The organism is Pantoea sp. X-Soil-ISGK-285 (genome assembly GCF_059730815.1).
The window spans coordinates 979,889-1,037,559 of record NZ_AP035938.1; the positions used below are offsets into that span (position 1 = coordinate 979,889).

The 57,671-nt window shown below is 55.0% G+C and carries 54 protein-coding genes (2 of these 54 running past the window's edge); 31 read left to right on the forward strand and 23 right to left on the reverse strand.

The annotated features are described in order from the left end of the window. The 3 genes from AC6I8B_RS04480 to proY form a co-directional block, all read left to right on the forward strand. Nucleotides 1–605, forward strand: partial view of a cobalamin-independent methionine synthase II family protein gene (locus AC6I8B_RS04480; RefSeq protein ID WP_157351627.1) — the 3' portion only. Its footprint begins 502 nt before the window's first position; only the last 605 of its 1,107 coding nucleotides appear in the window; the start codon falls outside the window, past its left edge; it ends in the stop codon at nt 603–605. A 391-nt stretch (nt 606–996) separates the two neighbouring features. Next, entirely contained in the window at nt 997–2,316 is a 1,320-nt protein-coding gene (brnQ, locus tag AC6I8B_RS04485) for a branched-chain amino acid transporter carrier protein BrnQ (RefSeq protein ID WP_157351629.1), read from the forward strand. 70 nt (nt 2,317–2,386) lie between these two features. After that, on the forward strand, nt 2,387–3,739 hold the full coding sequence (proY, locus tag AC6I8B_RS04490) for a proline-specific permease ProY (RefSeq protein WP_031593969.1): 1,353 nt from the start codon (nt 2,387–2,389) through the stop codon (nt 3,737–3,739). Between the two features lie 513 nt (nt 3,740–4,252). Here proY and AC6I8B_RS04495 read toward each other — a convergent pair. From AC6I8B_RS04495 to AC6I8B_RS04505, 3 genes are all read right to left on the reverse strand, one after another. Next, complete coding sequence (locus AC6I8B_RS04495) at nt 4,253–5,509, reverse strand: histidine-type phosphatase (protein ID WP_157351631.1); 1,257 nt, start codon at nt 5,507–5,509, stop codon at nt 4,253–4,255. Then, nucleotides 5,510–6,322, reverse strand: a complete 813-nt coding sequence (locus AC6I8B_RS04500; RefSeq protein ID WP_157351633.1) for an inositol monophosphatase family protein — start codon at nt 6,320–6,322, stop codon at nt 5,510–5,512. A 206-nt stretch (nt 6,323–6,528) separates the two neighbouring features. Next, entirely contained in the window at nt 6,529–7,110 is a 582-nt protein-coding gene (locus AC6I8B_RS04505) for an ACP phosphodiesterase (RefSeq protein ID WP_022626127.1), read from the reverse strand. A gap of 103 nt (nt 7,111–7,213) precedes the next feature. Here AC6I8B_RS04505 and queA point away from each other — a divergent pair, with 103 nt between their 5' ends. From queA to secF, 5 genes are all read left to right on the forward strand, one after another. Continuing rightward, nucleotides 7,214–8,284, forward strand: coding sequence for a tRNA preQ1(34) S-adenosylmethionine ribosyltransferase-isomerase QueA (queA, locus tag AC6I8B_RS04510; RefSeq protein ID WP_157351635.1), 1,071 nt, complete (start codon nt 7,214–7,216; stop codon nt 8,282–8,284). A gap of 78 nt (nt 8,285–8,362) precedes the next feature. Further along, the gene (gene tgt / locus AC6I8B_RS04515; protein ID WP_010255351.1) at nt 8,363–9,511 is read left to right on the forward strand and encodes a tRNA guanosine(34) transglycosylase Tgt; all 1,149 of its coding nucleotides are present in this window, start codon (nt 8,363–8,365) and stop codon (nt 9,509–9,511) included. Then, on the forward strand, nt 9,511–9,843 hold the full coding sequence (gene yajC / locus AC6I8B_RS04520) for a preprotein translocase subunit YajC (protein WP_010255353.1): 333 nt from the start codon (nt 9,511–9,513) through the stop codon (nt 9,841–9,843). The genes tgt and yajC overlap by 1 nt, the downstream gene beginning before the upstream one ends. Before the next feature lie 25 nt (nt 9,844–9,868). After that, on the forward strand, nt 9,869–11,716 hold the full coding sequence (gene secD, locus AC6I8B_RS04525) for a protein translocase subunit SecD (protein ID WP_010255355.1): 1,848 nt from the start codon (nt 9,869–9,871) through the stop codon (nt 11,714–11,716). Nucleotides 11,717–11,726: 10 nt separating this feature from the next. Beyond that, nucleotides 11,727–12,695 carry a protein translocase subunit SecF gene (gene secF / locus AC6I8B_RS04530; RefSeq protein ID WP_010255357.1) on the forward strand — a complete coding sequence of 323 codons (969 nt, stop codon included), beginning with the start codon at nt 11,727–11,729 and terminating at the stop codon, nt 12,693–12,695. A 66-nt stretch (nt 12,696–12,761) separates the two neighbouring features. Here the strand turns inward: secF and AC6I8B_RS04535 are convergent, their stop codons facing one another. Beyond that, a complete protein-coding gene (locus tag AC6I8B_RS04535) occupies nt 12,762–13,331 on the reverse strand; it encodes a SadB/YajI family lipoprotein (RefSeq protein WP_157351637.1) in 570 nt (189 codons plus the stop codon). A 16-nt stretch (nt 13,332–13,347) separates the two neighbouring features. Further along, nucleotides 13,348–13,785, reverse strand: a complete 438-nt coding sequence (gene lysM, locus AC6I8B_RS04540; RefSeq protein ID WP_010255362.1) for a peptidoglycan-binding protein LysM — start codon at nt 13,783–13,785, stop codon at nt 13,348–13,350. Nucleotides 13,786–13,973: 188 nt separating this feature from the next. Between lysM and nrdR the strand changes: the two genes are divergently transcribed. The 6 genes from nrdR (at nt 13,974) to pgpA (ending at nt 18,044) form a co-directional block, all read left to right on the forward strand. After that, nucleotides 13,974–14,423, forward strand: a complete 450-nt coding sequence (nrdR, locus tag AC6I8B_RS04545; protein ID WP_009091750.1) for a transcriptional regulator NrdR — start codon at nt 13,974–13,976, stop codon at nt 14,421–14,423. A gap of 3 nt (nt 14,424–14,426) precedes the next feature. Next, nucleotides 14,427–15,527 (forward strand): bifunctional diaminohydroxyphosphoribosylaminopyrimidine deaminase/5-amino-6-(5-phosphoribosylamino)uracil reductase RibD, encoded by a 1,101-nt coding sequence (gene ribD / locus AC6I8B_RS04550; RefSeq protein ID WP_157351639.1) that lies wholly within the window; start codon nt 14,427–14,429, stop codon nt 15,525–15,527. A gap of 90 nt (nt 15,528–15,617) precedes the next feature. Next, on the forward strand, nt 15,618–16,088 hold the full coding sequence (gene ribH, locus AC6I8B_RS04555; protein ID WP_010255369.1) for a 6,7-dimethyl-8-ribityllumazine synthase: 471 nt from the start codon (nt 15,618–15,620) through the stop codon (nt 16,086–16,088). A 19-nt stretch (nt 16,089–16,107) separates the two neighbouring features. After that, nucleotides 16,108–16,527: a transcription antitermination factor NusB gene (gene nusB, locus AC6I8B_RS04560; RefSeq protein ID WP_010255372.1), complete on the forward strand. Its 420-nt coding sequence runs from the start codon at nt 16,108–16,110 to the stop codon at nt 16,525–16,527. 55 nt (nt 16,528–16,582) lie between these two features. Beyond that, a complete protein-coding gene (gene thiL / locus AC6I8B_RS04565) occupies nt 16,583–17,560 on the forward strand; it encodes a thiamine-phosphate kinase (RefSeq protein ID WP_010255374.1) in 978 nt (325 codons plus the stop codon). After that, nucleotides 17,550–18,044 (forward strand): phosphatidylglycerophosphatase A, encoded by a 495-nt coding sequence (pgpA, locus tag AC6I8B_RS04570; RefSeq protein ID WP_031293112.1) that lies wholly within the window; start codon nt 17,550–17,552, stop codon nt 18,042–18,044. Before thiL ends, pgpA begins: the two co-directional genes overlap by 11 nt. Nucleotides 18,045–18,108: 64 nt before the next feature. Here the strand turns inward: pgpA and AC6I8B_RS04575 are convergent, their stop codons facing one another. From AC6I8B_RS04575 to xseB, 4 genes are all read right to left on the reverse strand, one after another. Further along, nucleotides 18,109–19,083 (reverse strand): aldo/keto reductase, encoded by a 975-nt coding sequence (locus tag AC6I8B_RS04575; RefSeq protein ID WP_033766634.1) that lies wholly within the window; start codon nt 19,081–19,083, stop codon nt 18,109–18,111. An 82-nt stretch (nt 19,084–19,165) separates the two neighbouring features. Next, complete coding sequence (dxs, locus tag AC6I8B_RS04580) at nt 19,166–21,031, reverse strand: 1-deoxy-D-xylulose-5-phosphate synthase (protein WP_010671199.1); 1,866 nt, start codon at nt 21,029–21,031, stop codon at nt 19,166–19,168. 19 nt (nt 21,032–21,050) lie between these two features. Beyond that, nucleotides 21,051–21,950, reverse strand: coding sequence for a (2E,6E)-farnesyl diphosphate synthase (gene ispA / locus AC6I8B_RS04585; protein ID WP_010255381.1), 900 nt, complete (start codon nt 21,948–21,950; stop codon nt 21,051–21,053). Beyond that, nucleotides 21,950–22,192: an exodeoxyribonuclease VII small subunit gene (xseB, locus tag AC6I8B_RS04590; RefSeq protein ID WP_010255382.1), complete on the reverse strand. Its 243-nt coding sequence runs from the start codon at nt 22,190–22,192 to the stop codon at nt 21,950–21,952. The genes ispA and xseB overlap by 1 nt, the downstream gene beginning before the upstream one ends. Before the next feature lie 235 nt (nt 22,193–22,427). Here xseB and thiI point away from each other — a divergent pair, with 235 nt between their 5' ends. After that, nucleotides 22,428–23,876 (forward strand): tRNA uracil 4-sulfurtransferase ThiI, encoded by a 1,449-nt coding sequence (thiI, locus tag AC6I8B_RS04595; RefSeq protein ID WP_157351641.1) that lies wholly within the window; start codon nt 22,428–22,430, stop codon nt 23,874–23,876. An 80-nt stretch (nt 23,877–23,956) separates the two neighbouring features. Here thiI and yajL read toward each other — a convergent pair whose 3' ends face one another. Both yajL and panE read right to left on the reverse strand, forming a co-directional pair. Beyond that, nucleotides 23,957–24,553, reverse strand: coding sequence for a protein deglycase YajL (gene yajL / locus AC6I8B_RS04600; RefSeq protein ID WP_010671202.1), 597 nt, complete (start codon nt 24,551–24,553; stop codon nt 23,957–23,959). Continuing rightward, nucleotides 24,507–25,427 carry a 2-dehydropantoate 2-reductase gene (panE, locus tag AC6I8B_RS04605; RefSeq protein ID WP_022626120.1) on the reverse strand — a complete coding sequence of 307 codons (921 nt, stop codon included), beginning with the start codon at nt 25,425–25,427 and terminating at the stop codon, nt 24,507–24,509. Before panE ends, yajL begins: the two co-directional genes overlap by 47 nt. A 135-nt stretch (nt 25,428–25,562) precedes the next feature. Between panE and AC6I8B_RS04610 the strand changes: the two genes are divergently transcribed. Beyond that, nucleotides 25,563–26,054, forward strand: coding sequence for a YajQ family cyclic di-GMP-binding protein (locus AC6I8B_RS04610; protein WP_003852530.1), 492 nt, complete (start codon nt 25,563–25,565; stop codon nt 26,052–26,054). 668 nt (nt 26,055–26,722) lie between these two features. Here the strand turns inward: AC6I8B_RS04610 and AC6I8B_RS04615 are convergent. The 8 genes from AC6I8B_RS04615 to AC6I8B_RS04650 form a co-directional block, all read right to left on the reverse strand. Next, nucleotides 26,723–28,087 (reverse strand): MFS transporter, encoded by a 1,365-nt coding sequence (locus AC6I8B_RS04615; RefSeq protein ID WP_010255391.1) that lies wholly within the window; start codon nt 28,085–28,087, stop codon nt 26,723–26,725. A gap of 132 nt (nt 28,088–28,219) precedes the next feature. Beyond that, nucleotides 28,220–29,107: a heme o synthase gene (gene cyoE / locus AC6I8B_RS04620; protein ID WP_157351643.1), complete on the reverse strand. Its 888-nt coding sequence runs from the start codon at nt 29,105–29,107 to the stop codon at nt 28,220–28,222. 13 nt (nt 29,108–29,120) lie between these two features. Beyond that, on the reverse strand, nt 29,121–29,450 hold the full coding sequence (locus AC6I8B_RS04625; RefSeq protein ID WP_008924889.1) for a cytochrome o ubiquinol oxidase subunit IV: 330 nt from the start codon (nt 29,448–29,450) through the stop codon (nt 29,121–29,123). Continuing rightward, a complete protein-coding gene (locus AC6I8B_RS04630) occupies nt 29,450–30,067 on the reverse strand; it encodes a cytochrome o ubiquinol oxidase subunit III (protein ID WP_009091720.1) in 618 nt (205 codons plus the stop codon). The genes AC6I8B_RS04625 and AC6I8B_RS04630 overlap by 1 nt, the downstream gene beginning before the upstream one ends. Next, complete coding sequence (gene cyoB / locus AC6I8B_RS04635) at nt 30,067–32,049, reverse strand: cytochrome o ubiquinol oxidase subunit I (protein WP_010255400.1); 1,983 nt, start codon at nt 32,047–32,049, stop codon at nt 30,067–30,069. The genes AC6I8B_RS04630 and cyoB overlap by 1 nt, the downstream gene beginning before the upstream one ends. A gap of 4 nt (nt 32,050–32,053) precedes the next feature. Beyond that, a complete protein-coding gene (gene cyoA / locus AC6I8B_RS04640; protein ID WP_010255402.1) occupies nt 32,054–32,980 on the reverse strand; it encodes a cytochrome o ubiquinol oxidase subunit II in 927 nt (308 codons plus the stop codon). Between the two features lie 444 nt (nt 32,981–33,424). Then, a complete protein-coding gene (ampG, locus tag AC6I8B_RS04645) occupies nt 33,425–34,915 on the reverse strand; it encodes a muropeptide MFS transporter AmpG (RefSeq protein ID WP_157351645.1) in 1,491 nt (496 codons plus the stop codon). Nucleotides 34,916–34,972: 57 nt separating this feature from the next. Next, complete coding sequence (locus AC6I8B_RS04650; RefSeq protein WP_010255406.1) at nt 34,973–35,551, reverse strand: lipoprotein; 579 nt, start codon at nt 35,549–35,551, stop codon at nt 34,973–34,975. 286 nt (nt 35,552–35,837) lie between these two features. Here AC6I8B_RS04650 and bolA point away from each other — a divergent pair, with 286 nt between their 5' ends. The 9 genes from bolA to AC6I8B_RS04695 all read left to right on the forward strand — a co-directional run bounded on the left by bolA (nt 35,838) and on the right by AC6I8B_RS04695 (nt 46,253). Then, entirely contained in the window at nt 35,838–36,152 is a 315-nt protein-coding gene (gene bolA, locus AC6I8B_RS04655; RefSeq protein WP_008924895.1) for a transcriptional regulator BolA, read from the forward strand. A 293-nt stretch (nt 36,153–36,445) separates the two neighbouring features. Next, nucleotides 36,446–37,750, forward strand: a complete 1,305-nt coding sequence (tig, locus tag AC6I8B_RS04660; RefSeq protein ID WP_010255408.1) for a trigger factor — start codon at nt 36,446–36,448, stop codon at nt 37,748–37,750. A 336-nt stretch (nt 37,751–38,086) separates the two neighbouring features. Next, nucleotides 38,087–38,710, forward strand: coding sequence for an ATP-dependent Clp endopeptidase proteolytic subunit ClpP (gene clpP, locus AC6I8B_RS04665; protein ID WP_010255410.1), 624 nt, complete (start codon nt 38,087–38,089; stop codon nt 38,708–38,710). A gap of 134 nt (nt 38,711–38,844) precedes the next feature. After that, nucleotides 38,845–40,116, forward strand: a complete 1,272-nt coding sequence (gene clpX, locus AC6I8B_RS04670; protein ID WP_010671205.1) for an ATP-dependent protease ATP-binding subunit ClpX — start codon at nt 38,845–38,847, stop codon at nt 40,114–40,116. A gap of 186 nt (nt 40,117–40,302) precedes the next feature. Next, entirely contained in the window at nt 40,303–42,657 is a 2,355-nt protein-coding gene (lon, locus tag AC6I8B_RS04675) for an endopeptidase La (protein WP_010255415.1), read from the forward strand. Nucleotides 42,658–42,871: 214 nt separating this feature from the next. After that, on the forward strand, nt 42,872–43,144 hold the full coding sequence (hupB, locus tag AC6I8B_RS04680) for a nucleoid-associated protein HU-beta (RefSeq protein WP_009091701.1): 273 nt from the start codon (nt 42,872–42,874) through the stop codon (nt 43,142–43,144). Nucleotides 43,145–43,391: 247 nt separating this feature from the next. Then, a complete protein-coding gene (gene ppiD, locus AC6I8B_RS04685; RefSeq protein WP_022626118.1) occupies nt 43,392–45,260 on the forward strand; it encodes a peptidylprolyl isomerase in 1,869 nt (622 codons plus the stop codon). A gap of 140 nt (nt 45,261–45,400) precedes the next feature. Further along, nucleotides 45,401–45,754 carry a ComEA family DNA-binding protein gene (locus AC6I8B_RS04690; RefSeq protein WP_060679592.1) on the forward strand — a complete coding sequence of 118 codons (354 nt, stop codon included), beginning with the start codon at nt 45,401–45,403 and terminating at the stop codon, nt 45,752–45,754. Between the two features lie 100 nt (nt 45,755–45,854). Continuing rightward, complete coding sequence (locus AC6I8B_RS04695) at nt 45,855–46,253, forward strand: YbgC/FadM family acyl-CoA thioesterase (protein ID WP_010671209.1); 399 nt, start codon at nt 45,855–45,857, stop codon at nt 46,251–46,253. A 50-nt stretch (nt 46,254–46,303) separates the two neighbouring features. On the opposite strand, the gene queC is transcribed toward AC6I8B_RS04695, so the two are convergent. Both queC and AC6I8B_RS04705 read right to left on the reverse strand, forming a co-directional pair. Continuing rightward, nucleotides 46,304–46,999 carry a 7-cyano-7-deazaguanine synthase QueC gene (gene queC / locus AC6I8B_RS04700; protein WP_031592184.1) on the reverse strand — a complete coding sequence of 232 codons (696 nt, stop codon included), beginning with the start codon at nt 46,997–46,999 and terminating at the stop codon, nt 46,304–46,306. 41 nt (nt 47,000–47,040) lie between these two features. Next, nucleotides 47,041–48,759 carry an SgrR family transcriptional regulator gene (locus AC6I8B_RS04705; protein WP_157351647.1) on the reverse strand — a complete coding sequence of 573 codons (1,719 nt, stop codon included), beginning with the start codon at nt 48,757–48,759 and terminating at the stop codon, nt 47,041–47,043. Nucleotides 48,760–48,851: 92 nt separating this feature from the next. Between AC6I8B_RS04705 and cof the strand changes: the two genes are divergently transcribed. Further along, the gene (gene cof / locus AC6I8B_RS04710) at nt 48,852–49,673 is read left to right on the forward strand and encodes an HMP-PP phosphatase (protein ID WP_157351649.1); all 822 of its coding nucleotides are present in this window, start codon (nt 48,852–48,854) and stop codon (nt 49,671–49,673) included. 34 nt (nt 49,674–49,707) lie between these two features. On the opposite strand, the gene AC6I8B_RS04715 is transcribed toward cof, so the two are convergent. Beyond that, nucleotides 49,708–50,742: a PLP-dependent cysteine synthase family protein gene (locus tag AC6I8B_RS04715; RefSeq protein ID WP_010255863.1), complete on the reverse strand. Its 1,035-nt coding sequence runs from the start codon at nt 50,740–50,742 to the stop codon at nt 49,708–49,710. A 117-nt stretch (nt 50,743–50,859) separates the two neighbouring features. Here AC6I8B_RS04715 and AC6I8B_RS04720 point away from each other — a divergent pair, with 117 nt between their 5' ends. The 5 genes from AC6I8B_RS04720 to amtB all read left to right on the forward strand — a co-directional run bounded on the left by AC6I8B_RS04720 (nt 50,860) and on the right by amtB (nt 56,800). After that, nucleotides 50,860–51,321: an Lrp/AsnC family transcriptional regulator gene (locus AC6I8B_RS04720; protein WP_031592177.1), complete on the forward strand. Its 462-nt coding sequence runs from the start codon at nt 50,860–50,862 to the stop codon at nt 51,319–51,321. Between the two features lie 24 nt (nt 51,322–51,345). Further along, a complete protein-coding gene (locus AC6I8B_RS04725) occupies nt 51,346–53,115 on the forward strand; it encodes a SmdA family multidrug ABC transporter permease/ATP-binding protein (RefSeq protein WP_010255867.1) in 1,770 nt (589 codons plus the stop codon). Then, nucleotides 53,108–54,883 carry a SmdB family multidrug efflux ABC transporter permease/ATP-binding protein gene (locus AC6I8B_RS04730; protein ID WP_010671215.1) on the forward strand — a complete coding sequence of 592 codons (1,776 nt, stop codon included), beginning with the start codon at nt 53,108–53,110 and terminating at the stop codon, nt 54,881–54,883. Before AC6I8B_RS04725 ends, AC6I8B_RS04730 begins: the two co-directional genes overlap by 8 nt. Before the next feature lie 257 nt (nt 54,884–55,140). Further along, a complete protein-coding gene (glnK, locus tag AC6I8B_RS04735) occupies nt 55,141–55,479 on the forward strand; it encodes a P-II family nitrogen regulator (protein WP_003850469.1) in 339 nt (112 codons plus the stop codon). Nucleotides 55,480–55,513: 34 nt separating this feature from the next. Beyond that, the gene (gene amtB, locus AC6I8B_RS04740; protein WP_010255877.1) at nt 55,514–56,800 is read left to right on the forward strand and encodes an ammonium transporter AmtB; all 1,287 of its coding nucleotides are present in this window, start codon (nt 55,514–55,516) and stop codon (nt 56,798–56,800) included. Nucleotides 56,801–56,850: 50 nt separating this feature from the next. Here amtB and tesB read toward each other — a convergent pair whose 3' ends face one another. After that, on the reverse strand, nt 56,851–57,671 hold the 3' portion of the coding sequence (gene tesB, locus AC6I8B_RS04745; protein WP_010255880.1) for an acyl-CoA thioesterase II. The gene runs 43 nt beyond the window's last position; only the last 821 of its 864 coding nucleotides appear in the window; the start codon falls outside the window, past its right edge — the gene reads right to left on this strand; its stop codon occupies nt 56,851–56,853.

A 57,671-nucleotide genomic window follows, 5' to 3' on the forward strand; every position in this document is an offset into this window, starting at 1 on the left:
TGGCGCAGACCTATAAAGCGGCTATTCAGGCGTTTTATGACGCGGGCTGCCGCTATCTGCAACTGGATGATACCGTCTGGGCTTACCTCTGTTCTGAGGATCAGAAGCGCGATATCCGGGCGCGTGGCGACGATCCTGACCAGCTGGCACAGACTTATGCTCAGGTGTTGAATAAAGCGCTGGAAGGTAAACCTGCCGATCTGACCGTGGGTCTGCATGTCTGTCGCGGCAACTTCCGTTCAACCTGGATCTCTGAAGGCGGCTATGGGCCGGTCGCAGAAATCCTGTTCGGCAGCGTCAACGTGGATGCCTTCTTCCTGGAGTATGACAACGCCCGTTCCGGCGGTTTTGAACCACTGCGTTACATTAAGCCAGGTCATCAGCAGGTGGTGCTGGGCCTCATCACCACGAAAGTGGGTGAACTGGAAGATCCGGCGCAGGTGAAAACCCGGCTGGAAGAGGCGGCGCAGTATGTCAGTCTGGATCAGATCTGCCTCAGTCCGCAGTGTGGTTTTGCCTCAACCGAAGAGGGCAACAGCCTGACCGAGGCGCAGCAGTGGCAGAAGATTCGCTTAGTGGTCGATATCGCGAATCAGGTCTGGTAGTGCTGTAACGTTGTGCAGACAGGCGCGTAAAACGCGCCTTTTGTGTATCTTCAGACCCGTTTATGCGGGGATTTCTCACGCTCTGTCTATTATTTAGGCACATCATCTTGTGTGCCTGCTGCAAAAATTAACGCTATCCACTGCCTTTTGAAAAAATGGCGGCATAACCTTCTGGTTTTCCGATCCCGTATTGCCTTTCACCGCTATAAACGTTTTACTTAGCGCCGTTGTCGATCCATCCCTCTGTGAACAGAATAAAAGCAGCTTAAATCACCTGCGCTTTACCCTGCGACGAGCATAATGCGCTGACATTGTCAGCCTGGTCGTGGTTTACACGCAGCGAGGGGACAACACTAACCCAACTTCCACCGCAACATCAGTGACAGGCCGTATGACACATCGTTTAACTTCGAAGGACATTCTCGCGCTGGGCTTTATGACATTCGCCCTGTTTGTTGGCGCGGGCAACATCATTTTCCCGCCTATGGTCGGTATTCAGTCTGGCGAACACGTCTGGACTGCCGCGATTGGTTTTCTGATTACCGCAGTCGGTCTGCCCGTGATGACCGTGATCGCGCTGGCCCGCGTCGGCGGCGGCGTGGATGCACTCAGCACCCCGATTGGCAAGGTCGCTGGCATCGTGCTGGCCACCGTTTGCTATCTGGCTGTCGGGCCGCTGTTTGCCACACCGCGTACGGCCACGGTCTCGTTTGAGATGGGTATTGCCCCGCTGACCGGTGATGGCGCGCTGCCGCTGTTTATCTATAGCCTGATTTACTTCACGCTGGTGATTGGCGTATCGCTCTATCCCGGCAAGCTACTCGACACGGTAGGGCACTTCCTTGCGCCATTAAAAATTATTGCGCTGACCGTGCTGGGTGTTGCTGCCCTGGTGTGGCCTGCTGGCGGCACGGTTCCGGCTACCGCTGATTATCAGCGTGCGGCCTTCTCCAGCGGTTTCGTCAATGGCTATCTGACCATGGATACGCTGGGCGCGCTGGTATTTGGCATCGTGATTGTCAACGCCGCCCGTTCGCGTGGCGTCGATAATGCCGCGTTGCTGACCCGTTACACCGTGCTGGCGGGGTTAATCGCCGGTCTGGGCCTGACGCTGGTCTACCTCTGCCTGTTTAAGCTGGGCGCGGGCAGCGGTGCGCTGGTGGATCAAAACGCTAACGGTGCAGCGATTCTGCACGCGTATGTTCAGCACACCTTTGGCAACATGGGCAGCTTCTTCCTTGCCGCGCTGATCTTCGTCGCCTGTATGGTGACCGCCGTAGGCCTGACCTGTGCCTGTGCGGAATTTTTTGCGCAATACCTGCCGTTATCGTATAAAACGCTGGTGTTTATTCTGGGTCTGTTCTCCATGGTGGTGTCGAATCTCGGCCTGAGCCACCTGATTCAGATCTCCATCCCGGTACTGACGGCGATTTATCCGCCCTGTATCGTGCTGGTGGTGCTGAGTTTCACTCTCAACTGGTGGAATAAGAGCAGCCGGATTATCGCGCCAGCCATGTTAATCAGCTTGCTGTTCGGTATTGTTGATGCGATTAAAACCACCGGGTTTAAAGATTTGCTGCCCGCTTTCAGTCAGAATCTGCCGCTGGCCGATCAGGGTCTCGCCTGGTTGCCGCCGTCGCTGGTGATGCTGCTGATTGCCGCTGTTATTGATCGGGTGAAAGGGCCGGAACAGGTGACCGTTCACTCGTAGCAGAGAGCACTGATTTTTCTTTAACCACGGGCCTGCCCGTGGTTTTTTCATTTCACAGGTACAGGTTGTTATGCAAGAAACCAACAAGCTCAAACGCGGACTGAGCACGCGCCACATCCGCTTTATGGCGCTGGGATCGGCGATTGGCACCGGGCTGTTCTACGGTTCCGCTGACGCGATAAAAATGGCCGGACCGAGCGTGCTGCTCGCCTATATCATCGGCGGGGCAGTGGCTTACATCATCATGCGCGCACTGGGTGAGATGTCCGTTAACAATCCTCAGGCCAGCTCCTTCTCACGTTACGCGCAGGACTATCTTGGGCCGATGGCAGGCTACATCACCGGCTGGACGTACTGTTTTGAAATCCTGATCGTGGCGATTGCGGATGTCACGGCGTTCGGCATCTATATGGGCGTCTGGTTCCCTGAGGTGCCGCACTGGATTTGGGTGCTGAGCGTGGTGCTGATCATCGGTGCCGTCAATCTGATGAGCGTGAAGGTGTTCGGCGAAGTGGAGTTCTGGTTCTCCTTCTTCAAAGTCGCCACCATTATCGTGATGATTCTGGCCGGTTTCGGCATGATCATCTGGGGTCTCGGCAACGGCGGCCAGCCGACCGGCATCCACAATCTCTGGACTAACGGCGGCTTCTTTGCTCACGGCGTAGTCGGTATGCTGCTGTCGCTGCAGATGGTGATGTTTGCCTATGGTGGCATCGAAATCATCGGTATCACCGCCGGTGAAGCGAAAGATCCGGAGAAGTCGATTCCGCGCGCCATCAACTCGGTGCCGTGGCGCATTCTGGTGTTCTACGTCGGCACGCTGTTTGTGATTATGTCGATCTACCCGTGGAATCAGGTAGGAACTTCGGGCAGCCCGTTTGTGCTGACCTTCCAGCATTTGGGTATTGCGGCGGCTGCCTCTATCCTCAATTTTGTGGTGCTGACCGCGTCACTCTCGGCGATTAACAGCGATGTGTTTGGCGTGGGCCGCATGCTGCACGGGATGGCGCAGCAGGGACATGCGCCGAAGGTCTTTATGAAGGTCTCTTCGCGCGGGATTCCGTGGGTGACGGTGGTGGTGATGATGTTCGCCATGCTGATTGCGGTTTATCTCAACTACCTGATGCCGGAAAAAGTCTTCCTGGTGATCGCCTCGCTGGCGACCTTTGCAACAGTGTGGGTCTGGATCATGATTCTGCTGTCGCAGATCGCGTTCCGTCGCAAAATTGGTAAAGAGGCCGCCAGTAAGCTGCAGTTTGCGCTGCCAGGCGGCAGCTGGACTGCTGGTGTCGGCGTAGCCTTCCTCTGCTTTATTATCGGTCTGATTGGTTATTTCCCCGATACCCGCATTTCCCTCTATGTCGGTATGGTGTGGATAGTGGTGCTGCTGCTGGGCTATAAGCTGGTTCGTAAACCCCGCTAATCTCCTGTTCTGCTCTCTCATTCGTGGGGGAGCAGAACACGCTATTTCCCGCGCTTTTATATTCCTGCTCATCTGATTATTTATGTGACCCAATCCACAATATGGAATCCTGTTATCAGGAGCAAAACGCCTTCCTGCGAAATAAGTTTATGTCCCGGTTTATATCCATGAATGCGTATTTTAATTGGCAGTGAATGTGGCCGATAGTGATAACCGGGCAGGGGCGATAAGGGAGATTCAGAGAAGTGAGCGTGCAGTCACACAGGCGCTGGCGGGCAGCAGTAGCGGGGCGTGTAAGAAATAAAAAACGGCGAAACCAGTCGCCGAAATATTCAAGAATTACAGGAAAATAGTTAATAAAGGGATGATTGACGGGTCTATCGTAAAACAAAACGAGTGGCGCTGATAGTCAGGCGATTTAAATAAGAAAAGGTCGGAATGGCGTTAATTAACAGCGGTTAACATTATTCAGGCCGCGTTGATGCTGCGGCCTGAATTTGATTAGCCACAGACTCAGGGCAATATAACCGAAACCGGCAGCACAGCGCTGTTATCCAGCTTTTTCCGTAGCTGAGTCAGCGTGGATTGATAAGGGCAGAGCAGGCCGACATCGGTGATTCTGCAGTCAGGCTGATGCCACTCCTGACGTAATAACGGATGTTTATCATCAATCGGTTGCAGCTGACGAATCCCATCCAGACTCTGCGCCTGGAAATAGAGCCGCAAAAAACGTTCGCCGCTGCGGGTGTCGCGCCAGCGCTCCAGCACCAGACTACTGCCCGGTGGAATGTTGCCGCGTGAATAGCCTGGCAACTGCCAGCTAAAGCCCATCAGGGTGCGCACCATCGCAATATTGGTGTCATGTGCCACCAGAATCAGCCAGCGGCCCGGCGCGCTATCGGAAGCAATCGCCTCCAGCAGGGCGTTGAGCAATATTGAGCCACGGCGCTGTGCCTGATAGAGCACGTCGTTGCTGAGATCGTAGTTTGCGGTCAGCAGCGGCAGCAGCGTGGTGATCTGCGCGGCCGAGGTGATGTGTCCCCAGGCGAGCTGGTCCAACGGCAGGTTTTCGCTGTAGCCCAGTCGCAGCGTCTCCACCATGCTTGCCATCACACTCAGCCCGTAAACGTATGTGTTGCCGTTACGGGTTTGCCGGAACGACCAGGGCGCATCAAAGAGGGGGCAGTCAGTAGCTGGCGGGCAGACGGCGGCTTTCAGCTGCTGAATGGCGGGTTGCAACTGCTGTTGCAGCCGCGCCAGATCGCCCGCTTTCTGCTGCTTAGCCGCCAGCTCCTGAGCAGGATCGGTGTGGGTGACCGTCAGCTTTTCACTCTGGAACAGGGGATCGACATCGCCCGCTACGTGATGCACCGGCACGCCGCAGCCGGGAAAGGCCCCGTCAGTCAGCGCTGCGGCCGTGGCACGGGTGCGCTGCAGCGGACTGGCGCGCACGTAGACCTGTGCCGCATCAGGACAGCCCGCGCCCAGCAGGCCGAGCTGGCGATAGTGCTCGCCTTCCCAGCGGCCTTTATTGACCACCGCGCTGTAGCCATGACCGGTCAGCTCGCCATCGGCGGTGGTCCACTGCGTCCAGGGTTGCTGGCTGGCGGCTTCAATCTCTTTGCGATTGCCGGGGGTGGGCGGACGGACACCGTGACGGCTCAGTTCGACCACCTTCTCCAGCTGGTAATCCGCCGCCTGTGACGCCGGACTTAACAGCCAGAGAGAACAGAGGATCAGCGCGCAGCGGTACAGGCCTGGCAGCGTCATTTACTCCTCCAGCGCGCGATTACCGGTCAGCGCTTTGATTTTTGGATAAAGAGTCGCATTGGCCAGCAACACCGGGTTGCCGTTTTTTAGCCCCTCGTTGCGCAGATAATCATTAGTGACGCCGCCCGCTTCGCGCATCAGGACGATGCCCGGCAGACTATCCCAGGGATGCATATGCGCTTCATAGTAGCCAATCAGTCGCCCGGCGGCCGCCCAGGCGCTGGTCAGCGCGGCAGAACCGATGCGAATAAACATGCCACCCTGTTCAGTTAAGCCGCTAATCAGGCGCGAGACGCTTTCGGCAGGGGTGCGACTGGAGTTGCTGATGCCGAGCAAACCCTCGTTGAGATGCGTCGCGCTATGAACCTGCAAACGGCTCTCATTAACCCACGCACCCTGACCTGCTCGTGCGTGAAACAGCTCCTGATGATTGGGATCGCAGACCACGCCGATTACCGGTTCGCCGTCACAGACCACCGCCAGCGAGACGCACCAGTTAGGCAGGCCGTTGACGAAGCAGGCGGTGCCGTCGATGGGATCGACCACCCAGATAAAGGGCGCGCCCTGAACCTCACCACCGCTCTCTTCGCCATAGACAGCATCGTCAGGAAAGCGCTCAGCGATTAATGTCTTAATCAATGCCTCAACGTTACGATCAGCCTCGCTGACCACGTCCTGCAAATCCCTTTTGTGTTCCACCACCAGTGTCTGACGCTGCTGATACCACGAATAAGCCCGGCTGGCCGCCGCACGGGCGATGTCGCAGGCGTAACGGTAACGCGCGTCAATTTCAGAATGCGAAGCGGATGACATCTTTTCCTCTTATGTCTTTTGGTCAAAACGAACGGAAGGCACGCCTGAACAGGCGGTCTGGCTGTGATATTTACTTAACTATTGTTAAGAAAGGCTTCATTAAGCCGCAGATAGGCAGCAATGGCAAGATGGTGCGGGGTCGGGTGAGGCGCTTTCCCGGCGGGCGAAAGCTGGCGTCCGCCAGCCCGGCAGCAGAGGATCGGGTTTTACAGGGTTCTGCTGGTCGCCAGCGCCATTAAACGCGGATAAAAAACAAAAAACAGCGCTTCCAGCTGATCATAGTGTTGCGTGAAATCGTGGTAGGAGTCGCGCAGGGCTGCCAGGCGTGGACGGCGGCTGGCCATGCCGTGCAGCACCCGCTCCAGCCGCGCGGGCTGGGCATAATGCTCAAACCAGCGCTCGCGCCACATCACCGCGTTGAGTTCCTGAAACTCGATGGGGGTGTCTGCCAGTTGCGGCATGATCTCGCGCTCGGCGGCGGCAGAAAAGTGCACCAGCGTCTGGCCGGGCGTGAAGTGCTGCCAGTGCCGGGCCAGAAAATGGTCCCAGATGACGTCCAGCGTAATGGGTGCCACGCGATAGGTTTCGGCACGGAATAGCTGACGGGCGCTGCGCACTTCCGGCAGCGCATCGGTCATCACATCGAGACGACGGTGCATCAGAATGCCGTCCGCGACGGGCGCAGACCAGTGCTGGTGCGGGTTGCCACGCACAAAATCGGCCATTAAATTGCCGAGTAAGGAGCTGTCGGCCAGCTTAGCCAGATGGAGATGAGCAAGAAAGTTCATGCCGCATTATAGGCTGAACTGCCTTTGCGCAGCCAGTTGTTCAGAATTGGTCGATTTTCCGCTAAACTGTGCCGCCTGTTTTTGCCTGAGAAAGAACTCTTTCATGCGTGTCGCCGATTTTGCTTTTGAACTGCCCGAATCCCTGATTGCTCACTATCCCCAGGCGCAGCGCAGCGGCTGTCGTCTGCTGTCGCTCGATGGTCCCAGCGGGACGCTGTCGCACGGTGTGTTCACCGACGTGCTGGATAAGCTGAATCCGGGCGATCTGCTGGTGTTCAACAACACCCGTGTGATTCCGGCGCGCGTCTTTGGCCGCAAAGCCAGTGGCGGCAAAATCGAGATGCTGGTGGAGCGGATGCTTGACGACAAGCGTGTGCTGGCCCATGTGCGCGCCTCGAAAGCGCCGAAGCCGGGAGCAGAACTGCTGCTGGGCGAAAACGAGAGCGTCAAAGCGACGATGGTGGCGCGTCACGATGCGCTGTTTGAGATTGTGTTTGATGATGAGCGCGCGGTGCTCGACATCCTCAACAGCGTCGGCCATATGCCTCTGCCGCCTTATATCGACCGTCCGGATGAAGAGGCGGATCGCGAGCTCTATCAGACGGTTTACAGTGCCCGACCGGGTGCCGTTGCGGCACCGACCGCCGGTCTGCATTTTGATGAACCGCTGCTGCAGGCGCTGAAAGAGAAGGGCATTGAGATGGCGTTTGTGACGCTGCATGTCGGTGCGGGAACCTTCCAGCCAGTGCGCGTCGACACCATCGAAGAGCATCACATGCATGCTGAATATGCCGAAGTGCCGCAGGAGGTTGTTGATGCGGTGCTGGCCTGTAAAGCACGCGGCAATAAGGTGGTCGCTGTCGGCACCACCTCTGTCCGTTCGCTGGAGAGCGCCGCCAAAGCGAGTCAGGATGCCCTGATTGCGCCGTTCTTCGACGATACCCAGATTTTTATCTATCCGGGCTATGAGTATCAGGTGATCGATGCGCTGATCACCAACTTCCATCTGCCCGAATCGACTCTGATTATGCTGGTCTCGGCGTTTGCCGGTTATCAGCACACCATGGCCGCGTACCGCGCAGCCGTGGCTGAGCAATATCGTTTCTTCAGTTATGGCGACGCGATGTTTATCAGCAAAAATCCGCAGGCGCCACTGGAAAAAGTGGGCGACTGATTTATTAACCGATAGCCGGAATCGACTGAGAGCGACTGAAGGTTATCTGCATCGGACTGTTTCTCCGATGGAGGCTTTGTGAAATTTGAACTTGATACCACAGACGGGCGCGCACGCCGTGGCCGTCTGATTTTTGATCGCGGTGTGGTGGAAACCCCTGCGTTTATGCCTGTTGGCACCTATGGCACCGTTAAAGGCATGACGCCGGAAGAAGTGCAGGAGACCGGCGCGCAGATCATTCTGGGCAATACCTTCCACCTCTGGCTGCGTCCGGGCCAGGAGATCATGAAACTGCATGGCGATCTGCATGACTTTATGCAGTGGAAAGGGCCGATTCTGACCGACTCCGGCGGCTTCCAGGTCTTCAGCCTGGGCGACATCCGTAAAATCACCGAAGCGGGCGTGCATTTCCGTAACCCGATCAACGGCGACCCGATCTTCCTCGATCCGGAAAAATCGATGGAGATTCAGTATGACCTCGGTTCTGACATCGTGATGATTTTCGATGAATGTACGCCCTATCCGGCGGACTGGGACTACGCCAAACGCTCGATGGAGATGTCGCTACGCTGGGCGCAACGCAGTCGTGACCGTTTTGACAGCCTGGGCAATAAAAATGCGCTATTTGGCATTATTCAGGGCTCGGTTTACGAAGATTTACGAGATGTCTCGGTGAAAGGTCTGGTAGAGATTGGCTTTGATGGGTACGCTGTGGGCGGCCTGGCGGTGGGTGAGCCTAAGCAGGACATGCACCGTATTCTTGAGCACGTCTGTCCGCAGCTTCCGCAGGATAAACCGCGTTATCTGATGGGTGTCGGCAAGCCAGAAGATCTGGTTGAGGGCGTCCGTCGCGGCGTCGATATGTTTGACTGCGTGATGCCGACCCGTAATGCCCGAAATGGTCATCTGTTTGTGACTGAGGGTGTGGTGAAAATCCGCAACGCCAGATACAAAGATGACACTGCGCCACTGGATGCGGAGTGTGATTGTTACACCTGTCGCAATTATAGTCGTGCCTACTTGTATCATCTCGACCGTTGTAACGAAATACTGGGCGCGCGTCTGAACACTATCCACAATTTGCGCTATTACCAGCGCCTGATGGCAGGTTTACGCCAGGCCATCGAAGAGGGTAAATTAGAGCGCTTTGTAAACGAGTTCTACCAACGGACGGGCAAAGAAGTTCCGCCTTTAACGTCTGATAATTCATCAATGAGGGAAATTTAATGAGCTTTTTCATTTCTGACGCCGTGGCCGCAGCAGGCGCACCGTCTCAGGGAAGTCCGTATTCTCTGGTGATCATGCTGGTGGTGTTTGGTCTGATTTTCTATTTCATGATCCTGCGTCCGCAGCAGAAACGTGCGAAAGAGCACAAGAAGCTGATGGATTCTATCTCTAAGGGTGATGAAGTGCTGACCAGCGGTGGCCTTGTAGGCCGCGTAACAAAAGTCTCTGACACGGGCTACGTAGCTATCGCGCTGAATGACACCAATGAAGTCGTCATTAAACGTGATTTCGTCGCCGCCGTGCTGCCTAAAGGCACTATCAAGGCGCTGTAATTCTTTCTTCCCTAAGGGAACTGCCGTGTTAAATCGTTATCCTTTGTGGAAGTACGTGATGCTGGTCGTCGTGATTCTCGTCGGCCTGCTCTATGCGCTTCCCAACCTGTATGGTGAGGATCCGGCCGTTCAAATCACTGGTGCGCGCGGAAGCGCCGCCAGTGAGCAGACGTTGGATCAAATTCAGTCCGCATTAAAACAAGACAATATCCAGAGCAAATCTGTTGCGCTGGAAAATGGTGCGATTACCGCGCGCTTCAATAATACGGATGTGCAGTTACGCGCCCGTGAAGCGATCATGAAAGCGCTGGGTGAAAACTACGTTGTTGCGCTGAACCTCGCGCCAGCCACGCCTCGCTGGCTGTCGATGCTGTCAGCAGAACCGATGAAACTCGGTCTCGATCTGCGTGGTGGTGTGCACTTCCTGATGGAAGTGGACATGGACACCGCACTCGGCAAACTGCAGGAGCAGAATGCTGACTCGCTGCGTAGCGACCTGCGCACCAAAAGTATCCCTTACACCACCGTCAACAAAATCGCGAACTACGGCGTGGAAATTCGTTTCCGTGACGCAGCCAGCCGCGATGCGGCGATCTCCTGGCTGACCTCGCGTCATCAGGATCTGGTGATCAACAGCAGCGGCAGCGATGCCCTGCGTGCCACCATGAGCGATGCTCGTCTCAGCGAAGCGCGTGAATATGCGGTTCAGCAGAACATTACTATTCTGCGTAACCGTGTGAACCAGCTGGGCGTGGCCGAACCGCTGGTACAGCGTCAGGGTTCCGATCGCATCGTAGTTGAGTTGCCGGGTATTCAGGATACGGCACGCGCTAAAGAGATTCTGGGTGCAACGGCGACGCTGGAATTCCGTCTGGTAAACACCAGCGTGGATCCAACCGTAGCGGCCAGTGGTCGTGTACCGGGTGACTCTGAAGTTAAAGACATGCGTGATGGCCAGCCGGTGGTGCTCTACAAGCGGGTGATCCTGACCGGTGACCATATCACCGACTCGACTTCCAGCATGGATGAGTACAACCAGCCACAGGTGAACATTTCACTGGATGGCGCAGGCGGTAACATCATGTCGAACTTCACCAAGGACAACATCGGCAAGCCGATGGCGACCCTGTTTGTGGAGTACAAAGACAGTGGTAAAAAAGATGCCAACGGCCGTTCAATTCTGGTGAAACAGGAAGAGGTGATTAACGTCGCCAACATCCAGTCTCGTCTGGGGAACAGCTTCCGCATCACCGGTATCAACAACCCGAACGAAGCGCGTCAGCTCTCGCTGCTGCTGCGTGCCGGTGCGTTGATTGCGCCCATCCAGATTGTGGAAGAGCGTACTATCGGGCCGACCATGGGTCAGCAGAACATTACTCAGGGTCTGGAAGCCTGCCTGTGGGGTCTGCTTGCGTCGATCTTGTTTATGGTGGTGTTCTACAAGAAGTTTGGTCTGATTGCTACCAGCGCGCTGCTGGTTAACCTGGTGCTGATTGTCGGCATTATGTCGCTGTTGCCGGGCGCGACCCTGACCATGCCGGGTATTGCCGGTATCGTGTTAACGCTGGCGGTGGCGGTGGATGCCAACGTGCTGATTAACGAACGTATTAAAGAAGAGCTGCGTAACGGGCGCTCGGTTCAGCAGGCAATTCATGAGGGCTATAAAGGCGCCTTCTCCAGTATTGTCGATGCGAACGTGACCACCCTGATCAAAGTTATCATTCTTTATGCAGTCGGCACCGGTTCGATCAAAGGCTTTGCTATTACCACCGCAATTGGTATCGCAACCTCAATGTTCACCGCGATTGTCGGTACCCGTGCCATTGTTAACCTGGTTTACGGTGGCAAACGCATCAACAAGCTGTCTATCTGAGGAGTGCGTTGTGGCACAGGAATATAACATTGAGCAGTTGAACCACGGGCGTAAAGTCGTCGACTTTATGCGCTGGGATAAGCTGGCCTTCATCATTTCGGGACTGCTGATTCTCGCCGCGATTGCTATCGTGGGTGTGCGTGGTTTTAACTGGGGCCTCGATTTCACCGGTGGTACGGTGATTGAGATCGCGCTGGAAAAACCGGCCGATCTTGAAGTCCTGCGTGGTGATCTGGTGAAAGCGGGCTTTGACGAGCCGCTGGTGCAGAACTTTGGCAGCAGCCGTGACGTCATGGTGCGTATGGCACCGGTTACCGGCCCGGCGGGCACCGAGTTAGGCAATAAAGTGGTGTCGGTAATTAACCAGACCACGCAGCAAAACGCCACCGTTAAGCGCATTGAGTTCGTGGGTCCGAGTGTGGGCAGCGACCTGGCGCAGGCGGGTGCGATGGCGCTGTTGTCCGCGCTGATTGCGATTCTGATCTACATCGGTTTTCGCTTTGAGTGGCGTCTGGCGCTGGGTACCGTGCTGGCGCTGGCGCATGACGTGATCATCACCTGCGGCCTGCTAGCGCTGTTCCGCATTGAAATCGACCTGACGATTGTTGCCTCACTGATGTCGGTGATTGGCTACTCGCTTAACGATAAAATCGTGGTGTCGGACCGTATTCGTGAAAACTTCCGCAAGATCCGTCGCGGCAGCTCTTACGATATTACTAACGTGTCACTGACCCAGACGTTAAGCCGTACGCTGATTACCTCGCTGACCACGCTGGCGATGATCCTCATCCTCTTCGTGTTTGGTGGTGCGCTGCTGAAAGGCTTCTCACTGACCATGCTGATTGGTGTGACGATTGGTACGATTTCATCAATTTATGTCTCTTCGGCGCTGGCGCTGAAGCTGGGCATGAAGCGTGAACATATGCTGGTGCAGAAAGTCGAGAAAGAGGGCGCCGATCAGCCTTCTATCCTGCCTTAATCGCCGCAGAGAAATAAAAACGGGCAGCCATGTGGCTGCCCGTTTTTTTTTGCACCTGTGATCAGATCAGGGTGCAGCAGGAGAGGTCTGGGCAGGTGCGTCGCCGGTGACGTTATGCACGCGGACATAACCTGATTGATCCGGTGTGAGGCCGCTGAGTCGGAGCGGTATGCTCACCGAATGCTGGGGCAGCAGCGAGGCAGGCACCGCTATCGTCTGACTCAGACTGCCGTTACTCAGTGGTTTACCGGTTGCCGGATCGAGTTCGCCCCAGTTCACCGTAGCGTGCAGGGCGGGCAAGGGGCGATCGTCCATTGAGCGTACCGTCAGGGTTGCCCGCGAGCCGCTGGCTTCAGCGGTGACTGGCGAGAGCGTCAGTCGCAGCGTGCCGAGCTGGGTTTGCAGTGCCACCGGCGTGTTCGCCTGCGGGATCAGCCACGCGCCTTGCTGCGAATGGCTGTTTAACTGCCCCTGAATCTCCAGCGCGCTGGCCTGCGTGGTCAGGTGCTGCATCTGCTGATTAAGCTGACTCACTTCCTGATGCAGCTCTCTGACCTGCGGGTTGCTGGCGCTACTGCTGCAACCACTCAGCGTCACCAGAGAGAGCGCCACCGGAACCCAAACCATCCTGCTCATAAGTTATCCTTGTCCGTTATTTTGGAATACGTAAAACCTGGCCAGGATAGATCTTATCAGGATGAGAGAGCATTGGCTTATTCGCTTCGAAAATCTTGTTGTATTCGTTGGCATTTCCATAAACCTGTTTGGAAATTGCGCTCAGCGTGTCGCCTTTTTTCACGGTGTAAAGTTCTGACTCGGTCGCGCTGTCTGTCACGGTAACCTTATCTTCCACTTTTGTGATGCCTGCAACGTTACCGGCTGCGATCAGAATCTTCTCTTTCAGCTCCTGGGAAAGGCCATCGCCCGTCACGGTCACGGTATCGCCATTGACCTTCACATCCACTTTGTCGCTGTCGGGTAAACCGAGCTTGTTGATGTGATCCTGCAGCTTTTTATTCTGGTCATCGCCGCCATTCACGGCATCCCATAATTTCTCACCGGCTTCTTTCACAAAATTAAACAGACCCATACAACCTCCAGTGTGTTAGTGGATATACGCCGTCTTTCGGCTCTATAAGCGTAGACCCTTTTGCCGTCGCTGATATTTAACATCATTTATGCTGTGCGTGGTGGCACAGGAAAGGCACGGAAGAGATTTTGTTGATTCGCAGTTCGCGCTACACTGTCTGGCCCATCTCTCTCGCGTCAGGAAACGTCATGCATTGCCCATTCTGCTCCGCTGTGGACACCAAAGTGATTGATTCTCGTCTGGTTAGTGAAGGCTCTTCGGTGCGCCGCCGCCGCCAGTGTCTGATGTGTCATGAGCGTTTTACCACCTTCGAGGTGGCGGAACTGGTGATGCCTCGCGTGGTGAAAAGCAATGACGTGCGCGAACCCTTTAATGAAGACAAAATGGCCAGCGGGATGATGAAAGCGCTTGAGAAGCGTCCGGTCAGCGCCGATGCGGTTGAAAGCGCCGTAAACCATATTAAAACCCAGCTGCGTGCCACCGGTGAACGTGAGATTCCCAGTAAGCTGATCGGCAATCTGGTGATGGATGAGCTGAAGAAGCTCGATAAAGTCGCCTACATCCGCTTTGCCTCGGTTTACCGCAGCTTTGAAGACATTCGTGATTTTGGCGAAGAGATCGCCCGGTTACAGGATTAAACCATGGATGAACTTTACATGGCACGTGCGCTGGAACTGGCGCGACGCGGCCGCTTTACGACGATGCCGAACCCCAATGTGGGCTGCGTGATTGTGCGCGATGGCGAGGTGGTCGGTGAGGGCTGGCATCAGCGCGCCGGTGAACCCCATGCTGAAGTCCACGCCCTGCGCATGGCGGGCGAGAAAGCGCGTGGCGCAACCGCCTATGTCACGCTGGAGCCCTGCAGCCATCATGGCCGTACGCCACCCTGCTGTGATGCGCTGATCGCCGCTGGCGTTACCCGTGTCGTGGCCGCCATGCAGGATCCGAATCCGCAGGTGGCGGGGCGCGGACTGCACCGTCTGCATCAGGCGGGCATTGAGGTCAGCCACGGTCTGATGATGCCGGAAGCGGAGGCGCTGAATCGCGGTTTCCTCAAACGCATGCGCACTGGCTTCCCCTGGATCCAGCTCAAGCTGGGTGCCTCACTGGATGGCAGAACGGCAATGGCCAGCGGCGAAAGTCAGTGGATAACCTCGCCGGCTGCCCGTCGTGATGTGCAGCGCCTGCGTGCGCAGAGCGCCGCCATTCTCAGCAGCAGCGCCACGGTGCTGGCGGACGATCCTTCCCTGACGGTACGCTGGTCTGAACTCAATGCAGAGAGCCAGGCACTGCTTGATGAGCAGCAACTGCGTCAGCCGGTGCGGGTGGTTATCGACAGCCAGAATCGCGTGACGCCGCAGCATCGGCTCATTTCGCAGCCGGGTGAAACCTGGCTGATGCGTCATCAGCCCGATCAGCAGAGCTGGCCCGCTGACGTGACGCAAATCGCTGTTCCGCTGCGCGAACAGCAGCTGGACCTGGTGGCGATGATGATGCTGCTGGGACAGCGACAGATTAACAGCGTCTGGGTTGAAGCGGGCGCCACGCTGGCCGGTGCCCTGTTGCAGGCCGGACTGGTCGATGAACTGATTGTTTATCTGGCGCCTAAGCTGTTAGGTCATGAAGGACGCGGGCTGTGTAAGCTGCCGGGACTAAGCCAGCTGGCTGACGCACCTGCCTTCCGTTTCAGTGATGTCCGCCAGGTCGGTGACGATTTACGCCTGACCCTGACACCACAATAACACGGTCGGAAAAGCGAGAGCACGCCGCCCAAGAGTATGATAGAATCCGCCCCCCTGCGCGGGGCCAACCAAACCCCTGAAAGGATAAGTATGAAAGTTATCGAAGCTGCTGTTGCAACGCCTGAGGCCAATGTTGCCATCGTTATCGCGCGTTTTAACAACTTCATTAATGACAGCCTGCTGGATGGCGCAGTTGATGCCCTGAAACGTATTGGCCAGGTCAAAGATGACAATATCACCGTAGTCTGGGTGCCTGGTGCATACGAACTGCCTCTGGCAGCACGCGCGCTGGCCAACACCGGCAAATATGATGCGATTATCGCACTCGGTACGGTTATTCGTGGTGGCACTGCGCACTTCGAATATGTGGCGGGTGAAGCCAGCTCCGGTATCGCCAGCGTTGCCATGAACAGCGAGATTCCTGTCGCGTTTGGCGTGCTGACCACTGAAAGCATCGAGCAGGCCATTGAGCGTGCCGGCACCAAAGCGGGTAACAAAGGTGCTGAAGCGGCTCTGACTGCGCTCGAAATGATCAACGTATTGAAAGCCATTAAAGCCTGATTTTTGTAAGGGGAATTTTGTGAAACCTGCTGCTCGTCGTCGCGCCCGTGAGTGCGCTGTTCAGGCGCTTTACTCCTGGCAGTTGTCGAATAACGACATTGCCGATGTGGAATACCAGTTTCTGGCGGAACAGGACGTCAAAGACGTCGACATTACCTACTTCCGCGAACTGCTGTCCGGTGTGGCGACCAACAGTGCGTATCTGGATGGACTGATGAAGCCCTATCTGTCGCGTCAGCTCGAAGAGCTGGGCCAGGTAGAAAAAGCTATCCTGCGCATCTCGCTGTATGAGCTGAGCAAACGTAATGATGTGCCTTATAAAGTGGCCATCAACGAAGGGATTGAGCTGGCGAAAGTCTTCGGTGCCGAAGACAGTCATAAATTTGTTAACGGCGTGCTTGATAAAGCCGGTCCACAAATTCGACCCAATCGCAAATAAACAAAAAGGCCGGCTTGCCGGCCTTTTTTCATGAAGGGTTAAGCGGAACGCAATTATGTCTTGTGGTGAATTTGAACTCATCGCACGCTACTTCAACCGCAGAACACGCAGCCGCCGTGATGTCGAACTCGGCATCGGTGACGATTGTGCGTTACTTAGCGTGCCGGAAAAACAGACGCTGGCGATCAGCACCGATACCCTGGTCGCGGGTGTGCACTTCTTACGGGATATCCATCCTGCCGATCTGGGTTACAAAGCCCTGGCAGTGAATCTCAGCGACCTTGCTGCCATGGGCGCCGACCCTGCGTGGCTGACGCTGGCCTTAACGCTGCCGCAGGTCGATGAGAGCTGGCTCTCTGCCTTCAGCGAAAGCCTGTTTGAACTGCTGGAATATTACGACATGCAGCTGGTGGGCGGCGATACCACCCGTGGCCCGCTGAGCCTGACGCTGGCGATTCACGGTCTGGTGCCGCAGGGCCGTGCCCTGAAACGTTCAGGCGCGAAGCCGGGTGACTGGATTTACGTGACCGGTACACTGGGTGACAGCGCGGCGGGCCTGGCGCTGCTGCAGCATCACTGCCGCATCAGCGATCCGGCGGTGCATGAAGCGCTGATTAAACGTCATCTGCGTCCTATGCCGCGCATTCTGCAGGGCCAGGCGCTGCGTTCGCTGGCCTCCTCAGCGGTGGATCTTTCCGACGGCCTGATTTCCGATCTCGGCCATGTGCTGAAAGCCAGCGGCTGTGGCGCACGGCTTAATCTTGATGCGTTGCCCCTTTCGGCTGCGCTGCGCGATCATTTCGACCCTGAGCAGGTCCTGCGCTGGGCGCTGAGTGGCGGAGAAGATTACGAACTCTGCTTTACGGTGCCCGAGGTCAATCGCGGCGCGCTCGATGTAGCGCTGGGTCACCTGGGCGTGCCCTATACCTGCATCGGGCAGATGGCACCGGAGTCGGAAGGCTTAACGCTGCTGGATAATGGCAAGCCCGCCACATTCCGTCATAAAGGGTTTGATCACTTTGATGCTAAATAACGACGTGGCGAAGAGTCGCCTGCGGATGAGCAATCCCTGGCATCTGCTGGCGACCGGTTTCGGCAGCGGATTAAGCCCGGTCGTGCCTGGCACCATGGGATCGCTGGCGGCCATTCCGTTCTGGTGGCTGATGACCTATCTGCCGCAGGATCTCTATTCGCTGGTGGTGCTGGTCGGTATCTGCGTTGGCGTCTATCTCTGCCATCGCACCGCTAAAGATATGGGCGTACACGATCACGGCAGTATTGTCTGGGATGAGTTTATCGGCATGTGGATCACGCTGATGGCGATTCCGGTCAACAGCTGGCAATGGGTTCTGGGTGGCTTTGTGCTGTTCCGTATTCTTGATATGTGGAAGCCGTGGCCGATTCGCTGGTTTGACCGCAATGTGCATGGCGGCATGGGCATTATGGTGGATGACATTATTGCTGGCGTGATTTCCGCTGCCATGCTGTATGGCTTTGGGGTCTGGCTGGCAGGTTAACTGCCAGGGCTCATCACACCGCGACAGAAGGTGACGCCCGGGCAGGGCGTCTCCTTCTCTGATTTTATTCGAATCCTACCGGCTGATGCGGCTGATAGACCTCTTCCAGCAGTGCAACTTCCTCGTCACTCAGCGTGACATCCACCGCCTTCACCAGATCCTCAAACTGCTCAGCACGCGACGCACCAATAATCGGTGCCGTGACGGCAGGCTTGCTCAGCAGCCAGGCCAGAGCCACCTGCGCCCGCGTTACACCTTTATCTTCCGCCACCTGCGCCAGCCGCTCTGCAATCACGGCATCATTCTCTTCGGTATTGTCATAGAGCGACGCCATCACTTTGTCAGAAGCGGAACGCGCGGTATTTTCCCCCCACGGGCGGGTCAGCTTACCGCGCGCCAGCGGACTCCACGGCAGCACGGCAATCTGCTCTTGCAGGCAGAGCGGATGCATTTCACGCTCCTCTTCGCGCTGAATCAGGTTGTACTGATCCTGCATGCTGACAAAGCGATGCCAGCCCTGTTTCGACTGCATCTGCAACGCCTGGGCAAACTGACTGGCGTGCATCGAGGAGGCACCGATATAACGTGCTTTGCCAGACTGCACGACTTCATGCAGCGCTTCCAGCGTCTCTTCCAGCGGCGTCTCATAATCCCAGCGGTGAATCTGCAGCAGGTCGACATACTCCATGCCGAGGCGCTGCAGGCTGTCATCAATGGATTGCAGAATATTCTTGCGCGACAATCCCTGTGACAGATTGGTCAGCGGGAAATAGACTTTGGTGGCGACCACGATCTCTTCACGGCGGGCAAAGTCTTTCAGGGCCCGGCCCAGGATCTCTTCGCTGCTGCCATCTGAATAGCTGTTGGCGGTATCGAAAAAGTTGATCCCCGCGTTCAGCGCCTGCTGGATCAGCGGACGGCTGCTCGCTTCCGGCAGCGTCCATGCATGGTTGCCGCGCGTGGGCTCGCCATAAGTCATGCAGCCAAGACAGAGACGCGACACCTGCAGATCGGTGGTACCCAGTTGAATCGTTTTCATGGTGGAGGCTCCTGCGAAAGTGCAAAGGTCTTAGCATAGCAGGATGTTGCGCTCCCCGAGGGGGGAGCGCAGAGAGGGGAGGTTACTGCGCCAGCCAGCGGGCGATCTGCTGCTGAATGCCCTCCGCGTCCAGCAGATAGTCATGACGCACTTCGTCCTGCGTCCCCTGCGGGATGAACTCATCAGGCAGACCGATGTTCAGCACCGGAACAGCCAGACGTTTCGCCATGACAAATTCATTAACGCCACTGCCGGCACCGCCTTTGATGGCGCCTTCTTCCAGCGTAATCAGCGAGTCGTGCGTGGCGGCGAGCTCGGCGATCAGCGCCTCATCCAGCGGCTTCACAAAGCGCATATCGACCAGAGTCGCATTCAGCGCTTCCGCCGTGGCGGCTGCTTCCGGCAACAGGGTGCCGAAATTCAGAATCGCCAGCTTTTCACCCTGACGTTTCACCACGGCTTTACCCAGCGGCAGGCTCTGCAGCGGAGCCAGTGGCGTACCGACACCAGTGCCGCGCGGATAGCGCACTGCACTTGGACCATCCTGATAGTGATAGCCGGTGTAGAGCATCTGCCGACACTCATTTTCATCGCTGGGGGTCATGATCACCATATCCGGCACGCAGCGCAGATAGGCGAGATCAAACGCGCCCTGGTGAGTCTGACCATCCGCGCCAACAATACCACCGCGATCGATAGCAAACAGGACCGGCAGTTTCTGGATGGCGACGTCATGGATCAGCTGATCGTAGGCGCGCTGCAGGAAGGTGGAGTAGATAGCAACAATCGGTTTATAGCCGCCAATCGCCATACCGGCAGCGAAGGTCACGGCGTGCTGCTCGGCAATCGCCACATCGAAATATTGTTTCGGGAATTCGCGTGAGAAGGCCACCATGCCAGAGCCTTCGCGCATTGCTGGCGTAATCGCCATCAGTTTCGGATCGTCGGCGGCCATTTCGCACAGCCAGTTGCCGAAGATTTTAGAGTAGCTTGGCAGACCTTCCGCACTTTTTGGCAGTTCGCCAATCGCAGGATCAAATTTAGGCACGGCGTGCCAGGCAATCGGATCTTCCTCTGCCGGGGCGTAGCCTTTACCTTTCTTCGTCATGATATGCAGGAACTGCGGCCCTTTCAGGCTGCGCATGTTGCTCAGCGTATTGACCAGCGTCAGCACATCGTGACCATCTACCGGGCCGATATAATTAAAGCCCAGCTCTTCAAACAGCGTACCCGGCACGACCATGCCTTTGAGATGCTCTTCGGTGCGCCTTACCAGCTCTTTGATCGGTGGCAGGCTGGTCAGCACACGCTTGCTGCCTTCGCGCAGTCGCGCATAGGTTTTACCCGACAGGATCTGCGCCAGACGGTTATTCAGCGCGCCGACGTTTTCGGAGATCGACATCTCGTTGTCGTTGAGGATCACCAGCATGTCCGGCTTGATATCACCGGCATGGTTCATCGCTTCAAACGCCATGCCAGCGGTGATGGCGCCATCGCCAATAATACAGGCGGTGCGACGACCCTGACCTTCACGTTCTGCCGCCGCGGCCATGCCGAGACCGGCACTGATGGAGGTTGACGAGTGTCCGACGCTCAATACGTCATATTCACTTTCGCCGCGCCATGGAAACGGGTGTACGCCATTTTTCTGACGAATCGTACCGATGCGATCGCGGCGACCGGTCAGAATTTTATGGGGATAAGCCTGATGACCCACATCCCATACCAGATGGTCGAAGGGGGTGTTATAGACATAATGCAGCGCAACCGTCAGTTCGACCACGCCCAGACCCGACGCAAAATGGCCGCTGGAGCGGCTTACACTGTCTAACAGATACTGACGCAGTTCATCACAGAGCGCAGGCAACTTCTCTTTCGGCAGGGCGCGCAGCTCCTGAACCGTGTTTGCCAGCGCCAGTGTCGGGTATTTAGCAATATCAAAACTCATCAGAGACTCATTATGGAAGTTATTTGTCGCGTTCAATTATGAAGCTCGCCAGCGCCTGCAGTGCTGTAGTGTTATAAGAGTGCGCAGCGAGCATTTCTAACGTATCAAGAGCTTCCTGATACAAATCCCGCGCTTTAGCTTGGGCATTTTCAAGGCCTAACAGTGAAGGATAGGTGCTTTTTCCCAGATGCTGATCGGCACCCTGGCGTTTTCCGATCACCGCTGTGTCACCGATCACATCCAGAATGTCGTCCTGCACCTGAAACGCGAGACCAATGGCCTCTGCATAGCGGTCGAGCAGCGGCAGGGCTTCACGGCCAGCATCACCCGCCGTTAAGGCGCCTAATCGTACCGCTGAACGGATCAGCGCGCCGGTTTTATGACGATGGATCTGCTCCAGCTGGTCCAGATCCACAGATTTACCTTCCGCCGCTAAATCAAGCGCCTGTCCGCCACACATGCCGGCCACGCCGCTGGCTTTCGCCAGTTCAGAGAGCATCATCAGACGATATTCAGCGCTGACACCGGGCATCGCCTGGTCGGCCAGAATTGAAAAGGCCAGCGTCTGCAGGGCGTCGCCCGCCAGAATCGCGGTATCTTCGCCATATTTAATGTGACAGGTTGGCTGCCCGCGACGCAGTGCATCGTCGTCCATTGCGGGGAGATCGTCATGAATCAGAGAGTACGCATGAATGCATTCAACCGCGGCGGCGGGGGCATCCAGACTCGCCGGGTCGGCGTGGAGCATTTCGCCGGTAGCGTAGACCAGAAAAGGACGCAGGCGTTTACCGCCTAATAATGCCCCATAATGCATGGCATTCACCAGAGGAGAACTCTGAAAAGGAAGTGGCTCTATAAAACGCGTCAGCGCGGCGTTAACCTGCTGCTGATACGCGTCGAGTAATCGGGCGAAATCCATTAGCTGTTTTCCGGCGTGAAAGCAGTGAGGTCGGCATCTTTATCATCGTTCAGCAGAATACGGACCCGCTGTTCAGCCTGCTGCAGCGTCTGCTGGCCAGTCCGCGCCAGCTGCACGCCGCGCTCAAATTCGTTCAGGGCTTCTTCCAGCGGCAGTTCACCACTTTCCAGACGGCTGACAATCTGCTCCAGCTGCTGCAATGACGTTTCAAAGCTGGCTGGCTGTTCGGCTTTTTTCGGCATATTTCGTGTCGACTCACGGTTGGGACATTATCTCGCAATCGGTCATGGTAGCTGAGACCCTATGATTAGCAAAATAATCAATGCGGCGGCTGATGAAGAAGCAGTCACCTGACAAAGGTGATATACTCCCGCGCCTCGGATGCGGTTGCGCCTTGCAGCCCGCAATTTTGTGATTTTACCAGCTAAGTGCTGCCTGTTTTAGCACTTATTTGCCCAACGAAGCTGTGTCGCCGCCATGAAGTTTATCATCAAGTTATTTCCTGAAATCACCATCAAGAGTCCGTCGGTGCGTTTGCGCTTTATCAAGATTCTTGCCAGCAATATCCGCAACGTCCTGAAAACCGTTAGCGACGAAATCGCCGTTGTGCGTCACTGGGATCACATTGAAGTGCGTTCGAAAAATCCGGTGCTGCGGGACATTATTCCCGATGAGCTGACGCGCATTCCGGGGATTCATCACGTTTTAGCGGTTGAAGATCGTGAGTACACCGATATTCATCACATCTTTGAACAGACTTTAGTGCAGTATCGCGACAGCCTTGAAGGGAAGAGCTTCTGCGTGCGTGTTAAGCGTCGTGGTAAGCATAGCTTCAGTTCACAGGATGTGGAGCGCTATGTTGGCGGCGGTCTGAATCAGCATATTGAAAGCGCCCGCGTGCAGCTTAAAAACCCGGACGTGACGGTGAATCTTGAAGTTGAAGAGAATCGTCTGACGCTGGTGACTGCGCGCTACGAAGGTCTGGGCGGGTTCCCGATCGGCACGCAGGAAGATGTGCTGTCACTGATTTCCGGTGGCTTTGACTCCGGCGTCTCCAGCTATATGCTGCTGCGTCGCGGCAGTCGCGTACATTACTGCTTCTTTAATCTTGGCGGTGCCGCCCATGAGATTGGCGTCCGTCAGGTTGCGCACTATCTGTGGAATCGTTTTGGTCGTTCACACCGCGTGCGGTTCGTGGCGATCAATTTTGAGCCGGTAGTGGGTGAGATCCTCGAAAAAGTGGATGACGGTCAGATGGGTGTGGTGCTGAAGCGCATGATGGTGCGTGCCGCCTCGTCGATTGCTGAGCGCTACGGCGTGCAGGCGCTGGTTACCGGTGAAGCGGTGGGTCAGGTGTCGAGCCAGACGCTGACCAACCTGCGCCTGATTGATAACGCCTCTGATACGCTGATTCTGCGTCCCCTGATCTCTCATGACAAAGAGCACATCATCAGGATTGCCCGTGAGATCGGCACCGAAGATTTCGCCAGCACTATGCCGGAATATTGCGGTGTCATCTCAAAAAGCCCGACCGTGAAAGCGGTGAAAGAGAAGATCGAGGCTGAAGAGCAGAATTTCGACTTCACGATTCTGGATCGGGTCATTGAAGAGGCGACCAACGTCGATATCCGTACCATCGCTGAGCAGACAGAAGAGGAGGTGGTTGAAGTTGAGACCGTCGCCCTGCTGAGCGAGAACGACGTGGTGCTGGATATCCGCTCTATTGATGAGCAGGAAGAGAAGCCTCTGGCACTGAAAACTACGGAAGTGAAATCGCTGCCGTTCTACAAACTCAGTACGCAATTTGGCGATCTCGATCAGAACCGGACCTGGTTGCTCTACTGCGATCGTGGTGTGATGAGCCGTCTGCAGGCACTCTATCTGCATGAGCAGGGCTTTAAAAACGTGAAAGTCTACCGCCCGTAGTGACGCCTCAGAGCCAGTCAGCGCCTGTTCAGGTCTGACTGGCTGCATTGTCTTAAAACAGATTGTTCAACTCAGCGTGTTTACGCCTGATAGTCATAAATGCCGGGAGCAAGCACCAGCTGTGCGGCCACTTCGCGCGCCATCTCTTTTCCCACCAGCAGATCGATCAGCTTCAGCGCAAAATCCATTGCCGTGCCAGGCCCCTGGCTGGTCAGCAGATTGACGCGCGGATCCCAGACCACACGCCGCTCCATCCACTTGTCTGACGGAATGGTCTCTTTTAAGCCGGGAAAGCCAGTCATGTTACCGACCGGGAAGAGATCGTGGGGGATGAGTACCGTGCCTGCTGCTGCGCAGATAGCGGCGACGATCCTTTCATTGAGGTGAAACTGGCGTACCGTTTCGACTAACAGCGGACTGTCACGGAAGGTTTCGGCGCCTTTCAGGCCGCCGGGCAGGACGATGGCGGCGAAATCATTGTCGGCGACTTCAACCAGCGTCACGTCAGCCAGCAGACGAACACCGCGTGAGCAGACGATCTCCCGGTTGCCGTCGCTTTCGACGCTGGCGGTGACAACGTTCAGCCCGGCGCGTACCAGCAGGTCGATGGTGGTGACAGCTTCGGTTTCTTCACTGCCATGTGCCAGGCAAACCAGCACTGATGCGTTCGCGGTCATAATGGGACTCCTTGCGTTTTACAATGTCATACAGACGGGTATTCTCCGTCAGCACCAGGCCGTGCGTCCGGGCGCGGCGCAGCAGAAAACCGCTGATATAGTCGATTTCGGTGAGACGCTGGGCGCGTATGTCCTGCAGCATCGAAGAGGTGTTGGCCGCGGTGCTTTCAATCACGTCGAAGATGATGTCCTGCAGGCTTTCGCTGGCAACGTTCTGACCTTCGCGCTCCATGACCCAGCTGATCTCTTCGCACAGTTGCGCGATCTGCTCCGGATAAGCGCGCAGGGCACCGTTCTGGCACTCATACTCCACGCTTAGCGGATTGATGATGCAGTTCACTGCCAGCTTGCGCCAGCAGGCCGCCCGGATGTTGTCATGCCAGGCGACATCAGGCAGGGCATGATGCAGGATATCGGCGAGATCGCTGTAAGCGGCGCTTTTGCGGTTACCGGGGCCGATGTGGGTAATGCCACTGGCGATGTGTTTAATAACGGTGCCGTCGCGCATCGCCGCATGGGTGGTGACGCCGCGCAGCAGCGGCTGAGTCAGCCCTTTCAGCTCTTCCAGCGTCCCCATCCCATTGTGCAGCAGGAGCACCGGGCAGTTTTCTGGCAGCACGCTTTCCAGATTTTTCACCGCGGGCGAGACCTGCGGGGCTTTGAGCGTAACCAGCAGCAGCTGGCTTTCTGCCAGAAACAGCGGATCGTTGGCGATAAACGTGCGGTTCGAAATGTTACCCTGTGGATCAATCACATTGGCTGAACAGTAGGGCTGCGGCACCCGCAACCATCCCTGCACCTCATGTCCCTGGCGGGCAAGGGCTGTCATCCAGATCTGACCCAGAGCACCGCAACCTAACACGGTAATTTTCATGCTGCCTCCCGCTGGCGGGCTATCCATCTATTATTTACTGTCACACTTTCATTATAGCGTTGTGTGCAGCCTGATTTTATTTAGCACCTTAAGACGCGTATTATGCATGTCACTTTAGCGTCAGGAGAAGAAGAGATGCCATCTTTCGATATCGTTTCAGAAGTCGATCTGCAGGAAATTCGCAATGCGGTGGAAAATGCCAACCGTGAAGTGTCTACCCGCTTCGATTTCCGCAACGTGAGCGCCGAGTTTGAGCTCAACGAAAAGAATGAAACCATCAAAATCACCAGCGAGTCCGATTTTCAGGTTAAGCAGCTGGTGGATATTTTGCGTGAGAAGTTACTGAAGCGCGGGATTGAAGGCGGTGCTTTAGAGGTGCCGGAAGAGATTGAGCACAGCGGCAAAAGCTGGGCGGTCGATGCCAAACTGAAAAAAGGCATTGAAAGCGACGTGGCGAAGAAGCTGGTGAAGCTGATCAAAGACAGCAAGCTGAAAGTGCAGACCCAGATTCAGGGTGAAGCATTGCGTGTAACCGGCAAAGCGCGTGATGATTTGCAGGGTGCGATGGCAATCGTGCGCGGCAGCAATCTGGGGCAGCCATTCCAGTTTAAAAACTTCCGCGATTAAGCGGGGGCCGGCTGAATTTCAGCATGCATGCAGTGATAAAAACCCGGCTAAGGCCGGGTTTTTTGTTGTTGAGTTTGGGTGGGCTTCTGTCGCTTTAAACAAGTCGAAATTCTGGAGAGAGTTGGGAGCTGTAGGGCGTCTGTGCGATCGCGCGCTTGCTCAGGGAGCCTGTGCCTTTCGCAAAGACGCAAAAGCGCCATCCATGGCGGCTCAGCGCGGGCCATCCCTGGCCCGCGATGCTTTGCTACAGGCACAGGCCCCCATCGCTTTCAATTTATGAGTCGTCTGTAAGTAAGGCTTGTGCCGGGTTTGAAGCTGTTGAGTGGGGGCTGACCAATATTGCTTAAGTTATGAACTTTCTGGAGCCAGGATTGAACTGGGGTTGAGGCTACTCACAAATTTAAATGCGGTTGCTCCTGGCAGCAATTCAAAAGCTCAGGGGCGCAGGGAACACGGTCAGAGGAGGAAAGCGTCCCGCGCCAGGACGGCGCGGGCCGAGCGTGCCATGGATGGCGGCTTTTGCGACTTTCCGATCTGACCGTGTTCCCTGAGCCAGCTCGATCTCACAGCGAAATGGACTGATGTTGCTCACCCTATCAAGCTGGCTCTCTGGGCCTGCTTCCTAAGTCAGATCGATCTCACAGCTAACATGCCAAACCGGTTTTTTATCAGCAACTACCCAGCAGAGCTTCCAGCTCAGGGCGGCTGGTAACCTTGCTATCAATTTTGATGTAGGCGCTTTTCTCTTCGGGCACGATAAACACAGAGTTAACGCCCGGCTGCGCTTTCAGGCGCTGCTCCAGATTCGGCACGGCCAGTGCGGCATCACTCAGCACGATGCGCAGGCTGCTGACATAAGGCGGCTCCTGCATTGTCATGCTGACAAACAGCCAGGCTGCGGCCACCATCGCGCCAACCAGGAATACGGTCTGCGCATCGAAATGACCAAATACCCAGCCACCCATGCTGCCGCCAACGGCCACGCCCAGGAACTGGCTGGTGGAGTAGATCCCCATCGCCGTGCCTTTGTAGCCTGCGGGCGACTCTTTACTGATCAGCGAAGGCAGAATCGCTTCCATCAGGTTGAAGGCGAAGAAGAAGAGCTGAACACCCACCACCAGCGTCCAGAAATGTCCTTCCGCGCCCCACAATACGATCTCAGCAATGACAATCATCCCGACGCAGCCGACAAAGACACGCTTCATGCGGCGCTTCACTTCGGCATAAATGATAAAGGGTACTACGCCGGCAAAAGCGATCAGCATGGTGGAGAGATAGACTTTCCAGTGTTCGGGAGCCGGGAAGCCTGCCTGCTCAAACTGCCCCGGCAACGCGACAAAGCTCGACATCAGCAGGACGTGCAGGCAGAAAATACCGATATTGAGCTTCACCAGACGTGGGTTAGCCAGCACTTTGCGGAAGCTGCCTTTAACCATGCCTGATTCACGGTTCAGAACATGATGGGAGGCCGATGGCACCACCAGCAGGGTGATCACGATACCCAGCGACGCCAGAATCGCAATCATCCAGAACAGCGCATGCAGGCCCAGTGCGTGAGTAACAATCGGGCCGACCACCATGGCGATCGCGAAGGTAACGCCAAAACTGATGCCGATAAACGCCATCGCTTTGGTGCGGTTCTGCTCACGGGTTAAATCGGATAACAGCGCCATCACGGCAGCGGCAATCGCGCCAGAGCCCTGAAGTGCACGGCCCAGAATAATGCCCCAGATGGAGTCGGTGCAGGCAGCAATAATACTGCCCAGGACAAACAGCAACAGTCCGCCAACGATCAGCGGCTTACGCCCGATGCGATCAGAGAGCAGACCAAAAGGAATCTGAAATATCGCCTGGGCAAGGCCATAAATGCCGATTGCCAGGCCAATTAAGGTTTCACTCGCGCCCTGTAATGCCATGCCATAAGTGGTCAGTACCGGCAGGACCATAAACATTCCCAGCATGCGCAGGGAAAAGACCGTACCGAGGCCCCATGTGGCGCGCAGCTCCACCGGAGTCATTTTATTATCGTTCATTCCAACCTCTGTTAATGTGCTGCATTTATTCTAGGGGGCGGGGCAGGGCGGGTAAAACAATAGTTTTTAAGCAGTGGTAACAAAAAGAAAGGGCGCGAAAATCGCGCCCTTTTCATGCTGTATCGGTGCCGGTTACCAGACGTAAGTCAGCAGGTCCTTCGAGGCCGGAGCCATCGAATCCACCGACATCATCACGCTCAGTGCGGTGATGGTCACGATAGAGAAGACAAACAGTTTACGCGCCCAGACACGGTCATCAGCGGTTTTATAACCCGATAATGCCATGCCCAGCCACCAGATGCTGACCGCAGCAGCCACCACCAGATATTTGTAGCCTGCGTAGCCTCCCAGCGTCAGCATCAGCGTGGCAATCATAAACGCCAGGATATAGAGCGTAATATGATTTTTAGCCACGGAAATGCCTTTCACCACCGGCAGAACCGGGATGTTCGCTGCCTGGTAATCTTTAAAGCGGAAGATGGCAATCGCGTACGAATGCGGCATCTGCCACAGGCTAAAGATCGCCAGCAGGATGAGTGCGCCAGCATCAAACTGGTTAGAGACCGCGCAGTAGCCGATAACCGGCGGCGCAGCACCCGACAGACTGCCAATCAGCGTACCGTAAACGGAATTACGCTTCATGTAGAGACTGTAGATGCCCACGTACACCACGAAGCCCATCACCGCCAGCCACATGGCCAGCGGATTAGCACCGAAGTAGAGCAACGCAAAGCCAGCAATACCCAGCACAGTGGCATAAACCAGGCTTACTTTCGCGGAGATGAGGCCTTTTACCAGCACCCGATTCCTGGTTCTCTCCATCTTGATGTCAATGTCGCGGTCGATCACGTTGTTAAACACACAACCCGATGCAACCACCAGTGACACGCCCACCAGGGTGATGAGAAACAGGGCGTAATCCGTGTTGCCTTTGGAAGCCAACAGAAATCCGCCGATCACAGAAATTAAATTCCCGAAAATAATTCCTGGTTTTGTAACTTGCAGGTATTGCTTAAACATTACGCGTGACTCTTTAGTGAGGCATCATGTTGTAGTTGAGGTTCCACATGATCCACAGTGAGCCTACTACGACAATCAGGATGATGATGGCCGAGAAGACAATGGCTACCATGTTCCAGCCACCCTCAGATTTGCTGTCTAAGTGCAGGAAGTAGACCAGGTGAACCAGCACCTGAATCACCGCACATACCAGAACAACACCAAGGATAGTACCGTGAGATGCACTGCCATCCATTACCATCCAGAACGGGATCGCCGTCAGGATGATAGAGAGGATGAAGCCGATCATGTAGGACTTCACGCTACCGTGTGAAGCGCCATGTTCGTTAACAGAATGACTCATTACATGGCTCCCATCAGGTAAACAACGGTGAAGACGCAAATCCAGACCACGTCCAGGAAGTGCCAGAACAGGCTCAGACACATGATACGGGTGCGGTTAGTCGCGTTCAGGCCACGTTTGGAAATCTGGAACATCAGAACCAGCATCCAGATCAGACCTGAGGTCACGTGCAGACCGTGGGTACCGACCAGCGTAAAGAAGCCAGACAGGAAGCCACTGCGATCCGGACCAAAGCCTTCAGCAATCAGATGATGGAATTCATAGATTTCCATTCCGATGAAGCCCAGACCGAACAGGAAGGTCAGCGCCAGCCAGCCGATAACGGCACCTTTTTGCTCCTTGTTCATGGAGATAACAGCCATGCCGTAAGTGATCGAACTCAACAGCAGCAGGGCGGTTTCTACCAGAACAAACGGCAGCTCAAAGATATCTTTACCTGCCGGGCCACCGGCAGTGTTGTTGACCATGACGGCATAGGTCGCAAACAGGGTTGCGAAGATAATGCAGTCACTCATCAGGTAGATCCAGAAGCCAAAGACTTTATTGGCTCCTGCATCGTGATGCCCATGCTCCGCATGGGCGTCGTGGTGATGTTTAATCAGAGTTTCAGTTGACATTATTTCAGACCTGCTTTGCTGATTTCGTCAAAGTGCTGGTTCTCAATCTTCTGAACTTCGGCAACCGGAACGTAGTAATCCACGTCTTCGTCGAAGCTCTTCACGATCCAGGAAACGATCATGCCGAGGAATGAAACACCCGCCAGCCACCAGATATGCCAGATCAGCGCGAAACCCATTACCGTTGCAAATGCGCAGATGATAATTGCGGCACCGCTGTTTTTCGGCATATGAATCTCTTCATAAGATTCCGGCTGTTTGTACGCTTCGCCTTTCTCTTTCATTTCCCAGAAAGCGTCACGCTCATGCACATGCGGGATGACAGCAAAGTTATAGAACGGTGGTGGTGAAGAGGTTGCCCACTCCAGCGTACGACCGCCCCATGGGTCACCCGTCACATCACGGTTCTGATCGCGGTCACGTACCGAGACGTAGAACATGGTCAGCTGACACAGAATACCCAGCGCAATCAGACCGGCACCGCCCGCAGCTACCACCAGTAAGGTGTGGAACTGTGGATCGATATCCTGGCTCAGACGACGTGTCATACCCATGAAGCCCAGTGCGTACAGCGGCATAAAGGCAACGAAGAAGCCAATGATCCAGAACCAGAATGCGCGCTTACCCCAGGTTTCGTTCAGGGTGAAGCCAAATGCTTTCGGGAACCAGTAGGTCACGCCCGCCATACAACCGAACACCACACCACCGATGATAACGTTATGGAAGTGTGCAATCAGGAACAGGCTGTTGTGCAGAATAAAGTCAGCACCCGGAACGGCCAGCAGTACGCCGGTCATACCCCCTACAGAGAAGGTTACCAGGAAGCCAACGGTCCACAGCATGGCAGAGTGCATCTGAATGCGGCCCTGATACATGGTGAACAGCCAGTTAAAGATTTTAACCCCGGTCGGAATCGCGATGATCATCGTCATGATACCGAAGAAGGCGTTAACGTTGGCACCTGCACCCATGGTGAAGAAGTGGTGCAACCAGACGATAAACGACAGCACGGTAATGGCGATGGTCGCCCACACCAGTGAGGTATAACCAAACAGACGTTTTTTGGAGAAGGTCGCGGTAATTTCTGCGAACACACCAAACACCGGCAGTACCAGGATATACACTTCCGGATGGCCCCAGACCCAGATCAGGTTGACGTACATCATCATGTTCCCGCCCATTTCATTGGTGAAGAAATGGAAGCCGAGATAACGATCAAGGGTCAACAGCGCCAGGGTCACGGTCAGAACCGGGAACGCAGCGATGATCAGGACGTTGGTGCACAGCGCGGTCCAGGTAAATACCGGCATTTTGAACAGGCTCATGCCCGGTGCACGCATCTTCAGGATGGTCACGAAGAAGTTAATACCGGTTAAGGTCGTACCAATACCTGAAAGCTGAAGGCTCCAGATCCAGTAATCGACCCCGACCCCGGGACTGTACTCCGCGCCGGAGAGCGGCGGATAAGCCAGCCAGCCGGTCTGTGCGAACTCGCCCACACCCAGCGACAGGTTAACCAGGATCACACCGACCGCAGTAAACCAGAAGCTCAGGTTGTTCAGGAACGGGAACGCAACGTCACGTGCACCAATCTGCAACGGAACCGCGATGTTCATCAGGCCAACCACGAACGGCATCGCCACGAAGAAGATCATAATCACGCCATGCGCGGTAAAGATCTGGTCGTAGTGGTGCGGTGGCAGAATGCCCGCTTCACCGGCCGAAGCCATAACCTGCTGGGTACGCATCATAATGGCATCAGCGAAACCACGAATCAGCATGACGAACGCCATGATGATGTACATGATACCCAGGCGTTTGTGGTCGACTGACGTCAGCCATTCAGACCACAGATATTTCCACTTACCAAAATAGGTGAGCGCAGCAACCAGCGCTGCACCACCTATCAGGATAGCGGCAACCGTAACCATGATAATCGGCTCATGGTACGGCACTGCATCAAGTGTTAATTTTCCGAACATCGTATTATTCCTCGGCTCCCGCGGAAGCGGCGTGACTCATGTCCATACCTTCATGTTTTGGCATGTCCATTTTCCCGTGGCTCATCTTGAACTTGTCGATGACTTGCATGAACAGTTTCGGATCAGCTGAAGAGAAATATTCCACCGGGTGATTTTCGCTTGGCACAGCCACTTTCTCGAAATCATCCATAGTGTTCAGCGTGTTAGGGGCTGCTTTAACTTTAGCCACCCACTGCTGGAATTCCGCATCGTCTTTGGTTGCAATGGCTTTAAACTTCATGCCAGAGAAACCACGACCACTGAAGTTCGCAGAGATACCGTCGAAAATTCCCGGCTCATTTGCAATCAGATGCAGCTTGGTCTGCATACCAGCCATCGCATAAATCTGGCTGCCGAGCGTTGGGATGAAGAAAGAGTTCATGACGGAGTTAGACGTGATTTTGAAGTTCACCGGAGTATTTGCCGGGAAGGCAATCTGGTTCACGGTCGCAATACCCTGTTCCGGGTAAATGAACAACCATTTCCAGTCCAGTGCAACCACATCGATCTCAACCGGTTTCACATCAGATTGCAGCGGTTTGCTGGGCTCCAGTGCGTGGGTTGATTTCCAGGTCAGCACGCTGAGGAAGAGAATGATCAGGATCGGAATGGTCCAGACCACGGCTTCCACTTTGTTAGAGTGTGACCAGTTAGGGCTGTACTTCGCATTCGTGTTGGACGCCCGATATTTCCAGGCAAACACCACGGCCATCAGGACTGCGGGGATGACGACGATCAACATCAGGCCAAAGGCAGTCAGTATCAGCGAACGTTGCTCCAGTGCAATCTGTCCTTTGGGATTTAACAATGCACTATCGCAGCCACTCATTAATAAAGTGCCTGCAATTAATGACAAAATCCCCAAACTTTTATTGTATTTACTGAGTCTCATTTAACGACCTCAATGACAAAGGGCTCTATTGTCGTTTAAGTGTGCGCGCATTTTACGGGAAGGTTTATGCAGTGTAAACCAGCTTAAGGATGTGTCAGATACGTGTTGACACCTTTTGCTAAGGGTGTCACAGATGTTGCGCCAGGTGACAAATAATTAACGCAGACAAGCAGTTGGCATCAATATAACAAAAACCAATGGAAGTAACCGTAAAAAAATCAGGGAAAGGAATAACCCTTACTTTTAACTCCCAAATATTTAACAAGTCTGCATCATTTGCGCGATGAAATTTAACTAAAGTAATTGCTCACCGGTTTTTAGTATTTCCGCTACGCCTCCTCAGGTCATATTGTTATTTTTAAAAAATAACACGCGATGATAAATGGCGGCGACTTATCGGGGTGTCATAAAATAAGCCGCAGCCCGTAAACCTATCGATTTCACTTAAGCATCTGATGCAGGCAACGCAGGGGGTCTCTTCAGCGCCCGATAGTCCAGCAACACTCCCGAAAGCACCGCCAGCAGGGAGAGTGTTATACCCAGTTCAAACAGGCGGGTAAGCAGCGGTGTCAGCGCCGTCACGCCCAACGCATTCAGTGCCAGAGCCACCAGCCAGAGCGCCAGCACGCCACATCCGGCTGCAAACAGACGATTAGTCCAGCGATAGCCATGAGGATAGTAGCTACGTGTCAGAAAATTGCCACTTTGCTCGACCTGATTCAATGTTTGTCGGCAAAAAGCCAGCAGCACCAGGCCCGGCAGACCCGCCATCACCGTGAAAGCATAAAAGGTCGGCCAGCCCCAGAGTTCCACCAGCCACCCCGCAGCCGGGCCAACATAGACCCGACCCACCGCTGAGAGCGCCGACAACAGTGCGAACTGGGTAGCGGAGAACGACTTATTGCACAGCGTCATTAACAGCGCCACAAAGGCCGCGGTGCCCATGCCGCCACAGAGATTTTCAACAAAGACCGCGCTGGCCATGCTCCACAACTGTTTGTCGGTCACCGCCAGCAGCCAGTAACCAAAGTTCGAGACAGCCTGCAGCAGACCGAAAATCATTAGCGCCCGGAACAGGCTCAGACGCTGCATCAGTACGCCGCCATAGAGCGCCCCGATAATGGTCGCCAGCAGACCCAGCGTCTTGTTGACCAGACCGACGTCACCGGCGTTGAAGCCCACGCCGCGAATCAAAAAAGTGGTAGTCAGCGAGGCGGCAAACGCATCGCCCAGCTTGTAAAGAATAATCAGGGTAATCAGCAGCCAGGCGTTGTTGCGCTGAAAGAAATCTTTTAGCGGATCGACCACCGCCTGACGCAGTGAATGGGGTGTGGAGATACGGGTATCTGGCTCGCTCGCCACCAGCGTGGCGATAATGCCCGGCACCATCATCAGCGCCATCAGCCAGTAGGTTGCCTGCCAGCCGAGGTAGCGGTCAGCCAGCCACAACGCCAGCCCGCCGGAAATCAGCATTGCCAGTCGATACCCCAGCACGGTAATCGCCGCGCCGCTGCCACGCTCTTCAGGCGGCAGGATGTCCGTTTTCCATGCGTCAAAAACGATGTCCTGTGAGGCGGAGCAGAAGGCAATCAGCACGGCCAGCGCGGCCATCAGGGTAAGATCGCGTCCCGGTTGCAGAAATCCCATCGCGATTATCCCGCCAACCAGCGCCAGCTGACTGACCAGTAACCAGCCGCGACGCCGGCCCAGAAACGGCGGCGTATAGCGGTCCATCATCGGTGACCAGAGAAACTTAAAGACATAGGCCTGGCCGACCAGCGAAAAGAAGCCGATGGTTTTCAGGTCGACATTTTCCACCGTCATCCACGCCTGCAACGTGCCCGATGTCAGGGCCAGCGGCAGTCCGGAAGCAAAACCAAGAAGCAGCAATACGGCGGCGTTTTTCTGGCTGAAGAGGCGAAGATAGTGGTTCATGCGGATCCTGCAGATAACAAAAAGCCCTGCGCAAGGCAGGGCAGAGGAGAGACTGAATTAACGGGCGTTCTGCTTGATGAAGTCGTTGACGCTGGTGTCCTGAGCCATATCCGCGATCACATCGCTCATAGTGGCGTTCACCGCGTTGGTAATCTTCTGGTTATTGGCGTTGAACGCGCCTTCTACGCTGTAAGTCTGGCGGTAGTTTTTAACCTGTTTGTTGCCGTTTTTCGCTGTTGCGATAATAGAGATGTCCGCTTTGGTGGTGATGCTGTAGCGCACATTGCCCTGAGTGACGTCGGCATAGAGGTTGTTCACCACAATCTGCAGATCGACCGCGCCATTAGGACCAATCATATAGCCGCGTGCTGTCATCTGCTTCTCCAGCACTTCCTGCAGCAGGAAGCGCAGGTCACGCGATGACGTTAAGGTCACTAACTGACCATCACGGTTTACTTTAGCCAGCGCCTGATCTTTACGCTGGTCGGCACCGTTGATGCTGACAGTCACGCCCATCAGGCCTGGGTCCTGCTGCGGTAACTGAATTTTAGGCTGGATAGTCAGGGTATTATTGCTGGTTGCACAGCCGGCTAAAATGAACGCAGCCAACAGTGGGAATAACAGTTTTTTCAACATACTTTTTCTCGTTGGTGTCAGGGGGTTGGTTTGCAAAAACTGCGGTCATCATAGCATTGCCCGGCAGTGAAAAAAGCCCTGTTGCCGGGGAAATTGTGTCTGAAACCGTTTTAAGCCTCTTCTCTGACAGGTCGGTTTGCTGTTCGTTTCAGCTGCGTTATTATGCGTGCCGGAAGCGGCCTGACATAAAATGCAATATTTAGCGTGCGCTTGCGGGTAAGCGCACTAAAAGCGACTAAGATTGAATGAGATGGGGCACTGCGCTCGCCATTGAGGAGTAATAGCCATGATCCGCGAACAAATAGAAGAAAAGCTGCGTGTGGCGTTTCAGCCAGCTCATCTGGAAGTGCACGACGAAAGTTACCGGCACAATGTTCCTGCCGGATCGGAAAGTCACTTCAAAGTGGTCATCGTGAGCGACTGCTTTGCAGGCCAGCGTTTTCTGGCGCGTCATCGCCTGATTTATGGCGAACTGGCCGCTGAGTTAGCGGGCAGCGTACACGCCTTAGCCCTGCATACTTACACCCTGAAAGAGTGGGAAGGGTTGCAGGATACCGTACTGGCTTCGCCTAACTGTCGTGGTGCCGGAACACTCGCCTGATCTCCCTTCTCTGAAACGGCCTGCGGGCCGTTTTTTCTGTTATTTAGCGAAAAACGCGATCCCTGGCTCAAAAAAGCAGCAAACCTGCTGAAAAGTGGTGAGTTAGCATCCTCGACTCATTCCAGCGATGCCGCTATAATGCTGCGTCTATTTTTCCGGAATGTCTTCGGGACGCTTCTGGTAACAGGGATCAGGTTCTCTTCACGGAAGCCGTCCCGGTTGTTGGATACGGCGCATTTCACTATGTGTGGTGTCTGAAGTTGACCGAGCACGTGATTTTTTGAGGTAACAAGATGCAAGTTTCTGTAGAAACCACTCAGGGCCTGGGCCGTCGCATTACGATTACTGTCGCTGCTGACAGCATCGAAAGCGCTGTAAAAAAAGAACTGGTTGACGTTGCCAGGAAAGTTCGCATCGATGGTTTCCGTAAAGGCAAAGTGCCGATGAACATCGTGGCACAGCGTTACGGCGCTTCTGTCCGTCAGGACGTGCTGGGCGAGCTGATGACGCGCAACTTTGTTGACGCCATCATCAAAGAAAAAATTAATCCGGCTGGCGCACCGAACTACGTGCCAGGCGAATACAAAGAAGGTCAGGATTTCACCTACGCGGTTGAATTCGAAGTCTATCCGGAAGTTGAGCTGAAAGGCCTGGAAAACATCGAAGTCGAAAAACCTGTCGTTGAAGTAACTGATGCTGACGTTGATACCATGCTGGACACCCTGCGCAAGCAGCAGGCCAACTGGATCGAAAGCGACGCTGCAGCAGGTCCGGAAGATCGTGCCACTATCGATTTCAACGGTTCTGTGGACGGTGAAGAGTTCGAAGGCGGCAAAGCCTCTGATTTCGTTCTGGCCATGGGCCAGGGCCGCATGATCCCAGGCTTTGAAGAAGGCGTTGTGGGTCACAAAGCGGGCGAAACTTTCACTATCGACGTGAAATTCCCGGACGACTACCACGCAGAAAACCTGAAAGGGAAAGATGCGAAGTTCGAGATCGTGCTGAAGAAAGTTGAAACGCGCGAACTGCCAGAGCTGACTGAAGAGTTCATCAAACGTTTCGGCGTTGAAGATGGTTCAGTTGCCGGTCTGCGTACTGAAGTGCGTAAGAACATGGATCGCGAGCTGAAAGGCGCTATCCGTAATCGCATCAAAACTCAGGCAATCGACGGTCTGGTTGAAGCGAACGAAATCGACGTGCCAGCTGCGCTGGTTGACAGCGAAATCGACGTTCTGCGTCGTCAGGCTGCACAGCGTTTCGGTGGCAACGAACAGCAGGCGCTGGAACTGCCACGCGAACTGTTCGAAGAGCAGGCTAAACGCCGTGTTGTTGTCGGTCTTCTGCTGGGCGAAGTGATTCGTACCCACGAGCTGAAAGCTGACGAAGCGCGCGTAAGCACCATGATCGAAGAGATGGCTTCTGCGTATGAAGATCCGCAGGAAGTGATCGAGTTCTACAGCAAGAATAACGAGCTGATGAACAATATGCGCAACGTTGCGCTGGAAGAGCAAGCGGTTGAAGCGGTCCTGGCGAAAGCTAAAGTGACCGAGAAAGAGACCAACTTCCAGGATCTGATGAATCAGACCGCTCAGGCCTGATCACGCATTTAACCGTCTGTGCTAAGCCCGTGACTGCAAAGTCGCGGGCTTTTTTGTGTTTTGCGTCCGGATAGCCACTCTTCGCCGCTATTTGTTTAATAAACAGGCGAATTATTCACGCATCGCTTTTTCCGGGTTAGCGAACAGGGAAAAGATTGTTATGCTTGAAACATGCGTGCAGCATCCCCAGATACAGGGAGTATGCAGAAATAAGAGTGAGGCTGGCTGATTAACCGTCCTGAAGGTGTCGGAAAAAGGCGCGGCGTGGAGTTTCCCGCGCGTCTTACGTAGAATCGGTACAGAATGTTGCCAATGAAATTTATCCAGGAGACGGTAATGTCATACAGTGGCGATCGTGAATATACAGCACCGCACAATGCGCTGGTGCCAATGGTGGTTGAACAAACTTCGCGTGGTGAGCGTTCTTACGACATCTACTCCCGTCTGCTTAAAGAGCGCGTCATTTTTCTGACTGGCCAGGTCGAAGACCACATGGCTAATCTGATTGTGGCGCAGATGCTGTTTCTGGAAGCTGAAAACCCGGAAAAAGATATCTATCTCTACATTAACTCGCCAGGCGGTGTCATCACTGCCGGTATGTCGATCTACGACACCATGAAATTTATCAAACCGGATGTCAGCACTATCTGTATGGGTCAGGCCTGTTCTATGGGTGCTTTCCTGCTGACGGCGGGGACCAAAGGCAAACGTTTCTGTCTGCCAAACTCACGTGTGATGATCCACCAACCGCTGGGCGGTTATCAGGGTCAGGCGTCAGACATCGAGATCCATGCGCGCGAAATCCTTAAAGTTAAGCAGCGTATGAATGAGCTGATGGCTGAGCACACCGGTAAAACGCTGGAAGAAATTGAGCGTGACACCGAGCGTGACCGTTTCCTCTCTGCAAATGAAGCGGTAGAGTATGGATTAGTCGATTCAATTCTGACGCATCGCCAATAAGACCCGACTTACCGTTGTCCCTGGTCTATAGTTAACAGGACAACGGTACTATTATGGGTTGAATGAATTTCGGCCGTCTCCGCACGGCCTGAGCCGTACGCGGGTATGGCCTGAGAACAAGAAGAGGTTAACTGATGACAGATAAGCGCAAAGACGGTTCAGGAAAGTTGCTGTACTGCTCTTTTTGCGGCAAAAGCCAGCATGAAGTGCGAAAGCTGATTGCCGGGCCGTCAGTGTATATCTGCGATGAGTGTGTTGACCTGTGCAACGACATCATTCGCGAAGAGATTAAGGAAGTTGCCCCGCATCGTGAACGTAGTGCGTTGCCAACCCCACATGAAATTCGCCATCACCTCGATGATTATGTCATCGGTCAGGAAAGAGCGAAGAAAGTGCTGGCGGTTGCGGTTTACAACCACTACAAGCGTCTGCGCAACGGCGATACCAGCAATGGTATCGAGCTGGGCAAAAGCAACATTCTGCTGATTGGCCCGACCGGTAGTGGTAAAACGCTGCTGGCAGAAACGCTGGCACGCCTGCTGGATGTGCCGTTTACCATGGCTGATGCCACCACGCTGACTGAAGCCGGTTACGTGGGTGAAGATGTTGAAAACATCATCCAGAAACTGCTGCAGAAATGCGACTACGACGTACAGAAAGCACAGCGCGGCATCGTTTACATCGATGAAATCGACAAAATCTCACGTAAGTCTGATAACCCGTCGATTACCCGTGACGTGTCAGGCGAAGGCGTACAGCAGGCACTGCTTAAACTGATTGAAGGCACCGTGGCTGCCGTTCCCCCGCAGGGTGGACGTAAGCATCCGCAGCAGGAATTTTTGCAGGTTGATACCTCTAAAATTCTGTTTATCTGCGGCGGCGCATTTGCCGGCCTGGACAAAGTGATCGCCCAGCGTGTTGAAACCGGATCCGGTATCGGCTTCGGCGCGACAGTGAAAGGGAAATCGCAGAAAGCCAGCGAAGGCGAACTGCTTGCGCAGTGTGAACCAGAAGATTTGATCAAATTTGGTCTGATCCCTGAGTTCATCGGTCGTCTGCCTGTTGTTGCGACCCTGAGCGAGCTGAGCGAAGAAGCGCTGATTCAGATTCTGCGTGAGCCTAAGAACGCCCTGACCAAACAGTACCAGGCGCTGTTTAACCTGGAAGGCGTTGAGCTGGAGTTCCGTGACGAGGCGTTAACCGCCATTGCTAAGAAAGCGATGTCACGTAAAACCGGTGCACGTGGTCTGCGTTCAATTGTAGAAGGTGCGTTACTGGAAACGATGTATGACCTGCCTTCCATGGACGACGTGGAAAAAGTAGTGATTGATGAATCAGTTATTGAAGGTCAGTCTGAGCCCATGTTGATCTACGGTAAGCATGAAGCCCAGGCATCTGGCGAATAATTAAACAGATCGTCCATCTTGTCGTAATAAAAAAGGGGAAAATGTTTCCCCTTTTGCTTTTCTCGCCTCTGTGACGTTGAATGTCGGACAATCATCCCCATATACTCAGATACCTGTGGGTTTAACTGCATACCTGCCTGATGCGGTTCCCATCACCTGGCGGACATTAAACAAAGAGAGAGCTCTATGAATCCTGAGCGTTCTGAACGCATTGAAATCCCCGTGTTGCCGCTGCGCGACGTGGTGGTTTATCCGCACATGGTAATTCCGTTGTTTGTTGGCCGGGAAAAATCAATTCGGTGCCTTGAAGCCGCAATGGATCATGATAAAAAAATCATGCTGGTCGCACAGAAAGAGGCTTCAACGGATGAACCTGGCATTAACGATCTCTTCTCAGTAGGGACCGTTGCATCAGTATTACAAATGCTGAAACTGCCGGATGGCACCGTCAAAGTCCTGGTCGAAGGTTTACAGCGCGCCCACATTACGACGCTGGCCGATAACGGTGACCATTTTGTGGCACAAGCTGAATATCTGGTTTCGCCAGAGATTGAAGAGCGCGAGCAGGAAGTGCTGGTGCGCACGGCGATCAATCAGTTTGAAGGCTACATCAAACTCAACAAGAAGATCCCACCCGAGGTTTTAACCTCGCTGAACAACATTGACGATGCGGCCCGCCTTGCTGACACCGTCGCAGCACATATGCCACTGAAGCTGGCAGACAAACAGTCTGTGCTGGAGATGTCCGACGTCAACGAACGTCTGGAATATCTGATGGCGATGATGGAATCTGAAATCGATCTGCTGCAGGTTGAGAAGCGCATTCGCAACCGTGTTAAGAAGCAGATGGAGAAGAGCCAGCGCGAGTACTATCTGAATGAGCAGATGAAGGCGATTCAGAAAGAGCTGGGCGAGATGGACGACGCGCCCGACGAGTACGAAGCGTTAAAACGCAAAATCGATGCGGCAAAAATGCCGGAAGAAGCGCGCGAGAAAGCGGAAGCTGAGCTGCAGAAGCTGAAGATGATGTCCCCGATGTCCGCTGAAGCGACCGTGGTTCGCGGCTATATCGACTGGATGGTGCAGGTTCCGTGGAACGCGCGCAGCAAAGTGAAGAAAGATCTGCGTAAAGCGCAGGAGACGCTGGATACCGACCATTACGGGCTGGAGCGCGTGAAGGATCGTATTCTTGAGTATCTTGCGGTTCAGAGTCGCGTCAGCAAAATCAAAGGGCCGATTCTGTGCCTGGTCGGACCGCCAGGGGTAGGTAAAACCTCTCTCGGTCAGTCGATCGCTAAAGCGACCGGACGCAAATATGTGCGTATGGCGCTGGGTGGCGTGCGTGATGAAGCTGAAATCCGCGGTCACCGTCGTACTTACATCGGCTCTATGCCGGGTAAATTAATCCAGAAAATGGCGAAAGTCGGGGTTAAAAACCCACTGTTCCTGCTGGATGAAATCGACAAAATGTCCTCTGACATGCGCGGCGATCCGGCTTCAGCGCTGCTGGAAGTGCTTGATCCTGAGCAGAACATTGCGTTCAACGACCACTATCTGGAAGTCGACTATGACCTTTCTGATGTGATGTTCGTTGCTACATCGAACTCAATGAACATCCCGGCACCGCTGCTGGACCGTATGGAAGTGATTCGTCTGTCGGGTTACACCGAAGATGAAAAACTGAACATCGCTAAGCAGCATCTGCTGACCAAGCAGATTGAGCGCAATGCCCTGAAAGCCAATGAAATTACGGTTGAAGACAGCGCGATTGTGGGCATTATCCGTTACTACACCCGTGAAGCCGGTGTGCGTAGCCTTGAGCGTGAGCTGTCGAAACTGTGCCGTAAAGCGGTGAAATCGCTGCTGATGGACAAGACGAAAAAGCACATCACCATCAATGGCGAAAACCTCAAGGATTTCCTGGGCGTTCAGCGCTTCGACTACGGTCGTGCGGACAGCGAAAACCGTGTGGGTCAGGTAACGGGTCTGGCATGGACGGAAGTGGGTGGCGATCTGCTGACCATCGAAACCGCCTGCGTACCAGGTAAAGGCAAGCTGACTTACACCGGTTCTCTGGGTGAAGTGATGCAGGAGTCGATTCAGGCTGCGCTGACCGTGGTGCGTGCCCGTGCCGAGAAGCTGGGCATCAATGGTGACTTCTACGAAAAACGTGATATTCACGTTCACGTACCTGAAGGCGCTACGCCGAAAGATGGTCCAAGTGCCGGTATCGCCATGTGTACTGCGCTGGTCTCCTGTCTGACCGGTAACCCGGTGCGGGCGGATGTGGCGATGACCGGTGAGATCACCCTGCGTGGTCAGGTGCTGCCGATTGGCGGGCTGAAAGAGAAACTGCTGGCAGCGCACCGTGGTGGCATTAAAACCGTGCTGATCCCTGACGACAACAAGCGCGACCTGGAAGAGATTCCACAGAACGTGATTGCCGATCTGGAGATTCATCCGGTGAAACGCATTGAAGAGGTGCTGAATCTGGCACTGGAAAATGCGCCATACGGTATGCAGGTCGTAACAGCAAAATAGTGATTAACGGCAAAAACCGTTAAAAAGCGGAGCTGGCAAGGCAATTGGCGCTTGCCAGCTTTTTTTTGTGCCGTTAATTTAGGTGGCTGCCGACGCGACGTTCTCAGAGAAATTCCGTTGTTTCGGCTCCACAGGCTTGATATAACTTGCTGCGCGTTCGCACCCTGCCGGATGCAGGGTACGATGTGAAATAATAAAAGAGGGGATGAAGAGAGTGAATAAGTCACAATTGATCGACAAAATTGCTGCCGATGCTGATATTTCTAAAGCTGCAGCGGGACGTGTTTTAGATGCATTTATGGGCTCAGTTTCAGATGCGCTGAAAGACGGTGATGAAGTGGCTCTGGTAGGTTTCGGCACATTCTCTGTGCGTGACCGCGCTGCACGTACCGGCCGCAACCCGCAAACCGGTAAAGAGATCACCATCCCGGCCGGTAAAGTACCAGGCTTCCGTGCTGGTAAAGCATTGAAAGACGCTGTCAATTAATAACAACGAATAGATTCATTGACGCATTTTCTTCAGTGGATTAGAGGACGATTAACCCGTTCTCATGTAACATACGGGCACATCAATCAGATGTGCCTTTTTTGTTTTAACCGGTGAGAATCGGGCCGTAAGATGGACCTGGACCGGATTGAGACTGCCAGCTAAGCCAGCAGTTGCGTGAGTCGCCAGCCAATGGCGAATTGCGACCGAGCTTTACATTCACACTACAGCGGAGTGTTGCCATACCATGATGGACAATTTACGCGCGGCGTCGAACCATGTCGTGCTCAAGATTATTTTGGGGCTGATTATCCTCTCCTTTGTGCTGACGGGCGTTGGCAACTATCTGATTGGCGGCAATAACGACTATGCGGCCAAAGTTAACGGCCAGGAGATTAGCCGGGGACAGCTGGAGCAGGCGTTCAACAGCGAGCGCAGTCGTCAGCAGCAGATGCTGGGCGATCAGTTCTCTCAGCTGGCCAGCAACGATGGCTACATGCAGCAGATTCGCCAGCAGGCGCTGTCGCAGTTAATCGATCAGGCGCTGCTTGATAGCTACATCAAAGATCTCCACCTCAGCATCAGCGACGATCAGGTGAAGCAGGCTATCTTCAATCAGCAGGCTTTTCAGACCAACGGTAAATTCGACAATGCCAAATATCTGAGTCTGATCAGCAATATGGGTTTCAGCGCCGACCAGTATGCCGAAGCGCTGCGTAAGCAGCTCTCTAATCAACAGCTGATCAATGCCGTGGCTAACACCGACTTCACGCTGAAAGGCGAAGCCAGCAAACTGGTGGACCTGGTTTCACAGCAGCGTGAGATTCGTCAGGCGACGCTGGACGTCAATGCACTGGCGGCGAAGCAGGCCGTTACTGACGACGAAATCAGTCAGTATTATCAGCAGCATAAAACCAGCTTTATGGCACCAGAGCAGTTCCGTGTCAGCTACCTCCTGATGGATGCGGCCAGCATGCAGCAGGATGCCAGCGAAGCCGACATTCAGGCCTGGTACGACCAGCATAAAGCGGACTATTCGCAGCCACAGCGTACGCGCTACAGCGTCATTCAGACCAAAACTGAAGCCGATGCCAGTGCGGTCCTGGCGCAGCTGAAAGCGGGTGCCAGCTTCGCTGACGTGGCAAAAGCCAAATCCATTGACCCGATCTCGGCGCGTAAGGGCGGCGATATGGGCTGGCTGGAACCCTCTACGACGCCGGATGAGCTGAAAAATGCCGGTCTGACTGAGAAAGGCCAGATGTCAGGCGTGATCAAATCTTCAGTGGGCTTCCTGGTGGTTCGTCTTGACGATATTCAGCCAGAGCAGGTTAAGCCACTGGATGAAGTGCGCAGCGCCATTGCAGCGAAAGTGAAGCAGGAGAAGGGCGTTGATGCCTTCTACAAAGTGCAACAGAAAGTCAGCGAAGCGGCCAGCAATGACAATGAGTCACTGGCGGGTGCAGAGCAGGCTTCTGGTCTGAAAGCGAAAGAGACTGGCTGGTTCAGTCAGGATACGCTGCCAGATGAGCTTAACTTTGATGCGGTGAAGCAGGCGATCTTTAATGGCGGTCTGGTCGGGCAAAACGGCGCGCCGGGCAATAACTCCGATATCATCACTGTCGATGGCGACCGTGCCTTTGTGCTGCGTATCAGTGAGCATAAACCGGAAGCGGTAAAACCGCTTGAGCAGGTTAAGGCGCAGATCACTGACACGCTTAAGCATGATAAAGCGACGCAGCAGGCGAAAGCTCAGGCCGATAAGCTGCTGGCCGATCTCAAAGCCGGTAAGCAGGATGCGCTGACTGCCGCAGGTCTGACGCTGAGCGCCAGCAAGACCGTTGATCGCAATGCGCAGGATCCGGTGGCACAGACTGCCTTTAACCTGCCTCAGCCTGCGGAAAATAAACCTTCCTGGGGTGTCAGCGAAGATATGCAGGGCAATGTGGTACTGGTGGCGGTTGATAAAGTTAAAACCGGCAGCATGCCGCAGGCGCAGATTGACGAAATGGTCAAAGGCGTCACGCAGAATAATGCGCAGCTGGCGTTTGAAGCGTTACTGCAAAACCTGCGTAAAGAGGCCAAAATTAAGTACGGCGCTGCCGCACAAATGCAGTAAGCCTCGCAGAAACTGCGCAACGACTGTAACAATCAAAGGCCGCATTCGCGGCCTTTTCCATTTCTGAAATCCCGCTTTTGAGCCTTGCGTGCAGTAGTGCCACTCTGTCGCTGCTGTTTACACACAAGGAGAAACACAGCATGGCTAAACCTAAACTCGTTGCCTTTTATCTTTCACTCGCGCTGGGCGGCGCACTCTGCCACAGCAGCGTCTCTGCGGCACCTGAACCTGTCAGCGCAGCCGTCACGCAGAGCTCACACCCTGCGTCGAAGCCGGAAACAGCCGCGCAGCCACAGCAGGAGCAGGTCAGCATCAATGAAGCAACAGCCGAACAGCTCTCTGCCGTTATGAATGGGGTGGGGCTGAAAAAGGCGCAGGCAATTGTGAGCTATCGCGAACAGTACGGACCGTTTAGCGCAATTCAGCAACTCAGTGAAGTGCCGGGTATCGGCAATGCGCTGATAGAGCGAAATGCGGCCCGGCTGAAATTGTGAAGCAGTACACATCTGTGATGCTTAACCCACGATAGACAGGCGACTCTGCTAAAGTGAACAGGTCCAACCAGTTAATTCACAGCAGCAGGAGAGCATGACCATGCAGACCACCATAAAAGTGCGCGGCTATCATCTGGATGTCTATCAGCACGTCAATAATGCGCGCTATCTTGAGTTTCTGGAGGAGGCGCGCTGGGAATGGCTGGAAGAGGTGGAAGCATTCCACTGGTTGCAGGAACAGAAACTGGCTTTTGTGGTGGTAAACATCAACATCAACTACCGTCGCCCGGCCGTGCTGGGCGACGTACTGACTATCGACAGTGAGATCACGCAGTTGAATGGCAAAAGCGGCATTATTGCGCAGCGGGTTTTGCTGGCAGGGCAGGAGACCGTGGTGGCGGATGCCGCACTCACTTTTGTCTGTATTGATTTGCGGACTCAGAAGGCGGTTGCGCTGGAAGGGGAGTTGCGCGAGCGACTGATGCGTCTGATGGCATGAGCCGAAAAAAAGGCGGCACCCCGGATTCTCTGCCGCCACGTCAGACACTCTTAGTTAAGGCCGCTTTTTGCTTTCATTGCCGCCATTACGCCAGCACGATCGTTGAGATAACCCTGCAGGCCATTGGCCCGTAAATGACAGGCTGCACACTCACCGCATCCGTCACCTTTCACGCCGTTATAGCAGGTCAGCGTCTGCTCGCGTACCAGCGCAAGTTGCTGCCAGTAATCCGCCAGCGCCCAGGTTTCCGCTTTATTGAGCCACATTAGCGGCGTCTCAAAACGAACATCGCGCGCCATGCCAAGCGACACCGCATGGTTCAGCGCTTTGACAAACTCATCGCGACAATCGGGATAGCCGGAGAAATCGGTCTCACAGACGCCAGTGATCACCGCTTCCGCTTCGACCTGATAAGCGTAAACCGAGGCCAGCGTCAGAAAGAGAATATTGCGTCCCGGCACAAACGTACTGGGTAATCCACTGGCCTCGGGATTATAAGCCGGCACCGGAATATTATCCCGCGTCAGGCTGCTGACGGCGAGTTCGTTCAGCATGGTGACATCCAGCACTTTGTGCGCACGTGCACCGAGTTTAATCGCCAGATCGCGAGCCACATCGATCTCTTCCCGATGGCGTTGTCCATAGTCGAAAGTGACGCAATGAACATCATCATATTGCTCTAAGGCCTGAATCAGGCAGGTAGTGGAGTCTTGTCCACCGCTGAAAACTACAACAGCGCGTTTCATGGTGTTTTCCTGATAATTAATTTTGCGCTTATGGTAATGCCTCAGTCCGCCGCTGAACAGCTGCATGGCAGATCAATGGGCGGCGGGATCCATGCGCGGCTGAAATCGAACCAGCCCAGCGTATTCAGTTCAATCCCTTCAACGCCCGGCGGCGCGTAGATTTGATAGCGATAATTGAAAAGTGGCAGCAGGATGCCGCCCGTCATCAGCTGATGATAAAGCTGATGCAGCGTGCGGGCACGGGTTTCGTCGTCAGCAATTTGCTGGATAGCCAGCAGTTGCGCCTGAATCTTTTCGCCCTGCGGCGTGGGCCACAGCGGCCGCCATAGCGGGTCAGTCTGCAACCAGCTGGCCAGCGTAAAGACCGGCGCATCACCAATCAGTCTGTCGCCCATCACGATATCTGCCTCATCAAGCGGGTCGATGCCGTGCCAGTTTTTTACCGGATGAAAAACTACCTTCAGGGTGCAGCCGTGCTGTTTTAACAGTGCAACCAGCGCCTGTGACATCTGATGCAGCTCAACCGGCAACTGATAATGCAGCGTCAGGGTTGCCGGTAAGGGAACCGTGACAGCATCAATCAGCGGCACACTCCAGCCAGGTAACAACTCTTTAATGGGAGTGATGAGTCCCTCATCCAGAGGCAACCGGCTGACAATGCCGCTTTGCTGGATCAACTGGAAAAGCGTGCGCGCCTGATCAGCGGTAAATCCGGCTCGCGGTCGGCAGACCAGATAACAGAAGCCGAGGCTGATACTGCTGCTGACCGGTTGCAGCGTCCTGAGCTCTGTGGCATCCCCTATCGCAATCTGCACCGGATGACGACAGCTGCTGCCGAGAGCGGGATCAAACAGCTGAGGGGTAATCCAGTACTCCACCGCCTGCAGCAGAGGACGCTGCAGATGCCAGCGCGCGTGACTTTCAATCCTCACCAGCTCGGTGCTGAAGTGCCTGAGTTTCCACGGCCCGCTGCCCGTGGCGGGATCGATGGGATGGGGCAGCAGGCACAACAAGTGGGCGAGCCGATGGGGCAGCCAGAAATCAGGGCGTCGCAGTACGAAACGCACCGCAAGCGGATGGGGCGCATCCACGCTGACCACATCGGCCAGCAACACACTGACGCGCCTATCCTGCAACAGCTGGTGGAACTGCGCCACCAGTTGTACGGCCTGTAGAGGCTCGTCGTTGTGCCACATCAGCTGAGGCCGTAACCAGAATAACCAGCCAGATGACGCCTCGTCATATTGCCAGTGATGCGCCAGATCGCCGACCGGCTCATCCTGCTCAAAGCGGGTCAGACCGGAATAGATCTGGCGAGCCAGGTGCTGTTCGGCCCGACCGGTAATCTGACGCGGCTCTGTGCTCTCCATCGGACGATAGTAGGGGATGCGCAGAACCGGCGTATCGTTCTGCCACTGTCCACCCATTAATGGCCGCAGCATATTGATCAGCCTTTCCGGCGGCAGATCCAGCAGCTGCAAGGCCTCAGCGGCGTCTCCGGCGTCGAGCTGTTGTTGCAGCAACTGCTGCCTTAATTGTTCAGGTGAGCGCAGAAATACTATCTGTCCCTGTTTGCCACGGCCAGGCTCGCCGCGCCAGCTGAGCCAGCCTGCATGCTGCCACTGTGACAGCAACGTGCGCAGATGACGCTCGCTGCAGATACAGTGGCGGGCCATCTCCGCCACGCAGGTTTGCTGTGGGGCGCCCTGACTCTGATGCCACAGACGCTGGAACTGATTAAGACGGTTAAGCTGGCGCATGTTAAACCCGGAACAGTTTTTTAAAAGTATTCACTATTAGTTCCGCAATTAACAGGCAATAGTGGAGTTCATCTTTCAGCAGGAGGTAAATCATGGTGCGTTTAGCCGCGTTCGATATGGATGGCACATTATTGCTGCCGGATCATCAACTGGGTCAGCAGACGCTGGATAGCCTGCAGGCGTTGCATCTGCGTGGCGTTAATCTGGCGCTGGCGACGGGCCGCCATCTGCTGGAGATGCAGATCTTACGGGAAAAAATGACACTGCCCGCGTGGCTGATTACCGGTAATGGTACCCGTGTACACGACAGGCAGGGCAATCTGATCTTTGCGCGTGATCTGCCTTCTGCGGTCGCCGAAGAGGTGATCCACCGCCGCTGGAATACGCCCGCCACCATGCATGTTTTCAACGATCAGGGGTGGTTTACCGATCACCCACAGCCTGAACTGCTGGTGGCCCATCAGATCAGCGGATTTGGCTATCAGCTGTGCGATCTTAAAAGATTGCCCGCGCATCAGGTGACAAAAATCTGCTTTATCGATCAGCATCAGCGCCTCTGTCAGCTAAAAACAGAGCTGGATGCCGCACTGGGCGAGCAGGCTAACATCTGCTTCTCTGCCGTGGATTGTCTGGAGGTGTTACCCGCCAGCTGCAATAAAGGCAGCGCGCTGGCACTGTTATGTGACCATCTGTCGCTGACCATGACGGAGTGTATGGCGTTTGGTGATGCGATGAACGATCGCGAGATGCTGGCGCAGGCCGGACAGGGTTTTATCATGGGCAATGCGATGGCGCAGCTGAAAGCCGCGCTACCGCATCTGCCGGTATTAGGGCATTGCGAGACACAGGCGGTGTCTCACTATTTAAATCACTGGCTGGCAACACCCGACCTCGCGTATTCCCCCGAATGCTGAGGATTGCCGTGAACCGGACAGGATGTCCGGTTTTTTATTCCAGCTCGCGCTGCCATGGCGTGATATCGCCAATATGTTTTGCCACCCACTCAGGCTGATAGTAGCTATCGGGATAACGTTCGCCGCTGTCGCACAGCAGTGTCACCAGAGCTCCCTGCTGATTCGCTGCCCGTAGGCGTTTTGCCACCTGCATCATGCCCCAGAAATTGGTACCGGTAGAGGCGCCAGGCTTGCGTCCCAGAATCTTTTCCAGTTTCAGCATGGCGGCCAGCGTTGCACCATCCGGCACTTTGATCATTTCGTCGATCACGTCTGGCATAAACGACGGCTCCACTCGCGGACGGCCAATTCCTTCGATCATGCTGCCGCGCGCGCTGGTCAGGGTAGCATCACGCTGCTGCCAGTAATCAAAAAACACCGAATGCTGCGGATCAACCACCAGTAGTTTAGTTTCCAGTCCCTGATAACGGATATAGCGGCCCAGCGTGGCTGAGGTGCCGCCGGTGCCCGCACTCATGATTATCGTATGGGGAATCGGATAAGGTTCATGCTCCATCTGACGGAAAATGCTCTCTGCAATATTGTTATTGCCGCGCCAGTCGGTGGCACGTTCAGCATAGGTAAACTGATCCATAAAATGGCCATTGAGCTCCCGCGCCAGCCGTTCAGATTCAGCATAGAGCTGGCAGGGATCTTCAACAAAATGGCACTGTCCGCCATAAAAAGTGATCTGCTCAATTTTACGCTTCGCTGTGCTCGCCGGCATCACCGCAATAAAGGGCAGACCCAGCAGCCTTGCGAAGTACGCCTCAGAAACGGCAGTGCTGCCTGACGAGGCTTCGATAATCGGCGTATCCTGTTTAATCCAGCCGTTGGAGAGGCCGTAGAGGAACAGGGATCGTGCCAGCCGGTGTTTAAGACTGCCACTGGGATGGGTACTTTCATCTTTCAGATAGAACCAGATACCGGGAAAGTCCGCCAGATCGAAACGGATCAAATGGGTCTCAGCCGATCGTTGAAAATCAGCGTTAATTTCGTTGATAGCGTGGCGAATCCAGCAGGTGTGCATCTCAGGCGTCCGGTAAAAAAGTGATGCGGCTATTTTATGGCACGTGCAGGAAAAAGAGATTGCACAATTACCGCTAAAATGGCGGTAATGGAGAAAATGATTCTCCCGGAGCCGCGAATGTTAGATAAAACTGACCTTAAATTGCTCTCACTGCTGCAGCATGACTGCACGCTGTCGCTGCAGGCGCTGGCGGATGCCGTCAACCTCACCACCACACCCTGCTGGAAGCGCCTGAAAAAGCTTGAAGATGATGGCATTATTCGCGCACGGGTGGCGTTGCTGGATGGAGATAAAATCGGACTGTCACTGACGGCGTTTATGTTTGTTAAAACGCAGCAGCACAGCCGCGACTGGTATCAGGCATTTGTCTCGGTGGTGAGTAGCATGCCGGAGGTAATGGCCTTTTACCGTATGGCAGGCGAGTATGATTACCTGCTGCGCATTCAGGTGGCCGACATGAAAAGCTATGATGCTTTCTACAAGCGAGTAGTGAATGGGGTGCCCGGCCTGATTGATGTGACATCCAGCTTCGCCATGGAAGAGATTAAATACACCACGGCTTTACCTGTCGCCCCCTGAGGGCCTGAGATTGAGAGCAGCGTTGTGCGATTATTCAGTCAATTAAGTTGGTATTTTCTGCGGGAGTGGCGGCGCTATCTGGGCGCGGTCCTCCTGCTGATTGTTATTGCTATTCTGCAGCTGCTGCCACCGCATGTGGTCGGGGTGATTGTCGATGGCGTAACGCGTGACAACATGAGCACCAGCCGCATCATGATGTGGATTGGGATCATGCTGGCAACGGCGGTGGTGGTCTATCTGCTGCGCTATGTCTGGCGCGTGCTGCTGTTTGGTGCCTCCTACCAGCTGGCGGTTGAGCTGCGCGAAGATTTCTATCGCCAGCTGAGTCGTCAGCAACCGGCATTTTATCTGCGTCACCGCACCGGCGACCTGATTGCGCGCGCCACCAACGACGTGGATCGGGTGGTGTTTGCGGCCGGGGAAGGGGTTCTGACGCTGGTCGACTCGCTGGTCATGGGCTGCGTGGTGCTGCTGGTAATGAGCACGCAGATCAGCTGGCAGCTGACGCTGCTTGCGCTGGTGCCGATGCCCATTATGGCCATCGTGATCCATCGCTACGGTAATCAACTGCACCATCGCTTTAAGCTGGCACAGGCCGCCTTCTCCAGTCTCAACGATCAGACGCAGGAGAGCCTGACCAGCATCCGGATGATTAAATCCTTTGGCCTTGAACAGCATCAGTCGCAGCAATTTTCCGATATCGCCCGCGATACCGGTGAAAAAAACCTGCGCGTGGCGCGGGTCGATGCCCGTTTCGACCCCACTATCTATATCGCTATCGGCTTCTCAAACCTGCTGGCGATTGGTGGCGGCAGCTGGCTGGTCTGGCATGGAGAGATGACGCTGGGGCAGCTCACCAGCTTTGTGATGTATCTCGGCCTGATGATCTGGCCGATGCTGGCGCTGGCGTGGATGTTTAATATTGTTGAACGCGGCAGCGCCGCCTGGAGCCGCATCGGCGCGCTGCTGGCGGAAGCGCCAGCGGTGGAAGACGGCGATAAGTCACTGCCATCTGAACCGGGCACGCTGCAGGTCGCGATTCGTGCCTTTAACTATCCGGCCAGCGTGGGTCCGGTCTTAAGCGATGTCAGCTTCCAGCTGAAACCCGGCGAGATGCTGGGGCTGTGCGGACCAACCGGCAGTGGCAAAAGTACGCTGCTTAGCCTGATTCAGCGCCACTTTGATATTCAGCAGGGCGACATCCGTTATCATCAGATCCCGCTGCCGCAATTGCGGCTGGACAGCTGGCGCAGCCGTCTGGCCGTGGTCAGCCAGACACCATTCCTGTTCTCAGACAGCGTGGCGAACAATATTGCGCTGGGAAAACCGGGCGCAACCCAGCAGGAGATTGAGCATGCCGCCACGCTGGCCTGCGTTCATGACGATATCCTGCGTTTGCCGCAGGGCTATGAAACGGAAGTCGGGGAGCGCGGTGTGATGCTGTCGGGTGGACAGAAGCAGCGTCTTTCGATTGCCCGGGCGCTGCTGCTGAATGCGGAAATCCTGATTCTGGACGACGCGCTTTCCGCGGTCGATGGCCGTACCGAACACGAAATCCTGCATAACCTGCGCATCTGGGGGCAGGGACGCACGCTGATTATCAGCGCGCACCGCTTATCGGCGCTGACGGAAGCCAGTGAAATCCTGGTCCTGCAGCAGGGCAGAGTGGCGCAGCGGGGCGACCACGACGCCCTGACCGGCAGTGCTGGCTGGTATCGGGACATGTACCGTTACCAGCAACTGGAAGCGGCGCTGGATGATGATGAAAATGAGAAAGGAGTGCCGCATGGCTAAGTCTGCACGCTTGTGGCCTACCCTGAAGCGTCTGCTGAGCTACGGTAAGCCGTGGCGCAAATCCCTGTCGCTGGCGGTAGGGATGCTGTGGATCGCTGCCGCGGCGGAAGTGACCGGACCGGTTCTGGTCAGCTATTTTATCGACAACCTGGTGGCGAAACATCAGATGCCCTGGGGAGTGGTCGCAGGACTGGTAGTCAGTTTTATCCTGCTACAGCTGCTGGCCGCCGGGCTGCACTACTGGCAGGCGCTGTTGTTTAACCGAGCCGCTATCGGTGTGGTACAGCGGTTACGCAGTGACGTGATGAATGCCGCACTCTGTCAGCCGCTGAGTGCCTTTGATACCCAGCCGGTCGGGCAGATTATTTCACGCGTGACTAACGACACCGAAGTCATCCGCGATCTCTACGTCACGGTGGTTTCAACCGTGTTGCGCAGTGCCGCACTGGTCGGCGCCATGATGGTGGCGATGTTCAGCCTTGACTGGCGCATGGCGCTGGTGGCGATGATGATCTTTCCGCTGGTACTGGTGGTGATGTTCATCTATCAGCGTTACAGCACGCCCATTGCCCGTCGGGTTCGCAGCTATCTGGCAGACATCAATAATGGCTTTAACGAAGTGATCAGCGGTATGAGCGTGATCCAGCAGTTTCGTCAGCAGGCGCGATTTGGTGAGCGAATGGGCGAAGCGAGCCGCTCTCACTATCTGGCGCGTATGGAAACGCTGCGTCTGGATGGTTTTCTGCTGCGTCCGCTGTTGAGCCTGTTTTCAGCGATGGTGTTGTGTGGGCTGCTGATCCTGTTTAGTTTCTCGATGCCTGGCGTGTTTGAAGTGGGGGTACTCTATGCCTTTATTACCTATCTGGGGCGTCTGAATGAGCCGCTGATTGAGCTGACCACTCAGCAATCGATGCTGCAGCAGGCGGTAGTTTCAGGTGAGCGTATTTTCGAACTGATGGATGCCGCACAGCAGCAGTATGGTGCCGATCAGCAACCGCTGGCTTCAGGTCGTATCACCCTGAACAATCTGAGCTTTGCCTACCGTGAAAACCGCGATGTGCTCAGTGATATCAATCTTGAGGTTGCCCCACGCGAGTTTGTGGCGCTGGTGGGACATACCGGCAGCGGTAAAAGCACGCTGGCGAACCTGTTAATGGGTTACTACCCGGTAACGCGTGGCGAGATCCGCATTGATGATCGACCCATTAGTGACCTGAGCCATGCCGTGCTGCGGCGCGGTATCGCGATGGTGCAGCAGGATCCGGTGGTGCTGGCCGATACGCTGCTGGCGAATGTGCGGCTGGGACGCGACATCAGCGAAGAGGCCGTCTGGACGGTGCTGGAACAGGTGCAGCTGGCTCCGCTGGCGCATGCGTTGCCGGAGGGAATACATACCCGGCTGGGCGAGCAGGGCAATAATCTGTCGGTCGGGCAGAAGCAGCTGCTGGCACTGGCCCGGGTGCTGGTTGATCTGCCGCAGATACTGATCCTCGACGAAGCGACGGCCAATATTGATTCCGGCACCGAGCAGGCCATTCAGCAGACGCTTGAGACGCTGCGCCAGCACAGCACGCTGGTGGTGATTGCTCACCGCCTCTCAACGATTATTGAAGCAGACAAGATTCTGGTGCTGCATCGTGGTCGTGTGGTTGAGCAGGGTACGCATCAGCAACTGCTGGCGATGCAGGGACGTTACTGGCAGATGTATCAGCTGCAGCAGGCAGGTGAAGATCTGGTATCGGGCGTCGCTGTAACAACTGAAGGCTGAGTTGCACCTTTTTTGCGCACCTTTATCAGATTAATCTGTATAAATGCACTCCTTTGACGCCTGAAGCACCAAAGGAGTGCAGCCCTCCGCTGCAATTTCCCCTGTACGGCCTCTCTGTTTCCCATCCTCTTTAAAGCATCCCTTGTCGCGTCTCGCCTGAACAACGTATTACCGTCATTTTCACACTCTGGCACAGGCTTTGCTTATATCCCTGCGTGTCCGTAAACGTTACCTATTTACTCGCTGGAGGGGATCCAATGAAGCTGGTTACCGTCGTAATTAAGCCATTCAAGCTGGAGGATGTACGTGAAGCTTTATCCTCTATCGGCATTCAGGGACTGACCGTCTCCGAAGTGAAAGGTTTTGGCCGTCAGAAGGGCCATGCAGAGCTTTATCGTGGCGCAGAGTACAGCGTGAACTTCCTGCCTAAGGTCAAAATTGATATCGCTATTGCCGACGATCAGTTAGACGAAGTGGTGGATGTCATCAGTAAAGCGGCTTACACCGGCAAAATTGGCGACGGTAAAATTTTCGTAGCTGAACTGCAGCGCGTCATCCGTATTCGTACCGGCGAGACCGACGAAGCCGCTCTGTAATAAAGACTCAGTACTGTGATGGGATGGAATAAAAATGAATAAAATTTTCGCTAAGTTGGGCCTCACCAGCCTGGCACTGTTACCCTCACTCGCGATGGCTGCGCCTGCCGTTGCGGACAAGGCTGATAACGCATTTATGATGATTTGCACCGCGCTGGTGCTGTTTATGTCAATTCCAGGTATCGCGCTGTTTTACGGTGGTTTGATTCGCGGTAAAAACGTGCTGTCGATGCTGACCCAGGTTGCCGTCACCTTCTCACTGGTCTGCGTATTGTGGATGGTTTACGGCTATTCACTGGCGTTCAGTGAAGGCAACGCCTTCTTTGGCAGCTTTAACTGGGTGATGCTGAAAAACATTCAGCTGACCGCCGTCATGGGCAGCTTCTATCAATATATTCACGTCGCGTTCCAGGCCTCGTTTGCCTGTATCACGGTGGGCCTGATTGTCGGTGCTATCGCAGAACGCATCCGTTTCTCTGCCGTACTGATTTTTGTCGGCGTCTGGCTGACCCTGGCTTACCTGCCTATCGCGCACATGGTGTGGGCTGGCGGTTTCCTGGCACAGGATGGCGCGCTGGACTTTGCTGGCGGCACCGTGGTGCATATCAACGCCGCTGTCGCCGGTCTGGTGGGCGCTTATCTGGTGGGCAAACGTGCCGGCTTTGGTAAAGAGGCCTTCAAACCACATAACCTGCCAATGGTATTCACCGGCACCGCCATTCTGTATGTCGGCTGGTTCGGTTTCAACGCCGGTTCTGCTTCTGCAGCAAACGAAATCGCGGCGCTGGCCTTCCTGAACACCGTTGTCGCCACAGCGGGCGCCGTGTTGTCATGGACCTTTGGCGAGTGGGCGGTACGTGGTAAGCCTTCGCTGCTGGGTGCCTGTTCAGGCTTTATTGCCGGGCTGGTAGCGATTACGCCTGCCTGTGGTTACGTCGGCGTCGGCGGTGCATTAATTATCGGCCTGGTTGGCGGACTGGCGGGACTGTGGGGCGTGACCACCCTGAAAAAATGGCTGCGCGTGGATGATCCCTGCGATGTGTTCGGCGTGCATGGCGTGTGCGGCATTGTCGGCTGTATCCTGACTGGCGTGTTTGCCTCCTCTTCACTGGGCGGCGTAGGCTACGCAGAGGGTGTCACTATGGGCCATCAGGTCTGGGTACAGCTCTTCAGCGTGGGCCTGACTATCGTCTGGTCGGGCGTTGTCGCCTTCATCGGCTTCAAGCTGGCTGATTTGATTGTCGGTCTGCGCGTTCCGGAAGAGCATGAGCGTGAAGGTCTGGATGTAAACAGCCACGGCGAGAATGCTTACAACCAGTAACGGATGGGCAGTGAAAAGATCAACCGGGGGCGAGTAATCGCCCCCTTTTTTTATTCGCTGCGCTGACGCATCACCCCTTCCTGAACCGTTGAGGCCACCAGCACACCCTGCTGATTGTAGAACTCGCCCCGGACAAAACCCCGTGCGCCTGACGCCGAAGTACTGACTACGCTATAGAGCAGCCATTCACTGAAGTCGAACGGGCGGTGGAACCACATTGAGTGGTCGATAGTGGCGACCTGCATGTCCGGCTCTAAAAAGCCTTTGCCGTGCGGCTGGAGCGCGACCGGCAGGAAATTGAGATCGGAAGCATAGCCGAGCAGATACTGATGGATACGTAAATCGTCGGGCAGTGGGCCGGTGGCACGGATCCAGACCTGGCGCTCCGGCTTATCCACATGGCCCCGAAGAGGATTGTGAATCTGTACCGGGCGGATCTCCAGCGGACGCTCAGCAATGAATTTTTCACGTAGCTTTTCTGGCAGCAGATGCGCCATTTTCTGCGCCATCGCCTGTTCAGTTAACAGATTCTCTGGCCCCGCCACCTGTGGCATCGGATTCTGATGTTCAAAGCCGCTTTCCGGTGACTGGAACGAGGCGGTCATATAAAAAATCGGCTGCCCATTCTGAATGGCACTGACCCGCCGGGCACTGAAACTTTTGCCATCACGCAGCGTTTCAACATCGTAAATAATCGCTTTCTGACTATCGCCGGGCCGCAAAAAATAGCTGTGAAAAGAGTGAATAATGCGATCTTCCGCCACGGTTTGCTTTGCGGCATACAGCGCCTGACCCACCACCTGACCGCCAAACACCTGACGAAGGCCAATATCTTCGCTCTGGCCGCGATATAAACCCTCTTCCAGTTTTT

Coding starts and splice junctions, on each gene's coding strand:
- proY (WP_031593969.1), top strand. CDS start 2,387: ATGCAAGAAACCAACAAGCTCAAACGCGGACTGAGCACGCGCCACATC.
- lon (WP_010255415.1), top strand. CDS start 40,303: ATGAATCCTGAGCGTTCTGAACGCATTGAAATCCCCGTGTTGCCGCTG.
- AC6I8B_RS04535 (WP_157351637.1), bottom strand. CDS start 13,331: ATGAGCAGGATGGTTTGGGTTCCGGTGGCGCTCTCTCTGGTGACGCTG.
- amtB (WP_010255877.1), top strand. CDS start 55,514: ATGAATAAAATTTTCGCTAAGTTGGGCCTCACCAGCCTGGCACTGTTA.
- queA (WP_157351635.1), top strand. CDS start 7,214: ATGCGTGTCGCCGATTTTGCTTTTGAACTGCCCGAATCCCTGATTGCT.
- AC6I8B_RS04615 (WP_010255391.1), bottom strand. CDS start 28,087: ATGAACGATAATAAAATGACTCCGGTGGAGCTGCGCGCCACATGGGGC.
- AC6I8B_RS04715 (WP_010255863.1), bottom strand. CDS start 50,742: ATGCACACCTGCTGGATTCGCCACGCTATCAACGAAATTAACGCTGAT.
- clpX (WP_010671205.1), top strand. CDS start 38,845: ATGACAGATAAGCGCAAAGACGGTTCAGGAAAGTTGCTGTACTGCTCT.
- cyoA (WP_010255402.1), bottom strand. CDS start 32,980: ATGAGACTCAGTAAATACAATAAAAGTTTGGGGATTTTGTCATTAATT.
- AC6I8B_RS04500 (WP_157351633.1), bottom strand. CDS start 6,322: ATGTCATCCGCTTCGCATTCTGAAATTGACGCGCGTTACCGTTACGCC.
- AC6I8B_RS04690 (WP_060679592.1), top strand. CDS start 45,401: ATGGCTAAACCTAAACTCGTTGCCTTTTATCTTTCACTCGCGCTGGGC.
- queC (WP_031592184.1), bottom strand. CDS start 46,999: ATGAAACGCGCTGTTGTAGTTTTCAGCGGTGGACAAGACTCCACTACC.
- tig (WP_010255408.1), top strand. CDS start 36,446: ATGCAAGTTTCTGTAGAAACCACTCAGGGCCTGGGCCGTCGCATTACG.
- AC6I8B_RS04610 (WP_003852530.1), top strand. CDS start 25,563: ATGCCATCTTTCGATATCGTTTCAGAAGTCGATCTGCAGGAAATTCGC.
- nrdR (WP_009091750.1), top strand. CDS start 13,974: ATGCATTGCCCATTCTGCTCCGCTGTGGACACCAAAGTGATTGATTCT.
- AC6I8B_RS04505 (WP_022626127.1), bottom strand. CDS start 7,110: ATGAACTTTCTTGCTCATCTCCATCTGGCTAAGCTGGCCGACAGCTCC.
- AC6I8B_RS04495 (WP_157351631.1), bottom strand. CDS start 5,509: ATGACGCTGCCAGGCCTGTACCGCTGCGCGCTGATCCTCTGTTCTCTC.
- ppiD (WP_022626118.1), top strand. CDS start 43,392: ATGATGGACAATTTACGCGCGGCGTCGAACCATGTCGTGCTCAAGATT.
- ribD (WP_157351639.1), top strand. CDS start 14,427: ATGGATGAACTTTACATGGCACGTGCGCTGGAACTGGCGCGACGCGGC.
- AC6I8B_RS04575 (WP_033766634.1), bottom strand. CDS start 19,083: ATGAAAACGATTCAACTGGGTACCACCGATCTGCAGGTGTCGCGTCTC.
- pgpA (WP_031293112.1), top strand. CDS start 17,550: ATGCTAAATAACGACGTGGCGAAGAGTCGCCTGCGGATGAGCAATCCC.
- ribH (WP_010255369.1), top strand. CDS start 15,618: ATGAAAGTTATCGAAGCTGCTGTTGCAACGCCTGAGGCCAATGTTGCC.
- AC6I8B_RS04630 (WP_009091720.1), bottom strand. CDS start 30,067: ATGTCAACTGAAACTCTGATTAAACATCACCACGACGCCCATGCGGAG.
- lysM (WP_010255362.1), bottom strand. CDS start 13,785: ATGGGTCTGTTTAATTTTGTGAAAGAAGCCGGTGAGAAATTATGGGAT.
- yajL (WP_010671202.1), bottom strand. CDS start 24,553: ATGACCGCGAACGCATCAGTGCTGGTTTGCCTGGCACATGGCAGTGAA.
- AC6I8B_RS04730 (WP_010671215.1), top strand. CDS start 53,108: ATGGCTAAGTCTGCACGCTTGTGGCCTACCCTGAAGCGTCTGCTGAGC.
- cyoE (WP_157351643.1), bottom strand. CDS start 29,107: ATGTTTAAGCAATACCTGCAAGTTACAAAACCAGGAATTATTTTCGGG.
- clpP (WP_010255410.1), top strand. CDS start 38,087: ATGTCATACAGTGGCGATCGTGAATATACAGCACCGCACAATGCGCTG.
- ampG (WP_157351645.1), bottom strand. CDS start 34,915: ATGAACCACTATCTTCGCCTCTTCAGCCAGAAAAACGCCGCCGTATTG.
- cyoB (WP_010255400.1), bottom strand. CDS start 32,049: ATGTTCGGAAAATTAACACTTGATGCAGTGCCGTACCATGAGCCGATT.
- thiL (WP_010255374.1), top strand. CDS start 16,583: ATGTCTTGTGGTGAATTTGAACTCATCGCACGCTACTTCAACCGCAGA.
- yajC (WP_010255353.1), top strand. CDS start 9,511: ATGAGCTTTTTCATTTCTGACGCCGTGGCCGCAGCAGGCGCACCGTCT.
- AC6I8B_RS04625 (WP_008924889.1), bottom strand. CDS start 29,450: ATGAGTCATTCTGTTAACGAACATGGCGCTTCACACGGTAGCGTGAAG.
- glnK (WP_003850469.1), top strand. CDS start 55,141: ATGAAGCTGGTTACCGTCGTAATTAAGCCATTCAAGCTGGAGGATGTA.
- AC6I8B_RS04650 (WP_010255406.1), bottom strand. CDS start 35,551: ATGTTGAAAAAACTGTTATTCCCACTGTTGGCTGCGTTCATTTTAGCC.
- ispA (WP_010255381.1), bottom strand. CDS start 21,950: ATGGATTTCGCCCGATTACTCGACGCGTATCAGCAGCAGGTTAACGCC.
- thiI (WP_157351641.1), top strand. CDS start 22,428: ATGAAGTTTATCATCAAGTTATTTCCTGAAATCACCATCAAGAGTCCG.
- brnQ (WP_157351629.1), top strand. CDS start 997: ATGACACATCGTTTAACTTCGAAGGACATTCTCGCGCTGGGCTTTATG.
- dxs (WP_010671199.1), bottom strand. CDS start 21,031: ATGAGTTTTGATATTGCTAAATACCCGACACTGGCGCTGGCAAACACG.
- panE (WP_022626120.1), bottom strand. CDS start 25,427: ATGAAAATTACCGTGTTAGGTTGCGGTGCTCTGGGTCAGATCTGGATG.
- AC6I8B_RS04720 (WP_031592177.1), top strand. CDS start 50,860: ATGTTAGATAAAACTGACCTTAAATTGCTCTCACTGCTGCAGCATGAC.
- AC6I8B_RS04705 (WP_157351647.1), bottom strand. CDS start 48,759: ATGCGCCAGCTTAACCGTCTTAATCAGTTCCAGCGTCTGTGGCATCAG.
- AC6I8B_RS04695 (WP_010671209.1), top strand. CDS start 45,855: ATGCAGACCACCATAAAAGTGCGCGGCTATCATCTGGATGTCTATCAG.
- xseB (WP_010255382.1), bottom strand. CDS start 22,192: ATGCCGAAAAAAGCCGAACAGCCAGCCAGCTTTGAAACGTCATTGCAG.
- cof (WP_157351649.1), top strand. CDS start 48,852: ATGGTGCGTTTAGCCGCGTTCGATATGGATGGCACATTATTGCTGCCG.
- bolA (WP_008924895.1), top strand. CDS start 35,838: ATGATCCGCGAACAAATAGAAGAAAAGCTGCGTGTGGCGTTTCAGCCA.